This is a genomic window from Planomonospora sp. ID82291 (assembly GCF_015711645.1).
In the GTDB taxonomy this organism is placed as follows: domain Bacteria; phylum Actinomycetota; class Actinomycetes; order Streptosporangiales; family Streptosporangiaceae; genus Planomonospora.
This window is the reverse complement of record NZ_JABTEX010000010.1, coordinates 52148-109549: the sequence shown is the minus strand read 5'-3', so window position 1 is coordinate 109549 and position 57402 is coordinate 52148. Positions and strand designations below refer to the sequence as shown.

The window sequence follows — 57402 nt, the reverse complement described above, 5'->3', positions numbered from 1 at the left end:
GGCGGTAACCCGGGGCGACGTTAGCGGTCGGGGTCGGCATACTCCCCGGCCGAACCAACACGCATCGGGGGGTTTCATGGCCAAGTACACGACGGTCGCCGAAGACGTAGCGTCCGGGACCGCGCTGAAGACCATCCTGCAGCTCGCCAACCCGGTCGCCAACCCGGGCAGCCACCGGATCGCGGTCTACGGCTACCGGATCTCCTACCGGGGCACCAACAGTTCCGCGCAGCCCGTCCGCACGGTGATCGCCCGGCAGACCGCGGCCGGCGGCGGCGGCGCGTCCGCTCCGGCCGCGGTGCCGGTCGTCAAGCTCGACCCGGGTACGCCGGACTCGGCGATGACCGCGGTCAAGGGACCGTCCTCCGCGTGGACGACGGAGCCGACCCTCGGCGACATCCTGTTCGCCCAGCGGATCCACCCGCAGACCGGCATGGGCGAGTTCATTCCCCTCGGCGACGAGGTGGTCCTGGCGCCGGGCGGGTGGCTGGCCGTCATGGTGCATGCGGCCGCCACGGTGGACGTGACCGCGCAGCTGTACTGGCGTGAGGGCCACTGATGGCGGAGCTGGTCGAGGACTTCAACGACACCAGCTATGTGGTGACCATCTCCGGTAACTGGGGCCGGTCGACCACCACCCCGTACCAGGGGTCGGGCTGTTTCAAAAGCGCCGTAATCGACCACGGTGGAAACACTGAGGCGACGGTGACCGTCCCGGCTGGCGCGACGAAGGTGAAGTTCTGGTACCGGGTGAGCTCGGAGAGCGGCTACGACATGTTCCGGTTCTTCATCAACAGCACCGAGCAGACCGCGGTGACGTCGTCCGGGGCGGTCAACTGGACGGCGTCACCGGAGTTCGACGTCTCCCCCGGCCAGACGCTGACGTTCCGCTACAGCAAGGACAGCAGCAGCGCGGTCGGGGAGGACGCGGCCTACATCGACAACCTCACCTTCACCGTCGACGGCTTGCCTCCGGCGCCGCTCTCCAACATCGCCGCGGCGCTCACGCGGGCCTCCCGCTGGTAGCCCCGCCCGGCTTCCACCCCCCGGTCCTGCCCCACGTACCCCCCGGGATGAGGTGACTTGATGGCTCGTTTCGGCCGCGCCTACCCTGCCCCGACCGGCGTCATCGCGGCGCCGATCTCGACGCTGCCTCCGGCGCCGATGGACCCGCGAGCGACCGAGGTCGGCCCGACGCAGGTGACGGTGGTGTGGGATCCGCCCGAGGTGGGCGCCCTGGCCTACGGCATCTACCTGGACGGCGTCCAGCAGGGCAGTGACCAGGCCGACACGAGCATCACCCTCACGGGCCTGGTGGAGGGCCGGACCTACCTGATCGAGGTGGACGCGGTCGCCGTCGACGGCCGCTCCGACCGGGTCCAGTTGGTGGTGACGACGCCGGACGTGACCGCGCCGTCCGTCCCGGCCGCCCTGACGCTGGCGGCCCGCACCCGCACCACCCTCACCGTCACCTGGGAACCGTCCGGCGACAACGTGTCGGTGGCCGGGTACGGCCTGTACCTCGACGGCGCGAAGCAGGGCGGCGACCAGGCCGGCACGGTGTTCACCTTCGCGGGCCTGGTCGCCGATCACGCCTACGTCGTAGGGGTGGACGCGGCCGATGCGACCGGCAACCGGTCGGCGGCCGCCGTGCTGGAGGTGCGGACCGCGCCGGACCTGCCGCCCTCGGCGCCGCCCGGCCTGCACCTGACCGATCTCACCTACACCTCGTTCGCGGTCGCGTGGGATGAGGCCTCCGACGAGGACCCGGTCACCGGCTATGACGTCGCCCTGGACGGCACCGTCGTGGGCACCAACCAGGCCGAGCGGTCGGCGTTCTTCTCCGGCCTGGTGGAGAACACCACGCATACCGTGCAGGTGTGGGCCGTCGACCAGCTCGGGCAGCGCACCACGGTCCCGGCCGAGCTGGTCGTGACCACCCTGGACGACACCCCGCCCACCGTGCCCGAGTTGGTGGTGGAGGCCGGCGAGGAGTCCATCACCGTCGCCTGGACGGCCTCGACGGACGACTTCGGCGTGGTGGGCTACCGGGTCGACCTCGACGGTGAGCCCGTCCACGTCACGCCGGGCGTGGACTACACCGTGGACGGGCCCATCACCCGGCGGCACACGATCACCGGGCTGGTCTCCGGCGTCGACTACCGGGTGCGGGTCGCGGCGCTGGACGCCCTCGGCCAGCAGTCGGCCGACAACACGACCGTGGTGCCCACGGTGCCGACGCCGTTCCTGGCGATCGAGAGCCCGGTCTACCGGCTCGGGGAGTGGGCCGGGAACGTGCGGGATGAGCACAACGTGGACTGGGTGGTGGAAGACGCGACCGGGTGGGCGTCCACGCCACCGGTCCGGCCCCGCGCGGCCACCCTCGGCGGGACGGACGGCGCATGGGCCAGCGCCGGCCAGTACGGCTCTCGCATCATCACCCTGAAGGGGACCGCGGTCGCCGCCTCCCGGGCGGGCATGCTGGCGGCCAAGCAGCGGATCATCGGCGTGCTGGAGCCGCGCGAGTTCGGCCTGCTGCGGGTGGAAGACGCGCTGCGCACCCGGCAGGCCCGGGTACGGCTGATCGGCAAGGTCGAGACCGTCGACGTGGGGTCGCTGGCGTTCTCGTGGTCCTTCACCCTGAAGGCGCCGGACCCGCGCCGGTACGCGACCGTTCCGGTGGCGGCCTCAGCGGTCGTCGCGTCCCTGCCGGGGGAGGCGTCGCTGACGCTGACCCTGGCCGGCACCTACCCGCAGATCCCGGCGCGGATGCGGCTGTACGGGCCGATCCGGGATTGGACGGTCACCCACCAGGAGTCGGGGACGGTGATGCGCGCCATGACCGGCTCGTCCCTGCCCGCTGATCCGCGCTACAGCCTGGGCTTCGACCTGGCGACGCGGCAGGTGTGGGCGTACGTGCCGCCGGAGGTCTACCCCGAGCCTCGGCCGGGCCGGGCCATGGTGGCGCACCTGCCCGCGTGGTTCCAGCTCCTGCCCGGCCTGAACACGATCACCCTGGCCGGGCAGCCCGTCGACGGGGTCTCCGGCGCGCCCCGCCTGGTGGTCGAGGCATACGACGCATGGGTTTGATCCGCCCGCCGCGACGTTAACCAGGCAAATCGCCATGCTCCGCCCTGCACGACGCACCACATCGGGGGACGGGGGCGGAGCTCATGCCGGTCAGGCAGACAGCAAGGTACAACGCGGGCGACTACGGCGGCCGCTCATCACACACCGTGTCATTCAGCTCGGCGACGCCCGGGAACTGGCTGGTCGTGTTCGTGTCGTCGGGCGTGCCGATCGGCAGCACGACGAGCGGCTACCAGCAGCACGAGTACGTGGGCTCCGGGTTCTCGCTGCGCATGTTCATCAAGGAGGCGACCGGGGGCGAGTCCTCGTTCACCGTGTCGACGTCGCAGTCAACGATCAAGTGCCACGTCTCCATGGTCGAGGTCTACGGGCCGATGGAGCTGTCGGGGACGCTCGCCAGGACGAGCAGCGGCGGATCGGCGTTCACCGACACGCTGCCGCGCGCCGGCGGCGTGATGGTGGCCGGGGCTGCGCTGCTGTCGGTCGGCAGCTTCTCGACGGTGTCGTGGCCGTCGCAGGTCGATTCCCAGTGGTCGATGGAGACGGCCGCGACCGATGGCGGCTCCGTCCCGAACTGGCACATCTCCTCGGTCGCCTACGAGACCGGGCTGTCCACCTCCTACTCCTTCCCGGGCGCGTCAGTGTCGGGGACGTACGGGTTCGCCGCCGCGGTGTTCTACCCGCCGGAGCCGCCGGACGACGACCCGCCCTCGGTGCCGTCCAACCTGCGGCTGACCGGGATGACCCCGACGTCGGTGACGGTGGCGTGGGACGCCTCCAGCGACAACATGGGCGTGTCGGGCTACACCACGTACCTCAACGGCGTGGAAAGGGGCTCGACGAGCAGCCAGTCGGCGACGTTCTCCGGGCTGACGCCCGGGGTGTCGGTGACGGTCCAGGTGGACGCCTACGACTACAAGGGCAACCGCAGCGAGAAGGCCGAGCTGGTCGTCACGCCGGTCAACGACACCACGCCGCCGCTCACTCCGGTGGTGAAGGTGACGGGCCTGGCCGCCGGGAAGATCACCATCGGGTGGGACACCCCGTACGACCAGAGCGCGGTCGTCGCCTACGGCGTCTACCTGAACGGGCAGAAGCAGGGCGGCGACCAGACCGGCCGGACCCGCACGTTCAGCAACCTGACCGCGGGCGCCCTCTACACGGTGAGCGTCGACGCGCTCGACCTGCTCGGCAACCGGTCAGCGAAGGGCACCCGCACGGTGCGCGCCCAAGCCGACACCACGCCGCCCACCGTGCCCGGCAACGTGTCGGTGGTCGCCACCTCCAAGACCGCGATCACCCTGGCGTGGACGCCGTCCACCGACGACAACGTGGGCGTCACCGGGTACGGCCTGTACCTGGGCGCGTTCCGCATCGCCGAAGTGCCGTCCCGGGTCTACACCTTCACCGGCCTCACCCCGGGCGTCACCTACACGGTCGGCGTGGATGCGGTCGATGAGCTGGGCAACCGCTCGTCCCGGGTCATGCTTCAGGCCACCACCCTGGCCGACCTGTCCGGCGCCGCACCGCCGTACGAGTACGTGCTCTACGACTGGGACTCCCACCTGCCGCTGGACTCCCTGCCTCTGCAAAACGTCAGTTTCGAGATCACCCTCGGCGGCGGCGGCACCCTGTCCGCGGACATCCCGCTGTACGACGACGCCTACACGATCGGCCGGGTCGCGGCCGCGACCCGCCCCGAACGCACCATGATCATGGTGTACCGGGGGGAGCAACTCGTCTGGGGCGGCCGCATCATCGACCCCGCCGACTACGACTCCGAGACCGGCGTGCTGAAGATCACCGCCGAGGAGTCCATCGCGATCTACGGCAAGCGGTACGTCGCGTTCACCGGACCCCGCAACGGCACCGTGGCCGACACCGAGGTGACGTGGCTGCTGGAGCACGCCGCCCGGCCCGCGGACCTGCGGTGGCTCACCTACGACGGCGCCGCCGGCTCCGGCACCCCGGTGGATCGCGAATACCGCAGCGAGGACTTCGAGCGGATCCTCGACAAGGCCACGGAGGTCGCCGCGGCGCCGGGCGGATTCGACTGGTGGGTCGCACCCGGGTGGGATGCCGTCAACGACCGGCCGCGGTTCGTGCTGCGCCGCATCTCCCGGGAGACCCCTCCGGACACGGGCCTGACCCTCGAGTACCCGGGCAACGTCAGGAGGTACAAGCGCTCCACGCGGCGCGGGCTGGCGACCCGGACGTGGGGGCAGCTGCGCCGGCCGGACGGCGGGGTCATGCTCTCGTCGGTCACGCGTACGGACCTGCTGGCGGACGGGTGGCCGCTGATCGAGGAGGCGTGGCAGTTCGACGGCCTCACCTCGCAGGCCGCGCTGGACGCCGAGACCAAGCGGGCCTCCGACGCGAGTGCCGGGGCGAAGCAGTTGTTCGAGTTCGATCTCGCGATCACCCCGGATGTGCGGTGGTGGCAGTGGGAGCTCGGCGGGACGGCCCGGGTCGTGATCACCGACCACCTGTTCCCGGCGCAGCCGGACGGCTCCCCGGGCCTGGACCGGTCGATGAAGATCGTGTCGCTGAAGGTGCAGCCGGACAGCGCCGAGGGCGAGCTGGTGACCGTGACGACGGGCGAGCACACCGTCGCGGTCGACTGAGGAAGGGGTGGCGGTGGCGAAGATCTCCGCGGGTGACCTGCGGCAGGCCGATCTGGTGCGGGTCATCTCCGATCTGCAGGCGCGGGTGAAGGCGCTCGAACTCCAGGCGAGTGTCCGGTCGGTGACGTTCGTGCCCGTGCTGGAGTCGACGTCGTCCACGACGCTGACCCGGGCGGCGTGGACGACGTTCCCCCGCTCCGGCTCGTCGGTGACGGTGGACGTGTCGATCACCCTGTCGGGGGCGACGTCGTGTCAGGTGCAGCTACGCGCGGACGGCACGCAGATCGACACGGTGAACGCCACCGCGTCCGGCGTGGTGACGGTGTCGGGGTTCCTGCCCGAGACGTGGGCGTTCGGCGCCCGGAAGGTCGTGGACGTGCAGGTGAGGGTCAACAGCGGGTCGGCGACGGTCGCGGTGGTCGGCGGCTGGCACAGGTAACCCCTCCTGCGCCCTGGTGTACGGCCCGAGAAAAGAATCTTGGTTCCGAAGTTCATGCGGACGGCCTGTCGAGGCTCTTACTCGTGAAGGGCTTCACAGCCGCCCCATCCAGCAGGAGAACAACATGGACCCGGCCACCATCATCCTCACCATCGTCTCGATCGTCGCGAGCCAGGCATTTACCCTGCTCGGCTTGTGGCTACGGCTGCGCTGGCGAGCTCGGCACGAGCAGATCCACGGACAGAACCTCACCAACATGACCAAGGCGGTCCCGTCGAACAGTCAGCTGGAGTTGGATGAGCAGGGTGACGGACACCACATCCGCCTGAAGATCATCCGGAAGCCCATCTCGAAGAACGGTTAAGACGGTGAGCGATCACGAGCCGGAATCGGCTTCTCTCCCCGCGGTGGGGCCTGACGGCCTCCGGGCTCCCCTGGAGGAGCACGCCGCGCAACGAGCAGCGGTCGACGAAGCGTTCGCCCTCTTTTACCGGACGACCATCCGCCGCCTGGTTGCCTTCCTGATCAACCAGGGGGCCACGCTGCCGTTGGCCGCGGACATCGCCCAGGACACGATGATGAAGGCGCACCGGGACTGGACCGGGATCGGCGAGCCGAACGCCTGGGTCCACACGGTAGCCGGCCGCGCCCTGGCTCGTAAGGTGGCCAGTACTCGCGAAGACGCCCATGATGAAGTGCCCCAGCCGACATCGCTGCTGCCTCACCCGGACGCCGCAGCAGACTGGGATGCTCAGCAGGTCACGTTACGGATGCTCGAGAGTCTGCCACCCCGTCAGCGCCAGGTCCTGGCGTGGACGTACGACGGTTTTACCCCTTCTGAGATCGCCGAGCAGCTTCGCATAACTCCTGATGCTGTGCGGGGTAGCCTGCGGGATGCTCGCCGCGCTGCCGTCGTCTACCTTCGAGCGAACGGGTATCTCAACGAGGGGGAGGAGGAGCAGTGAGCGGCCGCCATCAGCCCGATGACCATGACGATGCCTTCGATCACTGGCTGGACGAGTGCCAGCACGCCCTCATCGAGGGCCTCGACACCGTTCTTGATGTTGAGGCCGGGCTGGCTGAGGTCCTGCTGCATTCTCGCCACTCTGCTCTTGTAGGCGATCTCGGCACCGCTCTTGATGTTGAGGCCGGATTGGCTGAAATCGTGCCAGCCGCAGCTTCAGATTTGCCAGTCGCTCTGCCGGAAGCGCACGTGAAGAAGCAGGAGCCTGTACCCGCAGAACAGTTCCTGTCACTGGTGAGCCATCAAGCTCGTTTCGAACTGCGCCGCTACCCGGACGTAGTGTCCATTGTCCGCGCCCTCGCCTACGCCCTCGACCTCGATTTCGACCTCACTCGCGCCCGCGTTCTCGAGCACGACCTCACCAGCAGCCTCACCCACGCACTCGACCTCTCCCACGCCCTCAACCACGCCCGAGCCCTCACCCGCAGCCTCATCATCCACCTCACCCACGCCTACACCTACGACCGCAACATCCCCCGCGGTCGCGACGGCGACTTCGTCCACAAAATCTCCCGCATACTCTCCCGCGACCTCTTTGTCACCCGCGCGCTTAATCGCGTCCGCGAACTCAACCGCGTTCTCATCTGTGACATCGACCGCCCTCTCAGCAACGACATCGACCGCGCCCTCACTCTCACCCAAGAGCTCATCAGCTTCTTCGTAGAAGAAGCCCAGAAGGTTATCGGCGCGGCGCTGGGCCGCGATCTTCCTCCCCTCCCTGCAGACTCGGTAAGAGCCTTCTTGGAGGACTTCACGACGTCCGATCTACGTGGAGTGGTGTTAAGCGGTATCGATCTCATCGGTGTGCGATGGTCCGCGTGGGGAACGCGATGGCCGGAAGCGGTCGACATCGAAACCCTGAAGGCCCGTTCCGCTGAGGTACCGATGGAATCAGGGATTTACGTGATCAGGTCAGGCTCAGCGCCAGAGCGGGAATCCGTCAATCTGATGTGAGCATGCTCGATTGAGTGAACCTGAAGCAGGCCTGTCCCTGTCTCAGACGTCGATCGCATGGTTGTGGTTGATGACGCAGATACGCACTTCCCAACCAGCGCGCCGGTCTTCCAATCGTCGCCTCAGAGCCGGAGCCCTCTTAAGGGTTCCGGCCCTGGGGCGACGTAAGGCGGGTTTGCCCCTATGGTGCCGCCCCGAATGTGCAGGCCGAGCGTATGGGGGTGCGGGATGGCCGAGGAGCAGCCGAACGAACAGCAGCAACAGATCTGGTTGGCCGGTCAGGTGGCCGATGTACGGCGGATCGCCGAAGTCGGGTTCACCGACGTGCGCGGTCAGCTCGCGTTGATCCTGCAGCAGGTCGCGCACGGCGAGCGGCAGCATGCGGCGCTGGCCACCACGGTCGCCGACAACCACAAGGTGGTGACCGAGCGGCTGGACGAGCACGCCCAGAAGATCCAGGAGGCCGCCGAGGCGCGGGCCGGGGAGCGGGCCCGGGTCCAGACGATGGCCGACCAGGCGAAGCGGTTCTCCACCTGGGCCGCGATCGGCATCTCCGCGGTGTTCGGCGTCCTCGGCGTCGTGTTCAAGCTGTGGGGCTGACACCCGCCCTGACCTGCGGCGCGCGACGTTAACCCCTCACTCGTGCACCATCCGCCCTCGGACAGTCCACATCCCTCCTCTGTGAAGGAGCCACGATCATGGTTCATCGTCTTCCGGGCATCTCCGAGGCCCTGCTGCGTGCGGGCCGCACCCTGCTGCAGAACATCCTGTCGGTCGCGGTCGTCGCCGGCGGCTCCGCGGTGGTGACCTCGGGCGCCGCGACCGACGCGGGCACCCTCGGCGTGGTCGGCGGGCAGGCCGCGCTGGCGGCGGCGCTCGCCTACGTCTACAACCGGGTCAAGCCCGCGGGCGGTCCCGGCGTCGGGGAGGTGCCGCTGCGCGCGGGCCGCACCCTGATTCAGAACCTGGTGTCGGGTGCGATCGTCGCTGGCGGCGGCGCGGTCGCCGGTCTCGTCGGCGGCGACCTGAAGACCCTGGGTCTGGCCGCAGGTCAGGCCGCGCTGGCGGCGGTCATCTCCGGCGTCTACAACGCGGTGCGGCCGCTGGCCCCGGAGCCCGCGGTCTCGTGAGCGGTGTCCGGCCGGCGCCCGCACGCTTATGATGGGCCGTGCACAGGGTCCTTCCTGGGGCTGAGTGCGAGTGCGCGCCCGCAGTTTGGGATACCGCCTGGAGCCTTTCGGGGCTACTTGCCCGGCTGAGTCCGGGCGCGCACACAGGACCTCATACGAAAAGGGCCCTCCCGTTCGGGGAGGGCCCTTTTCGGTGTTCGGGCTACAGGCCGGCGGAGACCGGGTGGGCCGGGGCGGGGGCGGCCTCGCGGGGGTCGAGGTGGCGGCGCATCCATGCGTCCAGGACGTGGGCGGCTTCGGCGGGGTCGTCCGGGCAGGTGTCGTTGATCGGGGCCGGGCAGGTGGGGCGGAGCATCGCCCACATGCCGCGGGGGTCGTCGGCCAGGTGGTTGGCGTTGAAGTGGCCGTAGCGGCGGACGAAGGTGAATTCGTCCATGTCGAAGACGTCGGCGAGTTCCTCGTCGCGGGTGCCGCGTAGGGATTCGGTGGTGACGGCGCGGGCGACGACCTTGTTCATGGTGCGTAGCGCGTCGAGCGCTTCGCGGAGCAGGTCGCCGGGGGCGCGTCGGGCGTCGTCCACGGTGGAGACCAGGTGCAGGAGCCGGTCGACGGTGGCGGCCGCGGCGTTGGCCAGGCCGAGGCGGGCGACCTGGTCTCCGGTCATGTCGTCGGTGGTGAAGCTCAGGTCGGACATGGGACGGGGGTCTCCTCGTGCTCGGTGGCGCGAGTGCGGTCGCGCTCCAGCTCTCACTGCTCAGGTACTTAGCGTCTCCTGAAGCGTAGAGATCTTCGTACCGCTTGATAAGTGCCTTTCGGGAGTACGCCGGGATGAGAGCGCTCCCATTAGGGGATTTGAGGTGGGTTGACCGGGTTTCTGGGAAGAGATAAGCTGATCTCAGTAAACCACCTGTACAAATTGAGCGGTTAAGAGTGGTGCGGCCTACTGTGCGCCGCGTCCCTCGGACACCGCTCGCCGTACGCCGGTCGCAGCGGGAGCGGTCTCGCTTCGTCCGGCGTAAGCCCCAGGAACGGAGAACCACCTTGCTCGCCACCAAGTTCCCCCGGCCCGCCCGGCGGCGCGGGCTCCTGCGCAAGCAGGTCCGACAGCTCCTTCAGCCGATCAACACCAACCGCGTCATGCGCGACGGCAAGGGCCACTCGCACATCACCCAGCAGGACAACCTCGCCCACCTGAACCGGATCTTCGGGTTCGGCAACTGGGACACCGATGTCAAGGAGGTCGTGCTGGTCTTCGAGCAGGAGGGCAGGAGCCCTGGCCGGTGGGACGTCTGCTACCGCGCCGTGGTCCGGCTGACCATCAAGGACCCGTACGGCAACGTGATCGCCCACTACGAGAACGGCAGCGCCGAGACCGCACAAAACCAGACCCGCGGCGACGCCCACGAGCTGGCCATGAAGTCGGCGATCTCCGTAGCCATCAAGCGCGCCTCGATCCCGCTGGGCGACCAGTTCGGCCTGTCCCTCTACAACAAGGGCCAGACCAGCACCCTGGTCGTCAACACGATGGTGTGGCCGGACCCGACACCGGAGGAGATCGCCGAATGGCAGGCGCAGGCCAAGGAGCCTGAGAAGCCGGAGGAGCCCGAGGACATCCAGGCGAACGTCCCGCAGCAGGTGTCCCTCGGCCATGACGAAGGAGACCGGCCGCTCAACGGCGACGGCACCGCCCCGAACTGGTTGCGGCAGATCATCGTGGAGATCAGCAAGGCCGCGAACCTCAGCGAGCTGAGCGCGATCGGCGATCGCATCGACGCCGAGATCGCCACCGGGCGGGTCAGTCAGGAGGACAACGACGCGATCGGGGCGGTCTTCCTCCCCAAGCGGGAACGGCTGATGGCCGAGCTCAAGGCCGCCCACCAGGCCCCGGCTGCGGGGGTGGGAGCGTGAGCGAGACGACGACGGCGGCGGGCATCGAGCCCGCCGCCCCGGCGGTCCCCACCAAGCAGCGGCTGCGCAACCTCGCGTTCCTGCGTGGCCTGGAGAAGAAGACCGACGAGAGCATCGCCCAGCAGGCCGACGCGCTGCGCGGCGTGGACGAGGACGGCGACGAGGTCATGCCGGTCGGCACGGTGATGCCGGTCAAGCTGGCCGGGCGCACGCTCGCCACCACGACCATGACCGCGGGCCCCACCACGTTCAAGATCGTTGATGAGCGGGCCGCCATCGCCTGGATGCGGGAGCACAACCCCCACCACCTCAAGGAAGTCATCCGGGACACCTGGTGGAAGACCGCGTGCGACGCCGCCCGCAAGAGCGGCGCCGCCCTGCACGGCAAGCTGATCGACCCCGAGTCCGGGGAGGAGATCACCATCCCCGGCGTCGAGGTGATCCACGGCCGCCCCACCCCGAAGACCGAACTGGTCAAGGACTGGGAAGACGTGATCCGCCAGGCCATGCGCAGTGGCGCGCTCACCTCCGAGACCCTGTCGGAGCTGCTCGCGCTCCCGGCCGCCGAGGCGGGTGAGGAGCGATGACCCGCCGATCGGGAGTCCGCCAGGCCGTCCGCACCTGGCACGACCTCGCCGCGTGCAAAGGCGTTCCCCAGTGGGTGTTCACCGACGACGACGAGCCCCTGCCGGACGGCACGCCCCGCGAGCCGTACGACGACGCCGTGGCGAAGTCCTACTGCCAGGAGTGTCCGGTCCTGGAGACGTGCCGGGAAGACGCGTTGGACCGCCGCGACTACTGGCTGACGCGCGGCGGCCTCAACGAGACCGAACTCCGCGCCGAGCAGCGCCGCCGCCAGCGCAAGCGCGCCGCCTAAGCCCAGGTCAGACGGGCGGCAGCCGTACAGGCTGCCGCCCTCCACGCCGCACGACCGACGCGACACGCCCGGGATGCACGAAAGCACCCGCTCTGATCAGCGAAAACGCGTGATTGATCGTCCCGGTTGGACGCAAGCGCGCAGACCTGTTTTCGTCCGCCCCCGCACCCGCCATCCGGGCAGGCGCATCGGTCCCCACACCGACAGAAAGACCCCTGACGCATGCTGTTCCAGCTCAGGAGCCGCCGCACCGCCACGGCAGCTCCCGCCGACCAGGTGAGCCTGGCCCCGCCCTCGAACGAGGAGCTGGGCGCCTGGCTGACCGCCCTCACTGACACCACCCCGGAGACGGGCCTCGCGCCCGCCGGCCACCCCTACGCCTCGGCAGGTGCTCGATGAGCGTCGAGGCGATCTCGTGGGCCCTGAACCTGGCCCCCATCCCGAAGGACGGCGGCGGCAAGCCCAACAGCGCGTGCGCCTTCGTCCTCGTCGGCCTGGCCAACAATGCCGACAGCACCGGCCGCGACGCCTTCCCGAGCGTCAACACCCTGGTCCGCTACACCCGCCTGTCGGAGCGCACGGTCCGCACCGCCCTGGACCGGCTCGCCACCGAGGGCGTCATCCGCGAGGGTGACCAGGCCATCGTGGCGGCGAAGATCAAGCGCGGTGACCGCCGTCCCCAGGTGTGGGACCTGGCGATGGACCGGATCCGCGACGACCTCACCGACGACGACCTAGAGAGCCTGGAGCGGACGTTCCCCGGCATCACCCTCCGGTACGCGAACATGCGCCGAGCTGCGGAAATGCAGCGGGGTGCAACGGCTGCACCCCGTGCGGAGCAGGGTCCCGCGGACGGCACGGGGTGCAACGAGCGCAGCAACGAGGTGCAACCGGCGCAGGAACGGGGTGCGGTGGTTGCACCCGACCCGTCCATAGACCCGTCCAATGACCCGTCCTCTTCTTTTCCTCCCGCCGTAGGCGGAGTGCAGCACCGTAAGGCGCCGGACGCCGCGGCCGTTCCGGCCGGAGCCGACAACCCGGCAGCGACGACGACCAACCACGCCCACATCTCGCCCGCCGCCGCGGTGTTCGAGCAGCTGCCCGCCGAACTGCGCCGCCGGATCTCCAAGGGCGCCTCTGGGAAGGTCCTGTCGGCGATCCAGCGCGAGCTGGCCGGCCGATCCGTCGCCGAGCTCTCCGAGCGCATCGGGCGCCGGTGGGCGTGGTGGCAGCACAAGGGCGAGCGGGTCAACGACCCCGTGGCGGCCGCCGTGACCCTGGTGCGGGCCCGGCTGTGCGCCAACGCCCGCTGCGAGGACGGCGAAGACCTCGACCAGGGCGGGGCGTGCACGGCGTGCGGGGGCGGATCCCGCCGCACGGACACACCCCCACCGTCCGCCGCGCCTCGCACACCTCCGGCCGCCGTCCCGGCCCCGGCCGTACCGCAGGTGACGCCGACGCCGCCCCCGCTGCAGGAGCGGTTCGCCGAGCTGGACAGGCTCACCGCCGCGCCCTCCGGCGACGAGGAGCCCCGCCCGAAGCTCCACAAGGCCCCCAGGGGCCCTGGAGAGGCCGCCAGAGCGGCGATCGAGGAGGCCAGGGCGAAGCTGGGCCCGAAGAAGCTCTCGCAGCGCGAGAAGGATCTTCAGGCGGCCAAGCGGATCTACTGCGAGCGGTGCGGCGCCGAGGCGGACACCTGGTGCGTCAACGGCGACGGCATCGAGACGCCGGGCCTGATCCACTCCGGCCGCGTCGTGGCCGCCCGCACCGGCACCTGGCCCACCGGCCCCACCGGGCCCGACCAGCAGAGCGAGGTCGCATGAAGCTCTCGCCCCTGTACGGACCCTGCCCCTGCGGAAAGACCAAGACCCGGCCCTACCCCGCCGGTCCCCGCTGCTCCAAGCACAGCCCGGCCGCCCTCGCGGGCCGCATCGAACCGCCGACCATCAGCCCCGACCAGGCAGCGGCAGCGCGCGAGGCCGAGCGGAGGAAGGAAGCCGCATGAGCACCGCCCCCCGGCGGCCGCACATCACCGCCGACCCGGCCGTCAACGCTGGCAAGCCGACCATCGCCACCAGCGGCGTCCCCGTCGCCGCCGTCGTCAGCGCCTACGTCGCCGGCACTCCGGTCTTCGACATCTACCGGGAGTTCTGGATCAGCCGCGGCGACCTGCTCGTCTGCTGCTGGTGGGCCGCCCGCTACGCCAAGCAGCGCAAGGCCTGGAGGAACTGGCTGGAGCGGTGGGAGCGCGCGCTGACGGCTCCGGCGCCGGGCTGCGACTACGAGCAGGTGCCGCTCCCCCCGCTCAGCGCCTCCGGCGCCAAGGCCCGGACGGTGGGGGTGTGCGGTGGGTGACGCCGAGCTCGCCGCGCTCCAGGCGGAGGTCGAGGCGCTGCGCGTCGAGCTGGCCGCCCAGCAACGCACCGTCCCGGCCCTGCCCTCCGAGCACGACGGGACGCCGATCACGTGGCGGCCGTGGACGTCGGCGCCGCTGCTGTCGCACGTCGATGCGGCCTGTCCGCAGTGCGCCCACCCGGGCCCGTCCCTGCTCACGTTCGGGCTCGCCGGGGAGAAGCAGAAGATCCGCTTCCAGGCCAACCGGTGCCCGGCCTGCCAGGAGACGCGCGTCTACCGGCGTGAACCGGCCGCCTACGGCCTGCCCCGGGTCATCCTCCACGAGATCGCCTATCACCCGCCGCGCAGCGAGGTGCCCGGTGGCCGATGACATCCGGCTCCTGGTCGGCGCCCGCGGCCTGGTCCTGCTCGTGCCCGGCACCGACCCGGCCGAGGTTCACGCTCGTGCTCTCGCCTACGCCCCCGACAACGACCTGGTGATCGAGGGCGGGCCCGACGCCGTCCGCATCCGGGCGATGCGCGCCATCGGCTGGTGCAGCTGGTCGTGCGCCTACTGCGGGCCGGACGGCCTGCACTACGTGCCCGCCCGCGCCGGATCCCTCGGCGTGGTCACCGCCGGGTTCGTCCCCTGCCAGCAGACGGCCCTTCAGGAACACGCCCGCCCCGACACCTCCCCCAGGAAGGACTCCCCCATGATCGACTGGCGCACCGTCAACGCCCTGCCCTGCCCGCCGTCCTGGCGGGCCATCTTCGGCGACGACTCCCCCCGCGGGTACGTCGTCCGGCCGGTCCCGGCCTGGCTGATGCAGGAGGCAACCGAGGTCGACCGGGAGACCGGGCAGCCGGTGACCCGCACGCGGGTGGTCGCGGCCTGCGTGGAGGGCGCCGAGCTCGTCCCGGTGGATTCGGTCGGTGGGTTCTGGGGATTGGCCTCACCCGAGGTCCTTGACGACACCGTGGCGGAGGTGGCCGCCGAGCACCGCCAAGCCGAGGATGCGGGCGTGGTCCCGTTCCGGCCGCGCCGCGCGGAAAGCGCCCTGTGACCGGGCCGGCTGCTGACCGTCGAACCCCTCACCCAGGAGGAGCAGTGAGCCCGACCCTCATGCACGCGAGCGACCCCGGCGACGAGCAGGTGGTGGGATACGTCGTGGTCGACGTCTCCCGGGCCGAAGACCGGTCGAGGTGGATGACGCCGCGCATGCACGCCACCGCCGAGCAGGCCGCCGAAGACCGGGTGTACTGGGACAGCGGGATCCGGGGTGGACGCCGGTTGGAGTTGCGGGTGGCCAAGCTCGTGCTCCTGGACGAGCCCGAGCCGTGAGGCCGTTCGCGGATTTCCCGCCGCCCGCGCCGATCGGCACCTGGCAGCGGGGCGGGGCGACGGTGACCGGGAAGGCGTGGGAGCGGTGCGGCCGTGTGCAGCTCGCTTACCAGTGCCGCCGGTGCTGGTGGTTCTACCGGATGAGCGTGCTGCCCGAGCACGTCGAGGTGTGGGTGGAGATCCCGCCGCGCTGGCATCTGGAGTTGTGTGATGGCGCATGAGGCATGGAAGGACCGGCGGTGAGTCCGGTCGGCGGGTTCCGGAGGGCCGCCGTCGCCCGCGCCGGACGTCGAGCCCGGTAAGCCCCCGCGGCTTTCAACGGCGACGGCCCCGCACCTCGTGAAGGGTGCGGGGCCGTCATCATGCTCAGGCTCGTCATTCACCGTCGTCAGAAGCGGGGAAGTCGAGCGTGGGCAGGCCGTACACGAGTTTGTACCGGTCGCCCGGGTACACCTCGACGCGCATCCCCAGGATCCGCTCCCCGGAGGTAAGCATCACCGCCTGCTCCAGGACCGGCGTGCCGGGCAGGATGTCGAGCAGCGCGCTCTCCTCCGGCGTGGGCATCCGCGCGATCGTCTCCGCGGTTCCCTCCACGGCGGGGACACCCGCATCGGCGAGCAGCAGCACGTCGGCCTCTTCTAGAGGCGTCGGAGACGTCAGTCCCGGCACGGCGTTCGTCACCGATCGGCACCAGTAGGTGTCACCGATGCTCCGGCCGACCACCCGCCGGCGGAACACGCCGGTCGCGTCGGGCTCTTGCGCCTGCAGCTGGACCGGCGTGGTGACGAGTTCCACCGTCACCCGCGCTCCGAACTCCCAGTTGACCATGTTGAGCCGTACCGGCCGGGCCTGCCGGTCATAGCTGCGCACGTACGCACCTTTCTTCGGTTCCACCGCTACCAGGCCCTCGCCGACCAGGTCGTTCATGGCGCGCTGCACCGTGTTGCGCGCGACCCCGTACCGATCCTGTAGCTGCTTCTCGCTCGGGAGCCACGCACCGGGGGGCAGCTCCTCCCCGCCGAGGATCGCCGCCCGCAACTCTTTGACGATCTTCTCGTAGGAGTGCCGCCCTTCGGCCATCACGTGTGCCCATCCCATCGCTGTCGGTGGTGTGCCGACACCCAGGGTGCCAGCACAAGTAGCCACCGGGATATCGGCTGTGACTATCAACGTCAACATCCCCCCCTTGTTCATCTACACCCATCAAGTTAACTTGTAGGGTGTAGATCGCCAAGAGGTGAACGAAAGGAGGGGAAGATGAGGACCCTGATCCCGCCGCGTAAGCCGTGCGAGATGTGCCAGGGCACAGGCAGAACCACCTACAGCGGGTTCTTCATCGACCGTTGCTGGTGCTGCTCCGGCAGAGGAAAGACCCGCGATTGGCACGGCGCGCAGCTCGCCGTGCTCCATGGCGCATCGCTGCTCGCCGCGGCGGCCGCCGGCGGCACGTTCGTCGCCTGGCGCAACGGCGACCTCGACCACCTCGCCCAGACGATGGCCACGTTCTTGGCGGTGACGCCGTGACGTACGTCGAGGTCGAGCAGCCGGAGAAGACCGTCGAGCACGACGACGTCGACGCCCCGGCCGAGCACGAGATCCCCACCGCGCCTACCGACACCCCCGACGAGCCGACCGACACCCCGGCTCGTGGCCGTTCGGCCGCCCGCACTGCGGACTTCACCCGCGACAAGCTCATCGGTGGCCTGTCGGTCGCGGCGATCGCCGTGGGTGGCCTCCACCAGGCGGCCGGGATCCCGGGGCTGATCGCGGGCGGCGCAGCGGTCACCGCGTCCGGCGCCGCCTACGTCGCCCACCGCTACCGCCGCACCGGGCGCGGCCGCGCCCGGCGGGAGGGCCGCACCTCGACGGCCAGCCCGTCGACGTCCGGCAGCCGCCGGAGCAAGGCGGCCAAGGGCTCCGGCGTCTTCCCGTCCCTCGGCCTGGGCGGCCGAGGCGGCGGGGGCAAGCGCCGCCGCGGCGGCCTGCCCTTCGGCGGCGGAGACGGCGGGGGCAAGCGGCCGAAGCGTTCCCGCCGCGACAAGAACCACGGCGGCGGTGATGGTACGGCCAGCACCCCGAAGGCCTCCCGGGCGTTCCTACGCGCCGCCCGCAAGCGCGGCGCGCAGGCCCTCGGCGCAGCCCTCACGACCGGCCGGTGGGCCGACGCCACCAGCAAGCGGCTGGCGCGGGCCCGCGCCCGGCTCGACGTGTGGCAGGTGGACCTGCTGCGCGCCCTGGTCGCGAAGGTCCGCCGCTGGTGGCGCCGGACCGACGCCCCCGACACCGCGGAGAAGAAGGCCGAAAGCCCCGAGGCCACGGAGACCACACCCGAGGCCGGGCCCGGCCCTGACGCCCCCGAGACCGCAGACAAGCCGCGCACCCGCCCGCTTCCCCGACAGCCCCGACACCGAGAAAGGACCACCACCATGAGCAGCGGAAACCCGCTCATCGTCGTCTCCGCCGAGCTGATCCCCGCCGCCGCCGGCTGGGCGACCGAGGACATGATGATCCTCGCCAGCGGCATGGACAACTTCGGGCAGTGGCCAGCCCACAACGCCACCGCCCTGCGCACCTTCACCACCCGCCTGGCCGAGGACTACCCCCTCCACCCGGTCATCATCGAGTCGCTTCACAAGCTGTGGGTCGCCCAGTCGAGCCTGATCCAGCCCGCGCAGGAGATCGGCGCGCTCCTGCGCCGCGTCCACGCCGGTGACATCGCCCGCCGCGAGAAGCCTCGCCGCCGCGAGGACAAGTGGAACGTCGTCTGACCTGCCCGCCCCACCGAGCACACCCTCAGCACGGATCTTGAAGGAGCACAGCACCGTGGCCACCGACACCCGCCAGCGCTCCCGCGCCGCCGCGCAGCGCGACGCGGTCATCCTCGGCCCGACCGCCCGCGCCACCCTGACCCTGGCCGCCGCCGCCGCGGTCGGGGACATGGTCGACCTGCCCGCCTACTGGGCCGCCGGTGGCGCCCTCGTCGGCGGCGTCGGCACCGCCCTGGGCGACGCCCGCGACGGCGCCGGGCCCGGCGCCCTGGTCTACCGGCTGTCCTGCTGGTGCGGCGGCGGAAGCTGGCTCACCTACGCCCTGCTGGACACCCCGTGGCGGCTCAACACCTGGGCCGCCCTCGGCGTCGGCGCCCTGGCCGCGAGCATCCTGTCACGCATCCCCGCCCGCGATGGAGAGCGCATCCGCGCCGCCACCACCAGCAGCGCGCTCGTCCTCGGCTCCAACGCCCGCCTCGCCCAGACCTGGGAGGCCCGGATCTTCCGCGTCGCCAACATGAAGGTCCGCATCGAGGAAGTCCGCCGGTGGGGCAACGGCGCCGGCTACAGCCTCCTGGTCGACCTGCCGTCCGGCGGCGCGACCCGGGACCGGCTGGCCGCCTCCGAGGCATCCCTCGCCTCGGACGCCAAGCTCCCAAACGGCTGCGGCGTCGAGATCACCAAGGGCCCCAACCGCGGGTCGGCGTGGATGCACGTCTCCACGGTCAACCTGCTGGGGGAGACCCTCGACTACCCGACCGACTACGAGCCGCGCTCGATCCTGGAGCCGACGTACCTGGGCGGGTTCCGCAACGGCGAGCCCACCCGGGTCCCGCTGCGCGAGCTCGCCGGCCTCATCACCGGCCAGCGCGGATCCGGCAAGACCTCCCTGCTGCACGCCCTGACCGCCGGGGTCGGCCTGTGCACCGACACGGTCGTGCTGCACGTCGACCTCAACGGCGGCGGCATGTCCCAGCCGTGGCTGGACGCATGGCTGGAGGACACAGTGGAGCGGCCCCCGCTCGGGTGGGCCGCGAGCAACCTCGATGAGGCGCTGCTCATGGCCAAGGCCATGCTCGCGATCGTCAAGGACCGCAAGAAGTCCACCCGGAAGATCAAGCGGGCCGCGAACGCGACCCTGCTGCCCGTCTCCGACCGCCTGCCGTACTACCTGATCATGGTGGACGAGTCAGCGGAGGCGATGAGCCCCACCTCGACCGATCCGCGTGTCGCCCAGCTGCGCGCGATGCTGGAGGAGATCCAGCGCATCGGCCGTAACGAGGCCTGCAACGTGATCTTCTCCGGTCTGCGCGCCACCTCCGACGTCGTCTCCCCCGCCGTCAAGAAGCAGTCGGGGTTCCGGGTCGGCATGTTCGTCCAGGACGAGGAGGAGCTGTCGTACCTCTTCGGCTGGAACAAGGGCATCAGCCTGGACGACCTGGACGGGCCCGGGTGCGGTTTCGTCCAGTTCGACAAGGACCGGCCCCGCCCCTTCAAGGCCGCGTTCCTGCGGCCCCTGCAGATCGGCGAGATCTCCCTGGTCATCTCCGAGCGGCGCGCGGACTTCGACCCGCGCGCCATCGCCGTGGCGCGCGCCGTCATCGGCGAGGAGTTCGACACCCGGTTCGACCGGATGCGCGAGGACTTCGCCGACCCCGAGGACGACGACGACATCGACCTGCCCTCCCTTCCGGCCGGGCCCACGCCCGGAGGAGCATCGCAGCACGCCTACGCGCTCGCCGGAGGCGTCACCGCGGCCTGGGGCGACCCCAGCGACATCCCGCCGGCGTTCACCGTGGCCATCCCCGCCGTTCCGGCGGCGCCCTCCTACGGCCACCTGCCCGAGCTCATCCAGCGGGCACTGGCCGTGTTCGACACCGCCCAGGACGACCGGATGCACTCGGAAGACCTGGCGGCCGCGCTCGGGTTCGCCTCCAAAACGGAGCTGGCAGCCGCGCTTGCGCCGTACGGCGTGAGCACCCGGCCGAACGCGTTCGAGCGCCACGGCCAGCGGCGGCGCGGCTACGACCGCGCCGACTTCCTCGCCACCGGGGACAGAACCACGATCACCGTCACGGAAAGTAACAGCGAAGAGAAGACGTTGGCGCTCGTCGGCGCCACCGAGAACCCCCACGACCCCCACGTGGGAGCCCCCCACGACCCCACGCCCCCCACGAACCCCCCTCACACCGGCCCTGAACAGGCAAATTAGCGGTTCTTGTGGGGGTGTGCGGGGGCCACAGACCCTCCGGGAACCCCGGGAAAACCACCCCGCACCCTCCTCCCTCCAGACCCCCGCACACCCCCACACCCGCACAGACCGCCGCCTCATGGAAGTGACTGAAAGTGACCGCTAAGACTCGCGAGTTGGACCGTGACCTCCTCGGTGACGTGCTGTTTCTCGGCATCGGCGCCGTCGTGCTGTGGGTGTCCTTCGACACGCTGACCCACCTGGCGGAGCTCGCCGGCTGGAGCACCGTGTGGGACCTGCCGAACGGGTGGAGGATCAAGATGGCGTGGGCGTTGCCCGTCGCCGTGGACTTCTACGCCATCGCCACCGCGCGAGCGTGGCTGATGCGCCGCTGGTGGATCAGCGAGGTCACCCGCGCGCACGCACGCTCCGGCGCCTGGTGGGCCATCGGCGGCAGCATCGCGTTGAACTCCGTCTCCCACGCGCTGACGATGCTGCGGTACCGCGCGGAGTCCTGGCACGGCGTGGCCCTGGCGGTACTGATCGGTGCGGTACCGCCCGTGGTACTGGCCGCCATCGCGCACCTGCGGGCCCTGCAGAACCAGGACCGGGCCGAGGCCACGGAGAGGGAGCGGGCCCGCGCCGAGCGGCTCGCCGAGCAGGCCGCCCGCCGTGCCGGTACCGGGGCTGGTACCGGCACGGCCAAGGCTGGTACCGGCCTTTCGGTACCGGCTCAGCCGCCAGTCCCGGTACCGGTCCCGGCGTCGGTACCGGAGGCTCCGGTACCGGCGTCTCCCCCGGCGGTCCCGGTATCGCAGCCGCCCGGCGGGACCGACCCCACACCCAAGCCCGCTCCGACCCCGGCTCCGGCTCTGCGGACCCGGCCGCGCCGTGAGCCGCAGGCACCGAACCCGGTGAAGGGAACGACCCTGCTCAGCGCCCAGGACCTGGAGTTCATCGAGAAGTACATGGCTGACCACCCGGGCGAGGTGCCGAAGAAGCGGGAGCTACTGGCCAGCGGCATGGGTGGTGGCCGGGCCGTGCGAGTCCGCGCCTTCATCGAACGGGAAGTCATCGGCGGTACCGGCGTCGGTACCGAGACGGCCGCCCCGGCGCCCGCGGACAGCGGTACCGACACCGAGGCCGGTACCGCCTCCCCCAGCTCCTCCCCGCGGCCCGGTACCGCCGAGGAGCCGCCCGCCGGTACCGCCGAGACCGGTTCCGGTACCGCCGGTACTGCCCCGGCCGGTACCGCCGATACCGAACCGGTCGGTACCGAGAGCCCCGAGACCTCCGAAGCCCCCGGTACCGAACTGGTCGGTGCCGGGACCGGTACCGCGATCAACGAGTAACCCACCGACCGGTACCGGGACCGCCCAGGAAGGACCGACCCGCTGATGTTCACCCACCGCACCCACGCCTCCGCCCGCACGGTGGCGCGGCCGCCCCTGCCCGCGCCCGACCGGCTCACCATCAACCGCCGAGCGCTCGCCATCGCCCTCGACAACCTCACCACCACCCGCGCCAACCGGCACCTGCACACCTTCGAGGTGGACCGCGCGCTGCCCTCCGACACCCAGGTGATCGCCGACTGGCTCGCCGAGGCGACCGACCGGAACGACTACGACGCCCGCCTGCAGGCGCTGGAAACGCGCCTGCGCCTGGGCGGCGTGGAGAAGACGACGGCGTACAAGGACCAGACCAAAACGGTCTTCACCAGCGGCCAAGCCCTGCTGCAGGAGGCCCGCACGATCTACGACTTGCTCACCACCTACGGCCTCGGCACCCCCTGACCGCGGGGCCGCGAACCGGCAGGGGCCGGGCACCTGCACCAGGTGCCCGGCCCCTGCCGCGTCTTCAGGCCACTTTCGACCGGGTCCGGACCCCACCGCGCTCCAGCGCCGCCCGCAGACGGCCCACGCTGCACCCCAGTTCCTCCGCGACCGCCCGCCCAGAGCCGGAGGCGCGCACCATCGCCACCAGCGCCCGCGGCCGCGGCAACGCCCGGATGCCCTCGCGCTCCAGCGCCCGCTTCACCCGCCACGGCGAACACCCCAGCTCAACCGCCAGGCCCCGGATCGACCCGGCCCGGTCGTAGGCCAGAGCGAGGTCCTCCCCGGCCGGGAGCGGCGCCCGCCCGTACCCCAGGCCGCGCAGCACCCGCCGGACGTGCCCCTCCGAGAACCCCATGAGGATCGCGATCGCCGGCGCGGTCCACCCGTCTTCGGCGAGCCGGGCGGCCGCCTGCCGGTCGAACCGGGCCTTGCCCGCCCGGACGCACCCGCCCTTACGCAGCGGCACCCCGGCCTCGGTCACAATGTTGCGGATCGTCTGCGCCGCCACCTGGTGGCGGGCCAGCAGCGACCGAAGCGACTCGCCCGCGACGTAGGCGGCCACGATCTCCTGCCGGGTCTGGTCCGGGATGCGGCGGCCACCGCGCCCGCGGGCCCGCAACGGCACACCCGCCCCCACGAGCGCCTCGTGGATGGTGGTGTGGGACCAGCCGAGCCGCTGGCCGATCTGCCGGACGCTGAGGCCGTCTTCGAGGTACAGGCGGGTGGCGGCGGCGACGTCCACGGCCCGCCGCCCGGGGGTGGTATCGGGGTTCACGAGCCGGGAGGATGACAGGTCGCGGCGTTAACGTCTCCTGGCGGGACGCAAGCGCCTGAGCCGGTTACCGTGCCCCGCCATGGCACGCACCCGCATCAACTCCGGTCTGTCCCGCAAGCTCACCGCCCTGGTCGCCCGCCGCGTCCAGGACGTCGCCGACGACGTCGCCGAGGCCGCTCGTGCAGGCGCTCCCCCGGCCAAGCAATGGATCACCGACACCGACGAGAAGGTCCGCCCCTCCCACGCCGAAGCGCACGGGCAGCTCGTCCCCGGCAACGTCGACTACCGGCTCCCGGCGATGGTCTACCTCCGCAAGGGCCGCGACCCGGGCGGTGACGCGATCAACGAGGCGGGCGGATGGAAGATCCTGCCCGGCCGGTGGGATGTGGCCGACCGGCCTCGCGACACCCGGCTCCCGATCCACCAGTCCCGCAACTGTCGATGCCAGTCGGTCGAGGTGCCCGGCGCGGTCGCCGCCGGCATCCACGCGGGCCGGGCCCGACCGGCGGGCAAGAGCATCACCGCGGTCGTGTCCGCCGCCTTCCCGAGAGTCGCCGAGTCGGAGTACGGCGAGCGCGGGGGCGGCTGGCTCGCCGAAGCCGCCCGGCAGGCCGCCGCCCGGCACAAGGCGAGGCGACGTTAACGCCCCCGTCCGGCAGGATGCCCGCCGACAACCTCGTCCTGACCTTGGAGGAGCACCTGATGGCCGAGCAGTACGTGTCTTTCATCCTGGCCCACCCGCTGCGCACCGTCGACGCCGTCGAGCTGGGCCTGCCTGAGCGGGTCTACCAGCAGGGCGAGAAGGTCACCTTGATGAAGCGGGAGGCGATGCGGCTGGTCGGTGCCGGGTTCGTCCTGGGTGCCGACCCCGCCGACCGCGACAGCGTCCGCGCCGCGCTCGTCCCGGTGAAGAACAACCCCAAGCCCGCCGTTCAGCAGGGCAAGAGCGAGTAGCTGCCGTGGGGTTCCTCGTTGACGCCGACCCGGTCCCGGCCGCCCTCGCTCACCTGACCGCCAGCACCCGTCTGGCGGCCGAGCTGGGCGGCGCGGGGCGGGTCGGCGCCGAGCACATCCCGCCCTACCCGCGGCTGCGAGTGCAGACGATCCCGGGCGGCAGCGACGACCTCCTGACCGGAGAGTCGACCGTCCTGCTACGCCTGGAGGCGCTCGACAGCCTGGAGGCCCCGGTCGGGACGTTCCGGCTCCGCCGCATCCTATATGCCGCCCTGACGGAGCTCGCGGACCTGCCTGCCGTACCGGCGGGGGAGGGCGAGGTGGTCATCACGAACGTGGAGGCCCAGGGCGTGGGGCCGGTGGCGGAGGCAGACGGCCGGTCCCGCTACCTCGCGACGGCCGTCATCTCCTGCCACGCCGGGTGAGGCCTCACAGCAGTCCGAGCTGCTCGCCCGCTCCCCCCGCCGTGGCGATCTCCACCGCCAGCGCCATCGACCGGCGCAACCGGCGGCACGCCTTGCACTCCCGGTGGTCCGGCCGGTCCTTCCTCGTGGCGAGGTTGGTCCCGACCAGCTCGTGCCCGCGGATGCACTCCTCCTTGCGGGCGTTGACGGCGGTAGGGGAGCCGGAGCGCAGGTTGTTCTCCTCCGGCGTCCGGGCCAGCCAGTGACCGGGGTTGCCGCACCGCCGGTGCGGACAGCTGACCTTCAGGCGGCAGTAGTCCGGGTGGTGGCACAGGTGGTCGACCTCCCACCCAGGCGGGATCGGTCCGTGGACGAGCGGATACACCACCAGGTGCAGCAGCTTCGTCTTCCCGCCGACCGAGATGATCGGGTAGCCCTTGTTGTTGGTGGGGCCGCTGGTCGGCCAGCACGGGCCGAGTTCGGGCGCGTGCTCGGGAACGGGCCCGGCCATGTCCACCCGCTTGAGCCAGCGCGCACCCAGGCCGGGGACGGCCAGGGGAGGCCAGGCGAGGACGGTCATGGGGTCGATGGTCGCTCAATCGGGCCGATCTTTCCAGCGGACAGGACGCTACCCTCCCCTGGGCCACCCTCTAGATGATCTTGTCACACGTGTGACAAGATCATCCGAAACACCCTCCAGACGCCCCGCAACCTCGATATGCTGGGCCCGAAACCAGTGATGAGGTTCAGCGAAAGGCCGTCGCTCACCGAAGCGGCGGCCTTTCGGCTTGCCGGCCCCGCTCGCCCGTTAATCGGCCGCGGCACAGCAATATCTCTAGGATGTCCCCCGTGAGCCCTCGGCGCCCTCACGCGGGAGGCTCACCTCATCACTGGAGGAACACATGCACGTCTATCGCCGCTCATCAAGGTGGGCCCGGTGAGTCAATCGTCCGCCCCCGTCCAGCTCAACCGGGAAGAGGTCGAACAGCAGCTCGCCGGCCTCTGGAACCTGCTCACCCCCGAGGACCGCGAACTGCTCCAGGTGATCGCGGCCGCGGTCAAGGCCAACGGCGAACCGATCAGGATCACCATCGGCAACCTCAAGGGCGGAGTCAACAAGACCACCACCGCCGTCTTCCTGGCCCTGCTCCTCGCCTTCACCGGCGAGAACGTGCTCCTGGTCGACGGCGACGCCACCAACAACTCCTGCCTGCTGTGGAAGCTCGGCGCAGGCGAGAACTGGCCGGTCAACCTCCAGGTCATGCCCTGGGGCACCCCGGACCTGGCCAAGCGCATCAAGGCCATGGAAGGCCAGTTCAAGCATCTCGTCGTGGACACCGGCCCCCAGCACAAGGGGGTCCTGGAATCCGCGCTGTACGTCACCGACACCCTGCTGATCCCCACGCAGGCCACCCCCATGGACACCTCCCAGCTTGACGAGACCTTCGCCCTGGCCGAGAAGATCGACGCCATCAAGGAACTCGCCACGGTCGTCATGTTCGCCCGCGCGAAGAAGCCCGGCGGCAAGGACACCCACCTCACCAGGAACTCCTACGCGCGGGTCGAGAAGAAGGGGTACCCCGTCCTCTCCAAGCCCCTGTACGACTCGGGCGTCTACGCCGAGGCGTTCCCGGTCTTCCCGACCGACTGGGTCCAGTACCCGTCGCTCCTGGCCGAGTTGGTCGCCTTCGCCCTGGACCTGGACGAAGTACCTACCGTTGGAAAGAAGTAGCAGGGGATGAGCCAAGAACAGACCGAACGCAGGCCCCCGTCCCGTAAGCGCACCAACCGGGGAGGCAGTCACGCAGGCGAGGCGTTCGACGCGCTGGACCGGGCGAAGCAGCAGTTCGCCGGACTCGCCATAGGAGACGGGCTCACCGGGGGAGCCGAACCGGGTGCCTTGCCTGATGTGGCTCTCCTTCAGGGGACCGTGGTCAGCAAGCCACAGCCCGCGTTCGACGTGCCGTCCGGCCCGCAGTATCAGCCGGCACCGGAGAACGCCAGCCCGAGTGAGCAGCTCGCTCACTACGAGCGGATCATCGGCGGCGCCAACGAGGTGCGGGAGGCCGCCCGCAGCAGGGTCGAACGCTACTGGGCGCAGACGGCCGGCCGGTCGCTCCTGGAGATCCGCGACGGGAAGCTGTACGAGGAGTACGGCAACTACAAGTCGTTCATGGAGTACGTCGAGGATCGGTGGCAGATCAGCCGCCAGCACGCCTACCGGGCGATGCAGGCCGTCCCGGTGCATCTGGCGCTACCGGAGGTGGACCGCCTGTCGTTCCGTCAGATCGAGATCCTCGCCCGCCTCGGAGCGGCGGCCGTGATCCGGCAGGTGTGGGAGAAGGCCGAGGCGAACAACGACACCTCCCCCGCGGGGTTGAAGGCGGTCGTGGCCGAGCTGGAGGTTCAGCTCAACCCGGCCGAGGAGCGGCCACAGCTGGAGCCGTCCAAGCCGAAGGCGGACCCGCTCCAGGTGGTGGAGAAGGCGCTGGAGGACCTGCCGACGCTGCGGCGGATCACCATGGAGGCCCCGGAGCGGGCGCGCGCGCTGGCGCAGAAGTTCCGGGCGGCCGCCGAGGAGATCGAGGCGGACCTCTCCGGAGACGGATGATCTTGTCACACGTGTGACAAGATCATTAAGGGCCTGGCTGTGCGCCGGGCCCTTTTCCGTTTTGTCGGTACGGCGACGCACACTCGACTTCATGAGCGCCCCCACCGTCCGTACCGGCCAGCCGCCCGCCCGCGTTCCCGTCCCGGCCTCCACCGACATCGACTTCATCGGGGAGCGCGTCATCGTCTTGACCCGGCACGGAGCATGGCGCCAGGACCTGCGTGCCGTTTCCGGCGTCCACGCTGGCGAGCGCGGCCGCCCACAGGTCCGGCTCGTCCCCGAAGCCGAGTGGTACCTCCTCGCCACCACCGGCCGATTCTCGGACGGCACCACGCACAGCAAGATCGAGGTCCACCCCGCCGAGCGGGTGTGGGTCGAGGTACTTCAGCCGGACGCGAGAGACGCCTCGATCCTGATGTAGTCCACGGCCGGGTCGTAGTCGCTCTTGCGCAGGTCGGCCTTCACGACCGTCCACGCCCGACCGGAACCGGCCTCCACCGCCTGGTCCCCGGCCGCGACCGGCCACCACGACGGATCCGCCGCGAGCACCCACAGGCCCGGCCCCGTCGCCGGGTCACCGTCCACGCCGGGGCGGCGCACGATCCGGCCCGGCGCCCATGCCCCGGCCGCGCCGAGCACGCCGGCCACCCGGGTGCCGTGCGCGTCCACCCCGGCCGTGCGGCGGCGCAGCCCGAGCGTGAGGTTGGCGCCGATCACAGCCACGCGGCACCGGTCTCGATCGGGTGCGGGGCCCGGCCGGGCGCCTGGTACACGGTGTGCGCCACCCACGCGTCCAGGTCGGCCAGGGTCGGAGGCGCCCCCGCGACCCCCGACCCTGCCGCGACCTGCCCGGTCTCGTAGTCGACGCCCTGGCCCTCGACGTTCACCCGGGTGATGATGCGGGTGCCCTTGGCCTGGGCGATCCGCCGGACGACCGGGTTCGCCGCCGCGGCCGCGGTGACGAATCGGCGCAGCACCCGCCCGTACCGGCGATCGGTCTCCGGGTCCAGTCCGGCCCGGTAGACGATCGTGTAGGAGCCCGTCGCCTCCCGGGTCACCGGGTGGAGTTCGGCGGTGGCCGAGAGGACCTCGATGACCGGGTCGTGGTCGAGCAGCCAGCCGCCGCGCCCGTCCGGTACGGCGCCGCGCTGGGTGAAGGTCTCCGGCAGCGGGGAGCGGCCCAGATGGGCGGCGGCCTCATCGAGCGCGTCCTCGATCGCCTCTTCGATCGCGGCCCGGTCGTCGGCCTCCAGCGGGGCCGGCACGCCCGCGCGGAGGGCGACCTTCTCCGGTGTCACCAGATCCACCCAGCACTCCCTACCGGTCGAATGATGCCGAAGGGGACGCGGAGTGTCCGGGTCCCCACCTGCGAACCCTCCGCGTCCCCTTGGTCGTCCGCGCGGCCTCACGCGGGCACTGCCTGGTCGTGGCCGGGGTCACCCCCCAGAGATCCCGGCCACGCCGCCCCGCCCGGGTAAGGCCGCGCGAGTCTTTACGCGTCCTGGGCGTCCTGGGCGTCCTGGGCGGCGCGGATGGCCTCCAGGTCGGCCCGGACCTTCGCGGCGTGGTCGCGGGCGAGCGTGGAGCCCGCGGCGCGGAACAGCTGCTCGGACGGGGCGGTGGTGCCGGGCAGGTAGAACAGCTTCACCAGCGGCCGCGCCACGGTCACGTAGGAGAACTGGGCGCCCGGGTCGATGAACAGCTCCTCGGGGCGGGCCTGCTCCGGCGCCTGGCCGGGCGGGTTGTCGCCCCACAGCAGGTCGACGAACTCGCTGCCCGGGGTGGCGAGCATGCGGATCTGCGGGGCAGGGCCGGGGTCCGGCGCCGGGCGGGCGGGTGCGGCGGGCGGGGTGAGGGGCGCGGCCTGGGTAGGCTGCGCCGCCGGGGTCACCGGGGCCGGGGCCTGCTCGGTGGGCTCGGGCTGCTCACCGGTCGCCGGAGTCGTCTCGGCGGGCGCAGCCTGCTCGCCGCTGGTGCTGCGTGTCTTCCGGGTAGCCGTCACCGCTGCCGTCCTCTCTCGCCCGGGTGCTGTTGCGCGGCAGACTCAAGCACAGTCCGGGCTTTACGTCGCGTCGGCCGCAGTCCCCGCGGCCGCGGCTGCTTTCGCCTTGCGGGCCGGGGCGTTGACCACGGTCCACACGTATTGCGGAGTGGTGCCCTGGTCAGCAGCGATCTCGATGAGCTTCATGCCCTCGCGGCGGAGCGCGCGCATCCGCTCGTGGTCGTACTTGCGGCGCGGGCCGCGGCTGCGCGGGTCCAGTCCGGCCTCGCGGACAACTTTCGTGATCGTGGCCGAACTGGTGCGGGCCCGCTCGATGATGTGCGCGCACGAGCGGCCCTGCCGCCACAGGGCGAGGATCTTGCGGCGCTTGGCCGGGCTGATCCGCGAGGCGCGCGGATCGCGGCTGGTCCGCATCGTGACGCCCGCCTGGCGCAGCAGCACGTGCACCCGGCTGCGGGAGTAGCCGGTCTTCTCCGCGATCTGCTCCAGCGTCTTGCCGTCCTCGTACAGGCGGGCGGCCGCGGCCGCGTCGAACGGCGGCCGCGGCCGGGCCCGCACGGCTACGGCCGGGGGCAGCGGCGCGTTCTTGCGGGGGCGGCCGGGCTGACGCAGCGGCACCCCCGCGTTCAGCAGGGCGGCGCGGGCGCACCCGTAGCTGACGCCGAAGTGGGCGGCGAGCTGGCGGATGGGCACGCCCTGCTGGTAGAGGACAGCGGCACGGGACCGGGTTTCCGGAGGGAGGGTCGTCATGGCGCCGGACCGTAGCAACATCCGGCCTTAACGTCTTTTCACCGTCTGGCCTGCGGAAACCACTACGGGCCGGGCAGGCTTACCCCTCGCCCGGCTCGGGCGCTGGCTGACCGGCCGGGAGACCGACCGGGCCGTCGAGCTCGTCGGCGTAGCCGATCCTCACCCGGCGGGCGAACAGGGTCACGGTGACCTCGGTGGCCTGCAGACCGGCCTTGACCGTGATGTCGGAGTTCTTGGGCAGGTAGACGGGCTGACCGTCGATCACGATCCGCGACGGGATGCTCAACGTCGCCCCGCCTGTCCGGTCCTGCGGCGGCGCGACGGCGGGGTGCTCGTAGATGTCGATGCTGACCGCGTGCTCCGGCGGCAGGACCTTGGACCGCACCGGGTGGTGGCTGAACATCGGCGTCACCGTGCAGTGGTCCTCAGCGGCCGGTGCCGTCTTCGGCTCGGCCGCATCAGGCTCCGGAAGGTCCTCAAGGGTGGTGTCGCTCATCAGCGGGGCTCCGTCCTACGAGATGGGTCAGGAGACGGCGGTGGCGCCCCCAGGGCCCGGGGACGCCGGCCGGTCAGTCGTGCTCGTTGCTGATCTCGGTCAGCGGCAGCTCGGGCAGCCCGGCGACGACGTCGGGGTGGAAGACCTCTTCGATGTGCATGAGCGGCTTGCCCTGGGCGAAGATCACGTAGGAGCGCCACACGCTCGGCACGTCACGCTCGTATCCCCAGTGGTGTCGACGCATCCCGCGGTCAACGAGCTCCCGCCGCTGCTCGACCCGCTGGTTGTTGAGGAAGTACCCGATAGGGATGTCCGGGCCGGTGGTCAGCTCGGCGACAAGGGGGTGCGCCGGGTTCATGACCACCTTGTTGGAGGAGATCGGCGCCCGGTTCCCCCGGATCAGCTCCGAGCGGCGCAGGATCACGGCGCTGTCGGGGCTGAGGGCCATCCGGCTCTGCAACTCCGGCGACAGCACGGCCGTCGCCGACCGCTGGGCCTGGAGGAGCACCCGCACCCCGAGCGGCTCATCCAGCAAGCCGGCCAGGAGCGCGGTCGTTGAGCCGTCATGGCGGAGCAGGATGCGGCTGAACGCCTGCGGGGTGAGTGAAAGCATGCGGCCTCCGATCGTGGAGTGGGAGAGCGTCGGGACTCAGTCCTGGGCGGTCGCGTGCCCGGCGGCCAGCAGCGCCGCGCCGAGGTCCTGGCCGCCACCGACCGGGGTGAGGGTGGCCAGGTAGCGGCCGTAGCGTTCCTTGCGGTCCCGGGAGGTCTTCAGCAGGAAGCCGGGGCCGTGCTCGGCCACCCAGGCGCGGGTGAAGTCCGCGGCCGCCGCGCCCTCCGGCGTGCCGAGTTCGGGCGCGTACACGCCCACCAGGCGGGCGCGGACCTTCACCGTGATGGCGAACCCGAGGTCGGCCATCAGGTCGAGGGTGTCGCCGTCCACGACCTTGGCGACCGTGGCGGCGTACACGTACAGGTCCGGCGCGGCCGGCGCGGTGGCCTTGGGCTTGATGCAGCGGCACCGGCCGGTGTGGACGTGACCGGCTCCCCCGGCGGGATCACCTGCCGGGGGAGTCGGCGCTACCTGCTCGTCGCTCACGCGGCGACGTACGGGGTGAAGGTGCCGTAGACGAACGACTCGGGTCTGTCACATGCAAGGCCAATGCGCTCAGTCGCCTTGATCGTTACGGTTCCCTCGATGAAGTTCTGGCCGTGCTCAGTGCTCGCCTGAACCACCACGGTCTCCCGGTCGAACAGCTTGGCGCCGTAGCCCCAGGAGCCGAGCAGGAACTTGCCCTGGACCATGACCGGGGTGTCGATGACCGCCAGGCGCCACACGCGCTTCTCGGCGCCGATCGCCACGGAGACGGCGACGCGGTAGCCGCCCTGCTTGTCCTCCTCCAGCTCGATGTCCTCGAAATCGAGCGGGTGCATCACGACGCCGGAGGGGTCGTAGTAGCTGAGGATGGCGCGGGTCAGGGCGCGGCGGATCTGCGCGGTCTTCTTGTCGGAGGCCAGGCCGGTGTACAGCTGCACGCCCGGCGTCTGGGTGATGCCGAGGAGGTTCTCCCCGACGCCGTTGCCGAAGAGGATCTGCTCGTCCTCCTTGAGCTTCACGCCGTCGATCAGGTCCCGCTCCAGGATGCCGCGCAGCCGGGACTCGTCGGCCAGCGTGTTCTTGTGGACCGTCTCGTAGTGGCCGATCTCGCTGATGGGGCGGGTGTACGGCTCGAACTGGATCTGCGACCGCTGCAGGCGGCCCCAGGTGTCGGTCGGGCCTCCGGTGGGCGCCGAGGTGCCGTCCGCGGCCCTGCGCTCGGGGACCATGCCCGCGTTGTTGACGAACCCGGTCTGCCGCACACCGGAGATCAGGTTGCTGGTGGTGGACTCGGCCGGGAAGAGGTCCCGCACCCGGTTGGGGCGGCGCTGCCGCTCCGAGATGCCCATGCTCTCGGTGGTGCCGAACGCCGGAACGGTGTGCGTGCCGCCGGAGAGGGTGAACAGGTCCTTGGCCTCGAAGGAGTAGAGGCCCTGGTCGATGGTGACGATGCCGCGCGGCTCCCGGAAGTCGTTGGCCTTCATCGTCTGGTAGGCCTCGGACTCGAAGAACGCCTGCGACAGGCTCTTGCGCTCCAGGCCGCGCTGCCGGTCGGCGGCCATCATGCCCGCGACCGGCGTGGAGGACGGCTCAGCGAGGTAGCTGAGGACGCCGGCGGCCTTCTCCTCGGTGACGAGCAGCGCCTGGATCTGCTCGGCGCGGTCCACGCTCTTGAGGTAGTCGGCGTGCATCTCCTTGGACAGGACGAAGTGGCCGCGGCCGGTCTCGTCCTTCATCGCGTTCTGGATGCGGGTGATGTTGTCGGCTTCGGTCTTCAGGGCGCTCTTGAGTTCCCTGATCCGTGCGTTCTCCTTGGTGGCAGTCATCTGCCGTACCCCCCGGTTTGGCTGACATCGGTGTGCGTTTCGGTGTGATCCGCGCCCGGTCAGCACCGGGACAGCCCCTGATCAAGGCAGCAAGGTAGGCAAAAGCCGTCTTAACGTCGCGGCGTCCGACGTAAGGTGATCAAGCTCGGGGGTGGAACGATCTACTGGAGGACCTGTGACGTCTCGTCGTCTCGCCGTGCCCGCGGCCGCTCTCGCGGTGGCGGCCGCCCTTGCCGCCGTCCCTCCCGCCGCCCACGCCAGCACCACCGCGGCCGCGGCCGCGCAGGAGGTTGTGGCGCCGAAGCTGCTGAAGTTCGGGCAGTCCGTCCGCATCGCAGGCGACCAGGGGAACCCGCTGCGGATCGCGCCGGTCGGCGTCTACTACCACCGGCCGGCCTCGCCCCACTTCGCCAAGCCGCGGAGCAAGTGGTTCGTGGCGATCGCGTTGAAGGTGACGGCCCTGTCGAAGGCGGACCGGGTGCCGCCGCCGATCAGCGGCAGCCAGTGGCGCGTCAAGACCGGCGGGCGGACGTTCACGGTCTTCTCCGGCAACGCCTCCAGCGCCCCGTGGGTGGGGCGCACGGACGGCCAGGAGGTCACGGTCCACCCGGGCAGCGCCGAGGTCATCTACTACTCGTTCGACCTGCCGAAGACGGGCGGCGTGCTGGAGTGGTCGACGCCGCGCGGTGTGACCCGTTGGCAGATCCCCGCGACCAAGTACGGCAAGGCGGCCGTGATCCGGCCGCTCCTGGACGCCATCGCTGACTACGAGGGCCGGTAGGTCGAGCCGGGAGCCTGCCACAGCACGCGTGCCACCCGGTCGGCGCCCGCGTTGCCGCGCGGCCGCGATGGGCACGACCAGCCGCTCCGGGGCGGCCGTACCGCGACAGGCTCCCACCCGGCCGCGCGCAGCGACGCGCCGTTCTCGTCGCCGCGCGTGTAGGTGATCATCCGCGTGTAGCCGAGCGCCTTGGCCGCCCGCCACGCCGCCCCATACAGAAGCGAACACGCGTTCGATGTTCCGTCGGTGGCGACCCGGGTCACCTCCAGGGCCCGCCCGGTGTCGAAATGCCGGGCGACTGGACGGCCGACGATCGCCACCCCCACCAGCCGGAACGGAGAGTTGATCAGCTCCCCGTCCGGTGAATCGAACTGATCAACCGCGGCGCCGATGGAGAACTTGTGGCCCGGCGGGGCGCGGTGGTGGCGGTGGTGGCCGTCAACGAACGCGCACGCCTGAGCGAAGGTGACCGGCACCAGCCGAAGCGTGCCCCTCACACGACTCCCACGGACTCGAGGATCGCCCGCCCGGCGGCCAGGTCCGCGACGGTGAGCATCTTGAGTTCGGTCGGCAGCGCGGACGGGGCGGTGGAGTCCGGCAGGATGGTCGGCTCGGGCGGCATCTCCGGCGGCTGACGGCGGGCCGGGTCATGCTCGCGCGGGTCGTCCCAGCCGCCCGCCTCCTTCATGATCTCGGTGAGAATGTCGACGGCCTGGCGCATCCTCTTGAGGTTGCGGTCCGACAGGACCCGCCCGGCCTTCGTCTGCCAGCCGGGGGCGTGCTTGGCCTCCAGGCCCTCCAGCTCCTCCGTACCGTCCAGGTCGTCCAGGAAGGGCGCAGCGGGGCCGCTGGGCGGTTCCTCGCCGGCGGCCGGCCCGGTGAGGGGGAAGTCCTCGTGGTCGTCCTCGACGGCCAGGGTGATCGTCCCGAACTCCACCGGAGTGACCGGCACCGGTGCCGGGAGCGCCTCGCCGGGCTGCAGGTAGGTGAGCGTCATGTGCGGGGCGAACCCGTGGTCGACGGCGTACCAGATGCCCGCCTCATCGAGCGCCTCCACGACTTTCTGCCGGAGCTCGACCAGGCCCGGCACGTCGACGGGCGCCCACGCGGGGATGCCGTCCTCGCTCTCGGGGAAGACGCCGATGCCGCCGATGGTCCCGGCGAGCGGCCCGGCCTGGGCGGCGACCTTCTCCACCGCCAGAGCGGCCTCGGCCAGCATGTCCTCGTCCACGCCCTGCCCGAGGTAGGCGAGCGTCACGTGCAGCTCGGCCGCGGGCAGACCTCCGTCGACGGCCACGGCCTCGGCGACGGGGGCGGGGACGGTGAGCGACACCATCGCCCGCGGCTCCTCCACGCTCCCCGGCGCGGCCGCCTCGGCGTCGTCGTAGCCGTCGAGCAGGTCGTCCCACGGCGTGCCACCGGCCGTACGGGGCAGGCCGGACTTCACGCTGAGGGTCATGGTCTGGGAGGCGGCGCCGAACAAGACGGGGGAGAACTCATACAGGTCGAGGTCGTAGATGCGGCGCACCCCGGTCTTGGGGTCTCGGCGGGCGCCGCCGTCCGGCACCGAGTAGCCGATCGACCATTCCTGCTCGTTGGACTCGCTGTAGAAGGCGACGCGCTCGTACGCCTCACCGCCCGCCTTGGTCTTGAGGTTGAAGCGCGCCCGCACGAACAGGGCGCCCGCCCCGGCCGGCCACGGGTGGCCGTCCTTGGTCTCCTTGGGCAGGCGCGGATCCCCCGGGAGCCATTCCTCGACCACCTCGGCCCGCGATACCCACGCCGTCGTGTCGTGGGAGAACACGCCCTTGGGCTTGCGCAGGGCCAGGGTGCGGGAGAACGCGCCCGGCATGATCACATCACCGACGTTGTCCTCCACGCCCGTGATGGCCACCAGGCACGTCACCGTGCCCTTGGGCGCGTCCGCCAGGGCTGCCCCTGGCGAGACCGCCACCGACTTGCGTTCGAGCTTCACCGTCATCCTGGGCCCCCTCCCGGCCGTACGTCGGGAGGGGAGGATGCCGGGTTCGGGCGTTAACGTCGCCCGGCGCCCGGCGCCCGGGTCAGGCGTAGGTGAAGGCGTTCGCCTTGGTCGCGGCTCCGGCGTCGGTGGTCACCGCCACGGCGGTCGCGCCCGCCGCACGGGCCGGGGTCCGGCAGGTGAGCGTGGTCTCGTTGATCACGGTCACGCTGGTGGCGGCCGTCCCGCCGAACGTCACCGTGCTGCCGGGCGTGAAGTTCGTGCCGCGCACGGTCACCAGGGTGTTGCCCGCGGCCGCGCCGGTCGCCGGGGCGACGTCGGTCACGGTGGCGTCAGGAAAGCAGGCGTCCAGCTGCGACTGCCGGATCAGCGCACCGGAGGGGAAGCGCAGCTTGCGCTTGCCCTCGGGGAAGGTCGTGCCGTCCAGCCGCTCCCCCTCGTACAGGTTCTCCCCGACCCGGACGATCGGGTCGGTGACCGGTACGGCGGTGACCTTCGCGGCCGCGGCCGTCTTGGTGAGCTGGGTGCCGTTGGCGGCGTACAGAGTCATGCGTTCCCCCTGGTCGGTCGCGGGGGTGGCCGGTGGCCCGGCCGGGATGACGATCACGATCGGCCGGACCCACAGCACCAGCAGGAGCAGGAGCACCGCGCCGAGCGTGACGCCGATCAGGAAACCGACCCGCCACCAGACCCCCGAGTTCATGGACCGGGAGGATGCCCCCTCGATGGGTTTACGTCATCTCAGCCGTCCTCGCCGGGCGGAGGCACGACCTCGGTCCACGCGGTGAGCGCCTCCACCACCGACCCGGGCACGTTGACGTCGAGCCGCGCATAGCGGCCATGCGGCAATCCGATCGGGTCGCCGTTGCGGATCCGCAGCAGCGACACCGCCCGCGGCGATCCGGACACCACGCCGACCGTGTCCGCCGCCTCCGGGCGGGCCTCGCCCACCGTGACCGCGTACGCCACCCCGTCGATGTAGCCGTGCACCGTCTGCACCGTCATGCCTCCTCGCCCTGGTCGTAGACGACCGTCCCCACCACGGGGGGCCGCTCCTGCAGATAGCCGTCCACGAACGCGAACCGCCGCGGCCCGGCCGGGTACGGGCAGACCGTGATCGGCTTTCCTGCCCGCGCGCTCACCTGGCCCGCGACGCGGGCCGCGCCGAGCGCCACCCGCGACACCATCTCACCCATCCCTGCTCCGCTCATCGGTTGAAGTCCCGGGCGCCGCGGCCGGCCGCCGCTGCCCGCTTATCGCGTTCCCGCCCCAGCATCTGCGCCTTGAACTCGGTGAAGTTCATCCACCCGTTCGCGTCGAACCACCGGCGCAGCTCCTCCGAGGCGTACTTGCGGGCCCGGTCCCGGCGGCCGGAGAACAGGCTCTTGGGGTCGATCCCGGCCGCCTCCCCCTCCCTCGACAGCATGTAGCCGCGCGTGTCCAGCTCGGCCTGAAGGTACTGCTGGTGGAGCCACAGGTCGTAGTGGCGGCGGGCCAGCTGCTCCAGCGACTCGCCCGGCAGCCGGTCGCCGGACGCCTCGTAGGACCGCTGTTGGCGCTCCAGCTCCTCGTACGACAGCCCGTACACCTCGGCCCACGCTTCCATCTCCGTCATGCCGGTGGTGATGAGCTCGTGGACGCGGGCGCTCTTGGCCTCCCGGTCGCGTTCCTCCGCCTCAATCTCCCGCTCGCGGGCCTCCCACGCCTCCAGCGCGGCGGTGATGCGGGCGACGCTGTAGTCGTCCTCAACGCGGCCCAGAAGCCCCATCAGCTCCCCCAGCCCCATCGTCTCGAGGTTCTGGCCCGCCAGCGGGTCCTCGGCGGGCTGGAGCCGTTCCAGCGCGGCCACCACCTGAGCGACCTCATCCGGGTGCCCCCACACCTTGGCCAGGAGCGCCCGCAGTTCCTCCTCCGACAGCTCCGACAGGTTGACGCCGGTCAGCGGGGAGCGGCGCGGCCCGTCCTGGTCGGTGCCGAGCAGCGCCAGCGCACCGAACGTGAACGCCCGGTAGTCAGCGTCCTCGTCCAAGTGCGGGGAGCCGGCCATCAGCGATTCCATGCCGACCGTGAGCAGCTCGAAGTGGCCGCTGACGTACTCCCGGCCGGAATAGGCGATGTCGAACCCGCCGTCGTGGGCCTCCACGATGTCGTGGCCGTTCATCGTCTCGATCATCCGAGTGCGTTCCCGCTCGCCCACCGGCCCGGTCGAGGTGCGATCCCACAGGAATGCCTGCTGCGCGGCGAGCAGGCCCGGCACGACCTTCTCCATGTGATGGCCCAGCTCATGCACCGACGCCCGGGAGGCGTTGTTGCCGCCGACCATCTGCGATCCGGTCGCTTCCTCCTGCACGAACTTGCCGTCGCGCGGCACATCGTTCGGCGTCGCCTCCCACGGCAGGGTGATCTCCGGGTCGGACAGCCGGTTGGCCATCTTGTAGTAGCCGCGGCCCGGATCCACGCGCACCGGCCCGGCGTCGCGGGCCAGCGCCAGCCAGTCGGACGGGTACGACGCCTCAGCGATCCGCATCGCCTTCACCAGCCGGTTGTCTTCCGACGCCGGGAAGCTCGTGTTCATGCTGCGGTAGATGAGCCCTTCCCCGCCCAGGTCGCGCACCTGCGCCAGGGTTTCCATCGCCGCGGTGCGGCGGGCCTCGCGGCGGGCCCGCAGGTTCGCCAGGACCGCATCCGAGGCGGCCCGGTAGGCGTCGACCGCTTCGTCACGCGCCTTCAGTTCTGGCGCGTACGCCGCCTCCCATGCCTTCTGCGCCTTGCGCTTCACCTCCGGGGAGGCGTCGGCGATGAGCGCCCGCATCGAGGTGTAGCCGAACTGCTTGGCGACCTGCGTGCGGGTCTTCTTCTTCGCCGCGAGCAGGTTGCGGTCGGCGGCGTACGCCTCCCCCAGCGCCTCCCGTGCCCGGTCCTCCACCTCGGCGTAGGCCCGCACGATCCCGCCGGGGTCGGCGGCCGCGTACCGGGCCTGGTAGAGCGCGTCCAGGTCGGCGCCGGCGGCGCGCAGCACGGCCAGGTGCCGCATCGCGTGCTCGCCGGGCCCGCCGTCCGCCGCGATGTCGTCGGCCCACGTGGTGATCGTGTCGGTGTCCGGGACCTGCCCGTTCTCCAGGTCGGCCAGGCTGATCGGGCGGAACACCGACCGGCGGACCTGCTTGCGGCCCAGGTTGGACAGGTCCTCGGGCAGCGCGGCCCGGTAGGCGGCCATGCGCGCGGGCAGGTCCTCCTCGCTCGCGGCGGGCAGCTCCGGCGCCGGGGCGTCGACGGCGCCGAGGTCCACCTTGGCCAAGGCCTCGCCCGCCCGCTGAAGCGACGCAGACGGCGGCGTGTCGCGGTACTGCCGCATCACCCGGCGCAGGGCCCGGTCCCACGTCTCGCCCGGCAGAGGGTCGATCTCACCGATCGCGGCGACCATGTTCGACCCGGCCCGGTCGCGAATCTCCGCGACCACCGGCCGCAGCCGCCGGGCCAGCTCGGCGGCCTGCTCGTCGTCGGGGGCGTTGAGCGCCTCGGCGATCCGCTCGACCAGGTCGTCCGGCTGCCGCTGCCACGCCTCCTCCAGGTAGTCCAGCGCCTTGCGGTACACCTCGTCGCCGTCCCGGTCGCGGGCGGGCGCGACCGGCTGAGTGTCCAGCACGCCGAGGAGGCGGGCGGCCACCTCCCGGTACAGGCTGGTCTCCGCCTCCGCGAGCGCCCGGGTGATGGCCCGCTGCCGGTCGCGCTGCTGCTGCCGCTGCATCTCGGCGTGGATGCGCTGCTCGGCGTCGCTGCCGCCCTTGGCCAGGCGCAGGATCTCCGTGCCGTCGTCATCCAGGAGCGGAGCCCACTCGATTTCACCGTCGTAGCCGCGCAGGATCGCCGTGAGGCCGACCTGGCGGCCGTCGTCGTCCAGGACCGGCATGAATCCAGTGATGGTCCCGGCCAGGTCCTCCCCGGCGGCGTTGCGGATGCTGACCCGGTCCCCGACCACGAGCTGGTCGCGGGTCACGATGCCGTCGCCGCTGCTGTTGTCGAGCACCGCGTCCCACGGCTGCGGCTGGGACAGCTGCCCGCGCCACGTCCGCACCACGGACGGGCCGCCGCTGGAGGTCAGCGTGACCGTCTCGCGGACGACCGGCTGGTCATCGTCATCGAGCACGGCGAGGTCGACCTGCCACTCGTCCACCTCGGCGAACATGGGCGAGGTCTTGCGGATCGCCCGCACCTGCCCGATCGGGTACTCGCCTCCGGCGATCGGGTAGCGGATGGCGTCGCCCACCTCCAACCGGTCGGGGTGGATGTGCTCCTCCGGAGGGAATTCCGCGGAGCCGGCGGGGGAGACCTCGACGTCGTCCGGCAGGTCCGGCATCAGGTAGACGTCGATTCCGGCGGCGAGGATGCGCTGTTCGCGGCGGCCGTCGCCGTGCTCGACCGTCACGCTGATGAACGGGAACCGGGCGACCGGCTTGGCGTCGATGACCCGCACCGCCTGCACCGGCCCGCCGGACGTCTCCGGGATGGCGATCACGTCCCCGGAGGTGAGGTTCTCCGGGTAGGCCTTCTCCGGGGCGTCCCGGTGGGTCTCGTGCGGCGGCGCCGGGTACCCGGCCAGGCGGGCGTAGGAGGCGTCCACCCAGGAGGCGGCGCGCTCCAGCGCCCGCCGCTGTACGGCGGGCCGGTCGTCGGTGGCGAGGCTGCGCAGGTGCAGGCCGAGGGCGCGCATCTGCGCGGCCGACACCGGCTGGGAGGCGCGCAGCCGGGCGGCCGCTTCCCGTGCCTCCTCGCTCGCCATCTCGTCCGATTCGATGTTCAGGCCCAGGACGCGCTTGCGGATGTCGGAGCGCAGCCGCACCCGCGTGGCCGGGGTGCCGTCCTCCAGCGCGGTGATGGTGGAGCGGGGCTTACGCTCGCGCGGCGGCCGCGGGGTGCGCGGCTTCTTCATCCGCAGGCCCCGCCCCCGGGTGACGGTCTCGCCGGCGTCGGCGTCGACCAGGGCGGGCCCGGCCGGGCCGAGCACGTCGAACGTGATGCGGTCGCCGTCACGGTCGATGCCGACGACCTTGACCGCGCCGCCGTCGTCATCGACCAGCCACTCGCCCACCACGACCTCGCTGGCGGTGACCTGACCGATCTCCGGTGGCTTCCTGCCGCCCTTGCGCTTGACGACCTGGTCGCCGCTCTTGCGGGCGCGGATGGTCCGCCGGTCGTCACCATCACGTTCGACGGTGAAGACCGTGTCACCGGCCTGGGTGACCTCCTCAACGACGACGGTCTCTTCCCCGGACGGGGTGTCCACCCGGTCCCCCGCGGCCACGTCGGTGACCGGCGCCTCCTCGGGGCGGCCGTCCTCGGCGGTGCGGGCCGCGTCCTGCTTGGCCTGCTCCCACTCGGCTGCCCGGCGGCGGGCCTCGCCCATGCGGCCGCCCGCGTGACCGAGCTTGACCACCAGCGTCGTCTGCAGCGTGGTGAGCTGCGCCTGCCGCGTCCAGTGCGTCGCGGTCTCCTTCGCCGCGGCCAGCGCCGCGTCGGCGCGCAGCCACGCGTCTTCCACCTCGGCCACCGTGACGCCGCCGGCGTTGACGGCGTCGGCGAGGTTCTCGAACCGGGTGACGGCGTCCAGCAGGTCCGGGCCGCCCTCCTCGATGAGCATGAGGCGGCGCTGCTCGGCGAGCTCGTCGCGGAGGCTGTCGCGGGACTGCTCGCGTTCGGTGCGCAGCCGGTCGGCCTCACCGGCCGAGGCGGCCGCCTCGGCCGTACCGAGCCGTTCGACGGGCTCGATGATTCGCACCAGGCCGGGCTCGGGCAGGTGCCGGCCGGGCTGGTCGCCTGCGTATTCGACCACGTTCTCCAGGCGGATGGCCGCGCCGGGCTGGTAGTCGGCCGGAAGGGTGCCCTCCCAGACGCGGCCGTCGCGCTGGGCGAGGTAGGAGCCGCCCGCACGGCGGCGGACACTGCGGACGCCGCCCTCGGTGCGGACGACGCGGATACGGTCGCCCGGGATCAGGTCCTCGGGCTCCACGGTCTGCGTGGGCCGCTCCGTCTCCCGCTCGGGCCCGGTCTCCTCGGCAGGGGAGGAGGCAGCCGAGTCCGAGCCGATGGCGTCGCGCCGGGCCTGGATCCGCTCGCGTCGTACGGCCATCGACGGCTCGGGGAACGCCGTGTCGTACGCCTGCTCGCGAGCGCGAGCGCGCAGCAGGGGAGGAAGGTCGGCCAGCCATGTCCGGTTCGGGGAGGTGACGCGCTGGCCGTAGCTGTTGCGCCACCCGGGCTCGTCGCTGAGGCTGTCGCGCAGTTCCTCGATCTCGTCCAGGGCGGCCTCAAGCAACCCCCGGACCCGGGCCATGTGGTCCTCGAACGCATCGTCTTCGTCGTCGCCGAAGGTCGGGAACGGTGCGTCGAGCACGGCCATCAGGTCCCGGACCGCGTCCGCGGCTGGGCCCGCCTTGTACCGCTCGCGCAGTTCCCGCTCCCATCCGGCGGCGTCCATGTCGGCCGCCCGGGTGGCCGGGGGCGTGGGGAAGCCGTCCTCCGGCTCCGGGAGAGGATCGGGCTCCGGGACGGGGGCAGGCTCCGGGGCATCGGCCGGCTGATCCTCGCGGGCGACCTCGCCGCTCTCCCCGTCCCCCGCGGTGGTCTCCTCAACGGGCTGGGCGGGCGCCTCACCGCCGGTACGGCTCTCGCCGGTCTCCTCCGACGCCTCGGGCACGTCGACCGTGGCGAACCCGTCATCGTCGGTGCGGACGGTCGGGGTCAGGTCGTCGAACGTCACCTCCTCTGGCGACGTCTCCGGTGTCTCGTCGGCGGCGGGCGCCGTGGGCGGCCGGAGCGTGTCCAACCGTGCCTTGAGCACGGTCAGCTCCGTCTCGGCCTCCTTGTAGGCGTCGCTCTCCGGGTTCTTGATCTCGTCCATGTTGGACTGGGTCTTGAGGATCTCGTTCAGCAGGTGCAGCCGGTCGCGGAAGTAGGCAAGCTGCTCGGCCTTGGAGAACGGCCTACCGATGTCGGCCTTCCGCTTGTCGATCTGCTCCGACAGGGTGGCGATGCGCTCCTCAGCGGCGGCGATCGACGGCTCCAGGCCGGACAGGCGGTTCTCCAGGGCGCGCAGGATGCCGTTCCCGGCCCCGTCCGTGAGCTGGTCACCGCGGTAGCTGCTGGTGCCTCCGGCGAAGTCGAACCCGACCTCGACCACCCGGTACAGCCGATCGCCGGCGTAGCGGCGGTCCTTCCAGGCGTAGACGGGGTGGCCACCGAGTTCACCGATCTGGACCTTCTGCCCTTCGGCGGTGACGCCGTCGCGGACCCCGCGCACCGCGGCCAGAAGCGGCTCGTAGACGTCGGTCCGTTTGTCGGTCTCGAGGTCGCCCAGCTTCATGGCGAAGTCGTCGCCGCGCGTCTCGGTCCGCTGGGTGATGGCCTCGCGCCACTCGGCGATGTCGGAGGTGAGGTCCTTGATGGACTGCTCGGCCTGGGTGATCTGCTGGGTGAGGGTGCCCTGGGTGCGCTGGTGGGCGCGCTCCAGCCGGTCGAGCCGCTGCCATTCGGTCTTGGCCTTGGCGTGGTCGAGCAGGTACGGGTTGCCCGTCGCCAGGGCCTTGACCTCGGCGAAGGACAGGGCGGCGTCGCCGATGTCCTCGATCTCCCGCATGTCGAGGCTGCCCTTTTTCATCTGGGCGATGAACTTCTGCTTCCGCTCGACGGTCTGCCAGGAGTAGCCGTCGAACGTGCCCTCGGTCACGTAGCGGATGATCCGCACGTCCTTGTCGTGCAGCTTCAGGTTGAAGTTGCCCTGCCGCTCGACTCGGCCTTCGCGCTGGGCGAGGTCGGCCGGCCGCCACGGGCAGTCCATGTGATGCAGGGCGACCGCGCGGGCCTGGACGTTGGTGCCGGTGCCCATCTTCTCGGTGGAGCCGATGAGGACGGCGATCTTGCCGGTGCGGGCGTCCTCGAACAGCTTCGCCTTCTGCGCGTCGGTGGACGCCTCATGGATGTAGCGGATCTTCTCCGCCGGGACGCCCCGGGCGACGAGCTGCGCCTTCAGCTCGTCGTAGGCGGCCCACGTCGAGGTGTCGCCGTCTCCGACCGGGGCGTCCAGCGCCTCCTGTCCCGCGTCGGCGCCGGGCTTCTTCTTGCCGGGCTTCTTCTTGCCGGGCTTCTTCTTCGGGGTGCCCTGGTCCATGAACACGATCTGCAGCGCGCCCGGGGTGGGGTGCAGCTCGTCGGAGTCCTTGTGGACCGGGTACTGCCAGTCCTTGGAGTTGGCGTAGATCTCAGCGATCTTCCCGGCGGCGATGTCGATCTTCCCGCCGACCTGGTCGATGGTGGGGTCGATGAGCCGCATGTCGAGGGCGGCCCGCTTGCCGTCGCCGGAGATCTTCAGCATGTTGTCTTCGTCCGGCTCGACCACGCCGCGCCGGACCTTGTCGGCGCGTTCGCCGAGCTCCTTGATGTAGTCGAGCTGCTCGGGCGAGGCGGGGATGACGACGGTCTCGCCGCGGTTGCCGTTGGCGTCCTTGCGGACGGGCGGCGTCGGCAGGCCGAGGTCGTCGGCGGTCTTGACGTCGGCGAACACCCGGTAGATGCGCAGCAGCTCGGGCACGTTGCGGAATTTCGCGAACCGGGCCTTGGAGCGGAACCCGTTGCCGTCGGGGTTCAGCTCCACGTCCACGACGACGTCGCCGAACGTGGCGGCCCACGTGTCGAAGTCGTCAATCCCGGCCTCTTCGAGCAGGTCGGGGCGCAGGTAGCGCATCATGACGTACGCCTCGGTCACCGAGTTGGCGATGTCGGTGCCGGTGGCGAAGGTGACCACGCGGCCGCTCTGGGAGGTGTCGCGCAGGTGGTGCAGCTTCATGTGCAGGTCGCTCGCGCGGCCTGAGCCGTCGATCGAGGCGCCCTCGATCCTGCTGGGGGTGCGCAGGTTCTTGTACATGTGGGCTTCGTCGACGAACAGGTAGTCGATGCCGGTGTGCTCGAAGTAGACCGCGCCCTCGTCCTTCTTGGAGTCGAGCTTGCTCTTGAGCTTCTCCTCGGCCATGACGAGCTGCCGCTCAAGGCGCTTCAGCAGGCGCGAGTCCTCGCCGAACTCCTTGGCCTTGGCGATAGAGGCGCGCAGCTTCTCCAGCTCGCTGTCTCGGTATTCGGCCTGCTTGTCCGGGTGCATGTCGATCTTCTCGAACGCCTTCTGCGTGAGAATCACGGCGTCGAGATCGTTGGTCGCCGCCTTGGCGACGAACTCTCGCCTCTTCTCCCCGGTCAGGTCCGCCGAGCCCGCGGCCAGGATGTTCGCGTTCGGGTACAGCTCCATGAATTCACGGGTGAACTGCTCCAGCATGTGGTTCGGCACCACGATGGCGGGCTTGTTGGCCATCCCGGTGCGGCGCAGCTCCATGGCGCCCATGACCATCTCGGCGGTCTTGCCGGCGCCGACCTCGTGGGCGAGCAGCGTGGCGGGCTCGTTGATGATGCGGGCGACCGCGGCGTTCTGGTGGTCGCGCGGCTCCCACTCGGCGGCCAGGCCCGGCAGTGCCGGGGTGGCGCCGTCGTAGGAGCGCAGGACGATGCTGTTGAACTGGTCGTTGTAGATGCGGGCAAGCCGTTCAGCTCGGTCGGGGTCCTCCCACACCCATTCGGAGAACCGTTCGGCCAGCTCTTGCGCCTTCTCCTGGACCTCGATGGTGCCCTCGGGGTCGGGGACGGTGACGCCGTCGCCGATGCTCTTACGGACCTTGATCGTGGTCTGCTTCAGGAGGGCTTCGGCGATGTCGAGCGCGGTCCAGGAGTTGCGGTTGGTGCCGTAGACGTGCCGCGCTTCGTAGCCCTGCTTGTCGCCGACGACCTCCCACAGGGAGCCGCCGGCGTGCCGGACCTGAACGGAGGAGTCGGCCAGGATCTCCCGCAGGAACTCCTGCACCACCCCGGCGGAGATCCAGGCGGCGCCGAGCTTGGCGTCAATCTCACCGGGAGTGAGATCACGAGGGAGCACCCTCTCCAGCGCGGCGACGTTCAGATGGAAACGTGGATCGTCTTCGGCGGCCCGTCGCGCGGCCTCCAGCTTGTGCCGCACGTTCCCGGATAGGTATTCGGCTGCGGGGACCAGCTTCGGCGGCTCGCCGGTCTCCAGCAGCAGGCCGTTCTTGACGACGAACGACGGCGCGTCGAACACGCGGTCGCCCAGCCGCTCCCGCGCGGTCTCCTCATCCACCTTGAGCAGGCGGGCGATCTCGTCCAGGCGGAGTTCCCCGAACCGGTCGAGCACCACCGCGAGGGCCTCGCCCGGGTCGTCGGTGGAAGCGAGCGGCTTCTTGGCGCCGATCACTCGCTTGGCCAGCATGTCGGCCTTGCGGGCGGTGTCGGTTTCGGGGTCGTAGTCGTCCAGACCGTTGAACACGATCGCCCCGGCCGGGTCGGACTTCAGCCAGCCGACCGCGGTCGGCGTCATGTCCTTCTCACCGGTCTTGCGGCCCTCGGCGGCGGCCTTCTGACGGGCCTCCTCGGGGGTGAAGCGACGGTTGGCCTTCTTAGAGGGGGACCCGAACCTGGCGGTGTAGGCGTCGTAGCGGCGGTTGAGCTCGGCGCGCAGCTCGGCCAGGCGCGGAGTGTCGGTCTCGCTGCGGGACTCCTCGGCGAGGAGTTCGCGGGCGACGTCGCGCAGCCCGAGCAGACCGGTGAGCTGCTCCACCTGGGAGGGGTGGACGGCCACGGGCAGGGCCTGGCCGTCACGGACCTGGGTGAAGGTGCCATCCTCGGCGAGGGCGAGCGCGCCATCGTGCCGCTCGTCGCGGGCGGCCAGCCGGAGCGGCGCCGCGACCTGCGCCCGCTGCTCGAAGGTCCGGCCGCTCTCGTGGGCGTCGGCGACGATGCGGGCGAGTGCCTCCCGTAGGGCGGGCGCGGCGTCGCGGTCGCCCTTCACGACCAGGTCGTGGTCGGAGAACTGGCCGCGGCCGGTCGTCTGGACGCCGAGGATGTTCTCCGGGTGCTGCTGGAAGTAGGTGTTGACCGGGTGGCGGTGGCCGTTCACATCGGTCTTCGGGGCGTCGATCCACGAGGTGTCGCCGGGCTCCTCGTCCTCCTCCCGCTTGCGGAAGATGAGCAGGTCGGTGACGACGTCGGTGCCGGCGGCCTTGCGGTGCGCGCCGGAGGGGAGCCGCACGGCGCCGACCAGGTCGCCCATGGCGGCCATCTCGCGGCGGGCGTCGCTGTTCTCCGAGTCCATGGTGTAGCGGGAGGTGACGACCGCCACCAGGCCGCCGGGCCGGGTCAGCGCCAGGGACTTGAGGATGAAGTGGTTGTGGATCGAGTGCTTCTCGCCCGGGTTGTGCTTGTTGTCGACCAGCCAGTAGTCACCGAACGGCACGTTGCCGATGGTCAGGTCGAACGTGTTGTCGGGGGCGCGTGTGTCGGCGAAGCTCTCGTTGCGGACCGTGGCGTTCGGGTAGAGGTGCTGGGAGATCGCCGCGGTGGTCGAGTCGAGCTCGATGCCGGTCATGTGCGCCCCCTCGGGGGCCATGCCGATGAACGTGCCGACGCCGGATCCGGGTTCGAGGACGTTGCCGCCGTTGAACCCGAGCTGCTGGACGGCGTCCCACACCCCGGCGACGAGGGAGGCGTCGGTGTAGTGCGCGTTCAGGGTGTTGCGGGAGGCCTCGCGCCACTCTTTTTCGTTGAGCATCGCGCGGAGTTCGGCCCGCTCCGGGGCGAAGGACTCCCACCGCTTGACGGCCCGCTCGTACTTCTCGCGGTTGAGGCTGCCGTCGTCGTTGCGGAAGTCCTTGGCGCGCTCGACGGGCCGGGACTCGAACACGATGGGCAGGCTGCCCCACCCGGACCAGCGGGCCAGGACCCGCTTCTCCTCCTCGGTCGCCGGCCGGTCCTCGGCCTGGAGCTGCCGGAGCAGCCGGACGGCGGCGATGTTGGCGCGGGCCTTGGCCTTCTCCCCCGAGGGGGCGAGGTCCTCCTGCGAGACGGGCCGGAACGCGCCAGGGTCGGCTACCTCGGCGGCAGCTCGGCGTCCTCGCGACCCGGCTCGGCGGGCAGGAACACCTCTTCGGCCATCACGATCTCCCGGGCGCGTGTCCGCGCGTTCGCCAGCCTGCCCAGCTTCTCCTTGAAGCTCTCCCCGGCCGGAGCCGTCCCGGCCATCTCCTCCGCCAGGTCCTCGATCCGGTCCTCCACCCGGTTCCCCAGCGCCGCGAAGTGCTCGTCCGGGTCGTCCAGCTCGGCGAGAGCGGTCGGCAGGTACGTCTCCCAGTGCCTGCGCGCGATCTGGCTGTACTCGTTCACTGTCGTCTCCCTCGGCCGGGCGGTTGTCGGTCGGCGCGGGCCCGGTCTTGGGGGCGCCAATTGTAGAACTTACCGTAACACGATCATCACGATTCGTGTCAACCTGTGGGGTTTCGTCCCGCTCCCGGCGGTCCTTCTCCGACTGGAGGACCTGGAGACGACGCGTGATGTCCGCGACCATCCGCCGCAGGTCCCGCCGCCTGGGCTGCCTCTCCAAATGCGCGCGCGTCCGCGCACGCTCGTTCTCCACCCGGCGGATGTTCTCGTCCAGTTCCTCGGCCGTCATCGCCGCGGCTTCGGCCGCCCGGCTGCGGGCGAGCCCATCATCGCCCAGCATCGCCAGGATCTGCTGGGCGGTGCGGTCGGTCACCTCCCGGTTGCGGGCCCGCCGCCCCAGCTCGTCCTTCTCGGCCTCGCTGAGCTTGCTCAGGTCGAGCGTCCGCGGATCGGGCAGCTCCAGGTCCGGCGGGATCGGCTGACCATTCGACATGGTCTGCACAGGCCGGTCGTCCGCCTCGGCCCCATCCGGCTCGCCAGCGATGCCATCGGCCGCAGTCTCATCCTGCGCTGCCATCGCCTCGCGGATCTCTTCGCGGATCGCCTCCCACCGCTGCGCGTTCGGAGACAGGTCCTCAGCCTGGTCGATCAGCGCCAGCGCCTGCTCGTACTCGCCTGCCTGGAAGTGCCCATGCGACCGCGACGCCAGCTTCCTGGCTTCCCGCTGCTGCTGCTCCTCCCGGGCCTCACGCTGCTTGCGGCGCCGCTCCCGCTCCCGATCGGAGAACTTCAGCACCTCCGGGTGCGCGGCGATGTAGGAGTCGATCCATGCCTTCTCACCGTCCCGAGGACGGCCCTGTTCGCCGGCGCCCTCAGCGATGTAGCGGCCCGGATCGCCGCTCCAGGCGTATCCGGCGGCGTTCTCCTCGATCGAGGCAACCAGCCGAGCCCGGCGGCCCGGGGTCATCCCCTCCGGGCTGGGCGGAGTCCCGTCATCGGTCGTCGGCAGGGGAGTGCGGTCAGCCTCGCCCTCCCGCCACTCGGCGCGCACATCGTCACGTACCCGGCCCCACTGGTAGGCGCTCGGCGCGTCCTTCTCGGCGGCGTCGATCATCGCCAGGGCGCCGTCCAGGTCCCCGTCCCGGGCGATCTTGCGGGCCTCGTCCACGGCCTTGACCGCGGCTTCACGGCGGCGCCGCTGCTCGCGGATCTGCTCGGCGTGCGTACGGTCCCACTCATCCCGCAGCCCGGTGGCCGCCTCGACAAGGCGGTCGGACTCGGCCCGCTGGGGAGAACCGAACTCACCGCGCTCGTCCATCAGCAGGTCCCGCAGATCCGCGAACCCACGGATCATCGGCATCTCTTCATCACCCGCGAGACCAGCCCGGTAGGTGGCGGCCGCGGCCGCGATCCGCTGCTCGACCTCTGAGGTGAACACCCCGGGTGCGGGGGCCAGTTCGTCTTTCGACTCGGCCTGTTCGGCGTCGCGCTCGTGCGCGGTGAACATGTCCTCGGTGCCCGCAGCCTCGCGGCCGACGTCGGAGAACAGCCCGCCCTGCGGAGCCGCCTGCACCGGCGCGGCGCCGCGGCGCGGCTGCTGCTGGGCCTGGGCCTTGCCGGTCTTGTGGACGGCGTGGCTCTCATCCAGCGCCCATTCCAGGCCGTCGCCGTCCAGGCGGCCGCCGCCGCCGCTGCTCTGCCACTGAGCGCCCTCGCGCCGCAGGTGGACCTTGGCGTCGCCGAACATGTCGGTCTCGACGCCGTCGACCACGCCGCGCACGGTCACCGTGCTCCCGGGCCGGGGCGGGTTCTTCGCCCCCGAGGTCGCGAACCGCTCCGCGTTGGCGGCGGTGACGGGGACGTCGAACGTGACGCGGTCACCGCGCTCCAGGTCGCCGGGGACGACGGTGCTCGGGGCGGCCGGCGCCTGGGCGGACTGCTCCCGTCCGGTGAGACCGGCAGGTCCCTCCCCGCGGATCTCCCGGTAGGCGCGGTCCCGGGCCGCCCGGGTGAAGGTGTCGCGGAAGCGCCGGTCGCGGCCGAAGAACGCCTGAATGAAGTTCTGGCCGAGGTCGTCCATCGCGTCGGCGACGTGGTTCTGCAGCGCGTCACCGAAGACCTGCCCGAAGTTGTCCACGTCGACGTTGGCGGTGGCGGCGTTCCGGATCCGCTGGTCGGCCGTGGCCCGCTCGTAGACGCTCTGCAGTTCGGCACCGGTGGCGTTCGTGCCGAACTGCTCGTTCAGGGCCGATGCCCACGCGTCCCATCCGGCGCCGGGCGCAAGGCCCTGCCAGTCGGCTTCCCGGTCGTCCTCGGCGAGGGTGTCGGAGACCAGGGCCTGGGCGAGTTCGGCCGCCTCACGCTTGCCGTCACGGATCGCCTGCACCAGCTCGGCCACCCGCTCGTCGGGCATGACCCGCGCGAGCGCGTCCCGGTCGTCGATCTCGATGTCGAGGGGCTTGGCGAGCTCGTCGGCCTCGGCCAGGCGCACGACCCAACCGCCGCCCTCGCCGGGCCTCACCCCCCGGACGATGCCGACGCGCTGCTGCACGTCGGGGCTGTCGCCGCCCTCCCCGGTCGGGTCGCTGACCCGGCCGTACACGATGACGGCCTGGCCTCGGGTGAGGTTCTTGACCGGGACGCGCCCGTCCGGGGTGGCCGGGGCGAAGTCGGTGGCGTCCGCGCTGGCCTGCTCGACCTTCATGGCCTTCGGTGCGGCGCTGGTCTTGCCGGTCGGCTTGCTGCCGTCCGGCCGGGCCTGCACGGTCAGGTAGTTGCGGTGGATCCGCTGCACGCTGCCGTCGGCCATGCGGACCTCGATGCGGCCGCCGCCGACGTTCTTGACGACGGTGCCGCGGCCACCACCCCACACGGTGACCTCGGCGCCGGTCTCGATGAACCGGCCCTTGCGGTCACGGGGGTGCAGATCGGCGTCGAACTTCGACGCCCCGAGACCCCGGCGTGCCTTGACATCCCAACCGTCGAATCCGAACAAACCGGCCCCCGTGCGTGCGGCGTGTGCGTTGCAAGGCGGCAGGGTGCCGAGTTCCGGCGTTAACGTCGCCCCGGCCCCGGGGGCGATCTCACCGGCCGGGGGAGACGACCCACGACAGCCGGCATCGGCAGTTGGCGGTCTCCTCGGTGGGGGCGGTGAAGTCGCCGGGCCACCGCAGGCGGGTTTCGCCCACGTCAAACGGTGTGGGCATGCGCCGGATCTGCCCGTCCGCCGCCAGATGCGAGGGGCGCACGTCGCCGTCGCGGCGGGTGCGCCACGTCGCCGAGACGATGCCGCCGGGCCCGGCGGCGTCCTGGGCGACCACGAATTCCACGGCGTGCGTCAGCCCGGTCGCCGCCTGCACCCCGGCGCGGACCGCCCACTCCTCCAGGCCGGGCAGCTGGGCGCGTACTTCGGCTACGAGCCGATCAATGTCAGCTCCGGCCGCGTCCTGGGTGCGGATCAGGTCCCCGAGCCGGCGGGCCGCGCCGACGATCCGGGCCACCAGCCAGTCCCGCGCCTCACCGACCGGCCATCCGGCCGCCTCCACCGCCGCAGCGGCGCCGGGACCGGCCACCGTGGCGGCCGCCGCCGCCAGGACCGGGGTGAGCACCGCGGCGGCCTCCTCCTCCCACGTGCTGGTGTCAGCGATCTTCTCGGCGTCCAGCGGAGCCGTCCCGACGCGGGTGTCGGCCTTGTACTCCGGGGTGAAGTGCCGGGTCCCCTTGCGTGCCTTGGGGGAGGCGACGCGGGCCGCGGTGCGTTGCACCAGCCGCCGCACCAGCGCCTGCAGCGCACCCTGCAGATTCGCCTCGGTCTGGTCGCGGACATCGTCGGCGGCCGCGGTCGTGGTCTGCCCGAGCAGCGTCTTGGTCTCGACGTCGCTGCCGTCGAGGATGCCCTGCATCATCGCGAACGCCTGCTGGGTGGCGGGGTCGCCGGCGTCCAGCGGTGCCGCCTCCCTGCCCGGAGGCGTCGCATCCGGGCCGGGCGCGGTCTCTTCGGCGGCAGGCTCCTCCCCCGGCTCTCCCGGCTCTCCTGGCGCTGCTGGGGCGTCCGGGGCGGCGGGAGGCTGCTCCCCGGCGGGGGAGGCCAGGCCGAGCGCGGCCGCGTCCTCCGGCCGCGTCGGGATCGGCGTGCGGCTCATCCCGATGTAGATGGCGCGGGTGTGCGGCAGGTCGTACGGCTCGTACTCGGCGATCTGCCGGTACTCGTCCGGGGAGATGAGGCCTTCCTTGACCTCTTCGCGGGCCTCCCGGCGGCGGGCCTCGGCCGTACGGCGAAGCACCTCCACGGTGCTGGTGTCGAACTCGGGCCGGATGCCCCTGCCGGCGTCCCGGCTGAATCCGGTCGTCAGGATGCGCAGGTGGGGCGGCATCGTGATCGTCCAGAAGGTGAAAAGCTCCTGCTCGGCGTTGTCCCACGTCCGGCCCGAGGAGTTGCCGAGCACGGTCTCGCCGACGCCGTACGCGGCGAGGACCTCCTCCTTGGCGCGGGCGGCCATCTCCCCGTACGCCATGTCTCTCGGGGTCGCCGCGAGGTCGACGTAGGACAGCTTCCCGCCGCCGATCACGGTCAGCTTCCCCGCTTCGGCCGGGCCCCGGCCGAACCGTTCCTCCAGCTTGCGGGCATCGGTCTCGTTCGTGCGGCCCTCCACGCTCAAGATGCCGCCGGGACGGCCGTCGTTGAGCATGAACGAGTTGTTGTAGATCTTCGCCAGGAAGTCCTGGTCGACCGAGAGCCCGGCCGCCTGCAGCGGGGTGATGCCCATGTAGGGGTCGGTCGGGTGCGGCTTTCGGAACCAGCGGACCCGCTCGGCCGGGACCGGTACCCGTGTGCCGTCCGGCGTGATCGTCTCGAAATGGCTGAGCAGGACGCCGTTCTTCCCGGGCACCGGGCGGGTACGGCCCGGCGGCAGCAGGTCCAGGCGGATCGGCCGGCCCCGCCGGTCGAACGTCATCTCCACGAACGCGCCCCGCGGGGACAGGAGGATCTGCGCCGAGAGCCGGTAGCGGAACTGGCGACCGGTCTCCAGTTCGTTGGCCTGGCCGTCGTTGAGCAGCTCGACCAGCGGGTCATCCTCGATGATCTCGCCGGTCTTGGGGTCGCGGTGGATGTAGTCCAGGTTGGCTTGGTGCTCGGCGATCGAGTCGCAGGCCTTGAACACCCACACGACGCGCTCGAACGCCTCGGCGACAGCGCGTTCGACGGGCCAGGCGCGGCGCGCGGCCGCCGACAAGTTACTGGACCAGTCCGAGACGGCGACCGCCCCGTAGTTGGGGACGAGCTGCTTGAGCTCCATCTCCAGGGAGGACTGCGTCGTGTGCAGGGCGGGGGCGGCGGCCCGGTTCAGGAGGCCGGGCAGGAAGGTGCGTGCCATCCGGCGGCCCCTCAGCTCGCCTGACCGGAGGCGAGCAGCCAGCCCCCGGCCATCAGGTAGACGCCCACCAGGGCTAGGCCGGCGGCCGGGCTCCACAGGTAGGCCGCGGCCGAGGTGCACAGCGCGCCGAGGAGGAGCAGGGCCAGGCCGACGAGGTCGCGGACCACCCGCCGCTGCTGCGCGTGCGCAGCGGGGTCGTGCTGCTCGCGGTCACGCTCGGCGATGAGTTCGTTCGGGTCGAAATACACCTGGGCCCCTCCGTACCGGTGCGCCGCCTTCTGGGTGGGGGCGGGCTCCGGGGCACGGTAGGGGCCGAGAGGCTTTACGTCGCGTCGCGCCTAGTTGAGACCGTCGAGGCGGCTGGCCTGCATGTAGGCGGGGACCTCGCGCCGCTGCCGCCTCACGGGTGAGGCGGCCCGGCGGACGAGAACGTCTAGGGGAGCATGGGGGGTGCTGCGGGACTTGCGTTCGGCGGAGTTGCCACCGCGCAGGTGCTCACCGTTGGTCGTGTCGGCCAGGCACTCGCCCCACGCGCACAGGTCGAACTTCTGCCGGCACTTGACGCAGTACCGGTCCAGGGCGGCGAAGACGAGCCCTTGCTGGCCGTAGTCAGGAAAGAAGCGGAGGTCGTCGGGGAAGGTCACGTATGGTTTATCGACAAGCCGCCACATCAGCTCATCGGCGGCCGGCTCCACGGTGAGCGCGATTCCCCATGCGTGGCCTTCTGGGTACGGCATCTATATCTCTCCCAGCACATCACTAGGACGTAACTGCGGTCTCCTGGCTGGTCACCCCCCGTCAAGAGAGGCCCGGCGCAGAGCGGGCGCGTCTCTTGGGTGAGTAGGCCAGGTTCTTCAGCTACCACTGACGGTCGGAAAGGCTCTGAGTCCTTATAGCCAGTTCGAGCAGCGCTTTAAGGACGCCTCAAAAGGTAAAGGTTCTAATCAGTGGCAGTAAAGGAGATTCGACACTGAGAGTGACACCCGCCGCGAACTATTGGTTAATAACAATTTCGCATAGCTGTAAACCGAAGGGCATGCTTGCGCGTCGCGGACTGCTCGTCAGGCGATGATCCGCCACTCCTCTTCCTCCACAGCAGGCTCGTAAACACTCAAGAGCACCGCTTCCCCGCGGTCAGGACTGGAGACGCCGCGCTTCTTCATGTCCTTCTTCGACTCCACCACCGAGTGCCCGGTGGAGTTCGTGGTGAGCTTCGGCGCCGAGAGCTGCGCAGCCGTCATGTCGTCCACCCGCAACCGGATCTGAGCGTCGCCGTAGTCGTCCGGCCGCACCAGCGCCCGGCCCGCCAGCCACATCTCGTCTCTCTTCCTGTGCGGCCTCAGCGTCGCCTCGTCCGCCTCCCGGCCCGGCGACTCCGACACCAGCACGCTGACGATCTCCGCGTCGTGCCGTCCCTCGCGCCCCCATGCCGCGAGCAGACCGGCCACGCCCCAGCCGAGCCCGTTGCCGTCGATCTTCACCCGCACCCGCGCGGCCGACCCGAGCGCCCGCGCCAGCGCCTCGGCGCGGCGAATCTGCTCCAGCACGATCCCGGCCACCTGCACCGGGTCGGCGTTCTCCGGCCCGCTGCTCGCGTGCTCAATCGTCGCCAGGTCCCCCACCACACGCGCGACGACCAGTTCGTCACCGCCGTCCGCGGCGACGTCGACGCCGAGCCGTACCCACGCCCCCGCCTTGACGACCCACTCGGCGTCCTCGTCGGCCAGGCCGAGGTCCCGCAGCCGCCACCACCCGTCGCGCAGCTCCGGCTCCTCCATGTCCGTGGCGGCCTTCACCCAGTCGGAGGGGATGACCACGTTCGTGAGGCCCTTGGGGAACAGCGCGTGGATCTTCGCCCGCACGTAGTTGGACTTCGGCCCGTGGACGCGGGTGGTCCGGTCGATCCACGCCTTGTCGACCATGTGCTTGGCCGGGGAGTGACCGCCGCCGGGGCAGGACTGGCATTCCCCGAAGTCCTCGCCGGTGAGGTTCGGCGTCTCGAACGCCGAGATCGGGATGGTCTCGACCTCTTCGTCGGCGCACAGCTTCTCGAACCAGGTGTTGACCTCGTCGGTCGGCGGGTTGCCGATCGCGATCATCTTCGTGCCGTCGCCCACCAGCAGACCGGCGAGGTTGTCACCGATCGTGTGGGCGATGCCGCCGGCCTCCTCGACCACCAGCAGGAGCTGGTTGGCGTGGATGCCCTGCACGGCGGCTTCGTTGTACGGCGCGGCCGCGATGCCGTAGGCGACCACGGTCTCTAGGCCGTTGGCGTCAGGGAGTTTGTACTGCGCCATGTCGATGATCCCGGGGAGCCCGGCGCGGGAGTGGGCGCCGCGGACCTCCCGCCAGAGCTGCCGGACGACCTGGCGCCACAGCGGGGCGAGGCTGACGGTGACGCCGGTCCCGACCGGGTGGACCAGGGAGTGCCAGAGCACGAGCTGCCCGCAGGAGAACGTCTTGGAGGAGCCGAAGCAGGAGGGGACGGCGACCTGCTTGTGCTCGGTCAGCGCGGTCATGAACCGGCGCGGCACCGACCACACCGCGCTGCCGAGCACCTGCTCGCAGAACCCGACCGGATCATCGACCCACAGCGCGAACGAGGTGCCGGCCGCCCGGTACGCCGCGGCGTACACCTGGCGGGCCTCGGTGTCGGTCAGGTCCTCCAGCAGGACCCGCCGCTCGTCGGGCGGGAGCTCCATCAGCTCGGCGAACATGGCGGCCGCCATCCGGGACTGGGCGTCCCCGGGCGGATTGATCGCGGCCGGGGCGATCAACACCACGACGGCCGCCCGGGGACCTCGGCGGACACCACCGCACCCATGGCCGAAACAGGCATGGGGCGGGCGTACGCGACGGGCATGCTGATCACGGCCGGACAGGATGAAGCCCCGGCTGACTAACGTCGAATGAGGATCATGCTGTACCCGCTAGGCGAGGACGAAGCGCTCGGGTAACTTGCTGAATGTGGACGTCAGCGCCGCCGCCGCCGTAGCCGCAGCTCTCGCCGCTTTCCTCGCTCTCTACTTCTCCGGAGTGTCTGCCAGGGCCGCCAAAGCGTCTGCCAAGTCCACCGAGAGAGCCGCCGCATCCGCCTCGGAGTCCGCCAAGCATGCAGCAGCCGTCGCGCAGGTCGAACAGGAACGGCGTGATGAGGAGCGCGAGCGCCGCCACGAGTCCCTCAGCCCTCACCATCTGGCGCCGCTCGACTTCAAGCTGGAGATCGGCGTGTTCTTCAAAGAGGACGGGCTGCTTTTCGGTTCCTTCTACTCGCCTCGTAGCTATCGAGTGCGAGCAATCATGCATGACCACGAAGGCCAAACGAAATCTGCAGACGTAGGGCTGGTACGCGCCCACCACCGCTCGAACAGCTTCGTCGTGGAGCGGTGGCCACCGATCAACGGGGCGGACTGCCCTCGGACCACCATGATCCGTCTCCAGTTCTGGCCGCCCCGAGCCGACGACGATGCAGAAGCATGGACATGTCCATGCGGCCGCCCGACAGACGACACCTCCGGCGGACCGGGGCATTGGGAGGTTTGCATAAACGTCCCTGCAGTGCCCGTCACTGCTAAGAAGGACCTCGATTGGGTGTATCGGGACGGGGAATACGGCAGGGCCCCGGCCGACTAACGTCGAACCGGGGCCCGGATTCCCGACGCTGCCAGGGGGCGGGCTCCCCTGGTTCAGCTCTTGCCAGCGGGTGCGTAGCCGTACTGGGTGCCCCACGCGTCCGCGGCCTCCGGGTTGTAGAAGATGCGGCGGCCGCGGTTCTCCGACTCCGGCGTCGTCCCCTTCGCCTTGGCCGCGCGCAGCCGCTCCTTCAGCGTCCCGTACTCCACGCCCCACCGCTCGGCGAGGGCCTGCGCCGGCAGCCAGTGGAACCGGTTGGCCGTCCACCACTCCTCGAACGCGGGCACGTCGACCATGAGGACGCGGCCGCTGCCCCGGGAGGTGCGCGGTACGGCGATGCCGTTCTCCCTCGCGTACTGGATGCGGTCCATCAGTTCCTTGAGGGGGACGCCGAGCTTCTCGGCGAGCACTGCGGCCGGCTCCAGGGTGCTGTCGT

The 57402-nt window shown here is 71.1% G+C and carries 57 protein-coding genes (2 of these 57 only partly in view); 34 read left to right on the top strand and 23 right to left on the bottom strand.

The features are described from left to right. The 11 genes from HS045_RS33315 to HS045_RS33265 all read left to right on the top strand — a co-directional run. Window positions 1–8: the 3' portion of a fibronectin type III domain-containing protein gene (locus HS045_RS33315; RefSeq protein ID WP_196455619.1), read on the top strand. Its footprint begins 2275 nt before the window's first position; 8 of the gene's 2283 nt are visible here — the last part of the coding sequence; its start codon lies off the left edge, out of view; the stop codon is at window positions 6–8. Window positions 9–76: 68 nt separating this feature from the next. Beyond that, entirely contained in the window at window positions 77–559 is a 483-nt protein-coding gene (locus HS045_RS33310) for a hypothetical protein (protein WP_196455618.1), read from the top strand. After that, window positions 559–1026: a hypothetical protein gene (locus HS045_RS33305; RefSeq protein WP_196455617.1), complete on the top strand. Its 468-nt coding sequence runs from the start codon at window positions 559–561 to the stop codon at window positions 1024–1026. The genes HS045_RS33310 and HS045_RS33305 overlap by 1 nt, the downstream gene beginning before the upstream one ends. Before the next feature lie 60 nt (window positions 1027–1086). After that, window positions 1087–3090, top strand: coding sequence for a fibronectin type III domain-containing protein (locus HS045_RS33300; protein ID WP_196455616.1), 2004 nt, complete (start codon window positions 1087–1089; stop codon window positions 3088–3090). Window positions 3091–3236: 146 nt separating this feature from the next. Next, window positions 3237–5714, top strand: a complete 2478-nt coding sequence (locus tag HS045_RS33295; protein WP_196455615.1) for a fibronectin type III domain-containing protein — start codon at window positions 3237–3239, stop codon at window positions 5712–5714. 13 nt (window positions 5715–5727) lie between these two features. After that, on the top strand, window positions 5728–6153 hold the full coding sequence (locus HS045_RS33290; RefSeq protein ID WP_196455614.1) for a hypothetical protein: 426 nt from the start codon (window positions 5728–5730) through the stop codon (window positions 6151–6153). A gap of 124 nt (window positions 6154–6277) precedes the next feature. Beyond that, window positions 6278–6517 (top strand): hypothetical protein, encoded by a 240-nt coding sequence (locus HS045_RS33285; protein WP_196455613.1) that lies wholly within the window; start codon window positions 6278–6280, stop codon window positions 6515–6517. 4 nt (window positions 6518–6521) lie between these two features. Further along, window positions 6522–7118 (top strand): RNA polymerase sigma factor, encoded by a 597-nt coding sequence (locus HS045_RS36355; protein WP_196455612.1) that lies wholly within the window; start codon window positions 6522–6524, stop codon window positions 7116–7118. Next, window positions 7115–8131 carry a hypothetical protein gene (locus tag HS045_RS33275; RefSeq protein ID WP_196455611.1) on the top strand — a complete coding sequence of 339 codons (1017 nt, stop codon included), beginning with the start codon at window positions 7115–7117 and terminating at the stop codon, window positions 8129–8131. Before HS045_RS36355 ends, HS045_RS33275 begins: the two co-directional genes overlap by 4 nt. Before the next feature lie 228 nt (window positions 8132–8359). Then, window positions 8360–8731: a hypothetical protein gene (locus HS045_RS33270; protein WP_196455610.1), complete on the top strand. Its 372-nt coding sequence runs from the start codon at window positions 8360–8362 to the stop codon at window positions 8729–8731. 98 nt (window positions 8732–8829) lie between these two features. Then, window positions 8830–9261 (top strand): hypothetical protein, encoded by a 432-nt coding sequence (locus tag HS045_RS33265; protein WP_196455609.1) that lies wholly within the window; start codon window positions 8830–8832, stop codon window positions 9259–9261. Window positions 9262–9463: 202 nt separating this feature from the next. Here HS045_RS33265 and HS045_RS33260 read toward each other — a convergent pair whose 3' ends face one another. Beyond that, complete coding sequence (locus HS045_RS33260) at window positions 9464–9955, bottom strand: hypothetical protein (protein WP_196455608.1); 492 nt, start codon at window positions 9953–9955, stop codon at window positions 9464–9466. 347 nt (window positions 9956–10302) lie between these two features. Here HS045_RS33260 and HS045_RS33255 point away from each other — a divergent pair, with 347 nt between their 5' ends. The 10 genes from HS045_RS33255 (at window position 10303) to HS045_RS33205 (ending at window position 15943) form a co-directional block, all read left to right on the top strand. Beyond that, window positions 10303–11169, top strand: a complete 867-nt coding sequence (locus HS045_RS33255; RefSeq protein ID WP_196455607.1) for a Rad52/Rad22 family DNA repair protein — start codon at window positions 10303–10305, stop codon at window positions 11167–11169. Then, window positions 11166–11756 (top strand): hypothetical protein, encoded by a 591-nt coding sequence (locus HS045_RS33250; protein ID WP_196455606.1) that lies wholly within the window; start codon window positions 11166–11168, stop codon window positions 11754–11756. The genes HS045_RS33255 and HS045_RS33250 overlap by 4 nt, the downstream gene beginning before the upstream one ends. After that, window positions 11753–12046, top strand: coding sequence for a WhiB family transcriptional regulator (locus HS045_RS33245; RefSeq protein WP_196455605.1), 294 nt, complete (start codon window positions 11753–11755; stop codon window positions 12044–12046). Before HS045_RS33250 ends, HS045_RS33245 begins: the two co-directional genes overlap by 4 nt. 222 nt (window positions 12047–12268) lie before the next feature. Next, complete coding sequence (locus tag HS045_RS33240) at window positions 12269–12445, top strand: hypothetical protein (RefSeq protein WP_196455604.1); 177 nt, start codon at window positions 12269–12271, stop codon at window positions 12443–12445. Further along, window positions 12442–13869 (top strand): helix-turn-helix domain-containing protein, encoded by a 1428-nt coding sequence (locus HS045_RS33235; protein WP_196455603.1) that lies wholly within the window; start codon window positions 12442–12444, stop codon window positions 13867–13869. The genes HS045_RS33240 and HS045_RS33235 overlap by 4 nt, the downstream gene beginning before the upstream one ends. 178 nt (window positions 13870–14047) lie before the next feature. Then, a complete protein-coding gene (locus tag HS045_RS33225) occupies window positions 14048–14401 on the top strand; it encodes a DUF433 domain-containing protein (protein WP_196455601.1) in 354 nt (117 codons plus the stop codon). Continuing rightward, window positions 14394–14771: a hypothetical protein gene (locus HS045_RS33220; protein ID WP_196455600.1), complete on the top strand. Its 378-nt coding sequence runs from the start codon at window positions 14394–14396 to the stop codon at window positions 14769–14771. Before HS045_RS33225 ends, HS045_RS33220 begins: the two co-directional genes overlap by 8 nt. Next, entirely contained in the window at window positions 14761–15444 is a 684-nt protein-coding gene (locus HS045_RS33215; protein WP_196455599.1) for a hypothetical protein, read from the top strand. The genes HS045_RS33220 and HS045_RS33215 overlap by 11 nt, the downstream gene beginning before the upstream one ends. A gap of 44 nt (window positions 15445–15488) precedes the next feature. Further along, entirely contained in the window at window positions 15489–15722 is a 234-nt protein-coding gene (locus tag HS045_RS33210) for a hypothetical protein (RefSeq protein ID WP_196455598.1), read from the top strand. Further along, entirely contained in the window at window positions 15719–15943 is a 225-nt protein-coding gene (locus HS045_RS33205; RefSeq protein ID WP_196455597.1) for a hypothetical protein, read from the top strand. Before HS045_RS33210 ends, HS045_RS33205 begins: the two co-directional genes overlap by 4 nt. Window positions 15944–16097: 154 nt before the next feature. On the opposite strand, the gene HS045_RS33200 is transcribed toward HS045_RS33205, so the two are convergent. Next, window positions 16098–16820, bottom strand: a complete 723-nt coding sequence (locus HS045_RS33200) for a GntR family transcriptional regulator (RefSeq protein ID WP_196455596.1) — start codon at window positions 16818–16820, stop codon at window positions 16098–16100. Between the two features lie 159 nt (window positions 16821–16979). On the opposite strand from HS045_RS33200, the gene HS045_RS33195 reads away from it, so the two are divergent. The 5 genes from HS045_RS33195 (at window position 16980) to HS045_RS33175 (ending at window position 22474) form a co-directional block, all read left to right on the top strand. Beyond that, the gene (locus tag HS045_RS33195) at window positions 16980–17246 is read left to right on the top strand and encodes a hypothetical protein (protein ID WP_196455595.1); all 267 of its coding nucleotides are present in this window, start codon (window positions 16980–16982) and stop codon (window positions 17244–17246) included. Continuing rightward, complete coding sequence (locus HS045_RS33190) at window positions 17243–18490, top strand: hypothetical protein (protein WP_196455594.1); 1248 nt, start codon at window positions 17243–17245, stop codon at window positions 18488–18490. The genes HS045_RS33195 and HS045_RS33190 overlap by 4 nt, the downstream gene beginning before the upstream one ends. Before the next feature lie 55 nt (window positions 18491–18545). After that, window positions 18546–20702, top strand: a complete 2157-nt coding sequence (locus HS045_RS33185) for a hypothetical protein (protein ID WP_196455593.1) — start codon at window positions 18546–18548, stop codon at window positions 20700–20702. A 155-nt stretch (window positions 20703–20857) separates the two neighbouring features. Beyond that, the gene (locus HS045_RS33180) at window positions 20858–22033 is read left to right on the top strand and encodes a hypothetical protein (RefSeq protein ID WP_196455592.1); all 1176 of its coding nucleotides are present in this window, start codon (window positions 20858–20860) and stop codon (window positions 22031–22033) included. A gap of 45 nt (window positions 22034–22078) precedes the next feature. Beyond that, on the top strand, window positions 22079–22474 hold the full coding sequence (locus HS045_RS33175) for a hypothetical protein (RefSeq protein ID WP_196455591.1): 396 nt from the start codon (window positions 22079–22081) through the stop codon (window positions 22472–22474). Between the two features lie 64 nt (window positions 22475–22538). Here HS045_RS33175 and HS045_RS33170 read toward each other — a convergent pair whose 3' ends face one another. Then, window positions 22539–23291, bottom strand: coding sequence for a helix-turn-helix domain-containing protein (locus HS045_RS33170; RefSeq protein WP_196455590.1), 753 nt, complete (start codon window positions 23289–23291; stop codon window positions 22539–22541). A 79-nt stretch (window positions 23292–23370) separates the two neighbouring features. On the opposite strand from HS045_RS33170, the gene HS045_RS33165 reads away from it, so the two are divergent. Genes HS045_RS33165 through HS045_RS33155 form a run of 3 tightly spaced genes read left to right on the top strand, consistent with a single transcriptional unit; the run spans window position 23371 to window position 24670 of the window. Next, the gene (locus HS045_RS33165) at window positions 23371–23934 is read left to right on the top strand and encodes a hypothetical protein (protein WP_196455589.1); all 564 of its coding nucleotides are present in this window, start codon (window positions 23371–23373) and stop codon (window positions 23932–23934) included. Window positions 23935–23951: 17 nt separating this feature from the next. Beyond that, window positions 23952–24245, top strand: a complete 294-nt coding sequence (locus HS045_RS33160) for a hypothetical protein (protein ID WP_196455588.1) — start codon at window positions 23952–23954, stop codon at window positions 24243–24245. A gap of 5 nt (window positions 24246–24250) precedes the next feature. Then, entirely contained in the window at window positions 24251–24670 is a 420-nt protein-coding gene (locus HS045_RS33155) for a hypothetical protein (protein WP_196455587.1), read from the top strand. A gap of 4 nt (window positions 24671–24674) precedes the next feature. Here the strand turns inward: HS045_RS33155 and HS045_RS33150 are convergent, their stop codons facing one another. Then, window positions 24675–25229, bottom strand: coding sequence for an HNH endonuclease (locus HS045_RS33150; RefSeq protein WP_196455586.1), 555 nt, complete (start codon window positions 25227–25229; stop codon window positions 24675–24677). A 357-nt stretch (window positions 25230–25586) separates the two neighbouring features. On the opposite strand from HS045_RS33150, the gene HS045_RS33145 reads away from it, so the two are divergent. From HS045_RS33145 to HS045_RS33135, 3 genes are all read left to right on the top strand, one after another. Further along, window positions 25587–26381, top strand: a complete 795-nt coding sequence (locus HS045_RS33145) for an AAA family ATPase (RefSeq protein ID WP_196455585.1) — start codon at window positions 25587–25589, stop codon at window positions 26379–26381. A 6-nt stretch (window positions 26382–26387) separates the two neighbouring features. Further along, the gene (locus HS045_RS33140) at window positions 26388–27260 is read left to right on the top strand and encodes a hypothetical protein (protein ID WP_196455584.1); all 873 of its coding nucleotides are present in this window, start codon (window positions 26388–26390) and stop codon (window positions 27258–27260) included. 91 nt (window positions 27261–27351) lie between these two features. Further along, window positions 27352–27681, top strand: coding sequence for a hypothetical protein (locus HS045_RS33135; RefSeq protein WP_196455583.1), 330 nt, complete (start codon window positions 27352–27354; stop codon window positions 27679–27681). Here the strand turns inward: HS045_RS33135 and HS045_RS33130 are convergent. The 8 genes from HS045_RS33130 to HS045_RS33095 all read right to left on the bottom strand — a co-directional run bounded on the left by HS045_RS33130 (window position 27645) and on the right by HS045_RS33095 (window position 32932). Further along, complete coding sequence (locus HS045_RS33130; RefSeq protein WP_196455582.1) at window positions 27645–27983, bottom strand: hypothetical protein; 339 nt, start codon at window positions 27981–27983, stop codon at window positions 27645–27647. The two genes, HS045_RS33135 and HS045_RS33130, sit on opposite strands and share 37 nt — an antisense overlap. Then, complete coding sequence (locus tag HS045_RS33125) at window positions 27974–28567, bottom strand: hypothetical protein (RefSeq protein ID WP_196455581.1); 594 nt, start codon at window positions 28565–28567, stop codon at window positions 27974–27976. Before HS045_RS33125 ends, HS045_RS33130 begins: the two co-directional genes overlap by 10 nt. Before the next feature lie 185 nt (window positions 28568–28752). After that, window positions 28753–29262 carry a hypothetical protein gene (locus HS045_RS33120; protein WP_196455580.1) on the bottom strand — a complete coding sequence of 170 codons (510 nt, stop codon included), beginning with the start codon at window positions 29260–29262 and terminating at the stop codon, window positions 28753–28755. 60 nt (window positions 29263–29322) lie between these two features. After that, a complete protein-coding gene (locus HS045_RS33115; protein ID WP_196455579.1) occupies window positions 29323–30012 on the bottom strand; it encodes a helix-turn-helix domain-containing protein in 690 nt (229 codons plus the stop codon). Window positions 30013–30091: 79 nt separating this feature from the next. Further along, the gene (locus HS045_RS33110) at window positions 30092–30508 is read right to left on the bottom strand and encodes a hypothetical protein (RefSeq protein ID WP_196455578.1); all 417 of its coding nucleotides are present in this window, start codon (window positions 30506–30508) and stop codon (window positions 30092–30094) included. 73 nt (window positions 30509–30581) lie between these two features. Further along, a complete protein-coding gene (locus HS045_RS33105) occupies window positions 30582–31121 on the bottom strand; it encodes a chorismate pyruvate-lyase family protein (protein ID WP_196455577.1) in 540 nt (179 codons plus the stop codon). Between the two features lie 36 nt (window positions 31122–31157). After that, a complete protein-coding gene (locus HS045_RS36350) occupies window positions 31158–31607 on the bottom strand; it encodes a thermonuclease family protein (protein ID WP_196455576.1) in 450 nt (149 codons plus the stop codon). Further along, window positions 31604–32932, bottom strand: a complete 1329-nt coding sequence (locus HS045_RS33095) for a phage major capsid protein (RefSeq protein ID WP_196455575.1) — start codon at window positions 32930–32932, stop codon at window positions 31604–31606. Before HS045_RS33095 ends, HS045_RS36350 begins: the two co-directional genes overlap by 4 nt. A gap of 175 nt (window positions 32933–33107) precedes the next feature. Between HS045_RS33095 and HS045_RS33090 the strand changes: the two genes are divergently transcribed. After that, complete coding sequence (locus tag HS045_RS33090) at window positions 33108–33713, top strand: hypothetical protein (RefSeq protein ID WP_196455574.1); 606 nt, start codon at window positions 33108–33110, stop codon at window positions 33711–33713. Here HS045_RS33090 and HS045_RS33085 read toward each other — a convergent pair. The 10 genes from HS045_RS33085 to HS045_RS33040 form a co-directional block, all read right to left on the bottom strand. After that, window positions 33698–34210, bottom strand: coding sequence for an XF1762 family protein (locus HS045_RS33085; RefSeq protein WP_196455573.1), 513 nt, complete (start codon window positions 34208–34210; stop codon window positions 33698–33700). The two genes, HS045_RS33090 and HS045_RS33085, sit on opposite strands and share 16 nt — an antisense overlap. Further along, window positions 34207–35694, bottom strand: a complete 1488-nt coding sequence (locus tag HS045_RS33080; RefSeq protein ID WP_196455572.1) for a 2'-5' RNA ligase family protein — start codon at window positions 35692–35694, stop codon at window positions 34207–34209. Before HS045_RS33080 ends, HS045_RS33085 begins: the two co-directional genes overlap by 4 nt. An 82-nt stretch (window positions 35695–35776) precedes the next feature. Further along, window positions 35777–36397: an IPT/TIG domain-containing protein gene (locus tag HS045_RS33075; protein ID WP_196455571.1), complete on the bottom strand. Its 621-nt coding sequence runs from the start codon at window positions 36395–36397 to the stop codon at window positions 35777–35779. 38 nt (window positions 36398–36435) lie between these two features. After that, on the bottom strand, window positions 36436–36699 hold the full coding sequence (locus HS045_RS33070) for a hypothetical protein (protein WP_196455570.1): 264 nt from the start codon (window positions 36697–36699) through the stop codon (window positions 36436–36438). Further along, the gene (locus HS045_RS33065; protein WP_196455569.1) at window positions 36696–36890 is read right to left on the bottom strand and encodes an Rmf/CrpP family protein; all 195 of its coding nucleotides are present in this window, start codon (window positions 36888–36890) and stop codon (window positions 36696–36698) included. Before HS045_RS33065 ends, HS045_RS33070 begins: the two co-directional genes overlap by 4 nt. Before the next feature lie 11 nt (window positions 36891–36901). Beyond that, window positions 36902–50953: a helicase-related protein gene (locus tag HS045_RS33060; RefSeq protein WP_196455568.1), complete on the bottom strand. Its 14052-nt coding sequence runs from the start codon at window positions 50951–50953 to the stop codon at window positions 36902–36904. A gap of 88 nt (window positions 50954–51041) precedes the next feature. Further along, window positions 51042–53333, bottom strand: coding sequence for a phage portal protein (locus HS045_RS33055; protein WP_196455567.1), 2292 nt, complete (start codon window positions 53331–53333; stop codon window positions 51042–51044). An 11-nt stretch (window positions 53334–53344) separates the two neighbouring features. Then, window positions 53345–53581 carry a hypothetical protein gene (locus tag HS045_RS33050; RefSeq protein ID WP_196455566.1) on the bottom strand — a complete coding sequence of 79 codons (237 nt, stop codon included), beginning with the start codon at window positions 53579–53581 and terminating at the stop codon, window positions 53345–53347. Between the two features lie 90 nt (window positions 53582–53671). Beyond that, window positions 53672–54070, bottom strand: a complete 399-nt coding sequence (locus HS045_RS33045) for a hypothetical protein (protein WP_196455565.1) — start codon at window positions 54068–54070, stop codon at window positions 53672–53674. Between the two features lie 324 nt (window positions 54071–54394). After that, a complete protein-coding gene (locus HS045_RS33040) occupies window positions 54395–56116 on the bottom strand; it encodes a hypothetical protein (RefSeq protein WP_196455564.1) in 1722 nt (573 codons plus the stop codon). Between the two features lie 184 nt (window positions 56117–56300). Here HS045_RS33040 and HS045_RS33035 point away from each other — a divergent pair, with 184 nt between their 5' ends. After that, on the top strand, window positions 56301–56966 hold the full coding sequence (locus tag HS045_RS33035; protein ID WP_196455563.1) for a hypothetical protein: 666 nt from the start codon (window positions 56301–56303) through the stop codon (window positions 56964–56966). A 53-nt stretch (window positions 56967–57019) separates the two neighbouring features. On the opposite strand, the gene HS045_RS33030 is transcribed toward HS045_RS33035, so the two are convergent. Beyond that, window positions 57020–57402, bottom strand: the 3' portion of a protein-coding gene (locus HS045_RS33030) for a hypothetical protein (RefSeq protein ID WP_196455562.1). 478 nt of this gene lie beyond the right edge of the window; 383 of the gene's 861 nt are visible here — the last part of the coding sequence; its start codon lies off the right edge, out of view; its stop codon occupies window positions 57020–57022.

Coding starts and splice junctions, on each gene's coding strand:
- HS045_RS33305 (WP_196455617.1), top strand. CDS start 559: ATGGCGGAGCTGGTCGAGGACTTCAACGACACCAGCTATGTGGTGACC.
- HS045_RS33095 (WP_196455575.1), bottom strand. CDS start 32,932: ATGACTGCCACCAAGGAGAACGCACGGATCAGGGAACTCAAGAGCGCC.
- HS045_RS33135 (WP_196455583.1), top strand. CDS start 27,352: ATGAGCGCCCCCACCGTCCGTACCGGCCAGCCGCCCGCCCGCGTTCCC.
- HS045_RS33165 (WP_196455589.1), top strand. CDS start 23,371: ATGGCACGCACCCGCATCAACTCCGGTCTGTCCCGCAAGCTCACCGCC.
- HS045_RS33160 (WP_196455588.1), top strand. CDS start 23,952: ATGCCCGCCGACAACCTCGTCCTGACCTTGGAGGAGCACCTGATGGCC.
- HS045_RS33175 (WP_196455591.1), top strand. CDS start 22,079: ATGTTCACCCACCGCACCCACGCCTCCGCCCGCACGGTGGCGCGGCCG.
- HS045_RS33270 (WP_196455610.1), top strand. CDS start 8,360: ATGGCCGAGGAGCAGCCGAACGAACAGCAGCAACAGATCTGGTTGGCC.
- HS045_RS33265 (WP_196455609.1), top strand. CDS start 8,830: ATGGTTCATCGTCTTCCGGGCATCTCCGAGGCCCTGCTGCGTGCGGGC.
- HS045_RS33300 (WP_196455616.1), top strand. CDS start 1,087: ATGGCTCGTTTCGGCCGCGCCTACCCTGCCCCGACCGGCGTCATCGCG.
- HS045_RS33140 (WP_196455584.1), top strand. CDS start 26,388: ATGAGCCAAGAACAGACCGAACGCAGGCCCCCGTCCCGTAAGCGCACC.
- HS045_RS33200 (WP_196455596.1), bottom strand. CDS start 16,820: ATGGGATGGGCACACGTGATGGCCGAAGGGCGGCACTCCTACGAGAAG.
- HS045_RS33065 (WP_196455569.1), bottom strand. CDS start 36,890: ATGGGTGAGATGGTGTCGCGGGTGGCGCTCGGCGCGGCCCGCGTCGCG.
- HS045_RS33045 (WP_196455565.1), bottom strand. CDS start 54,070: ATGCCGTACCCAGAAGGCCACGCATGGGGAATCGCGCTCACCGTGGAG.
- HS045_RS33115 (WP_196455579.1), bottom strand. CDS start 30,012: ATGACGACCCTCCCTCCGGAAACCCGGTCCCGTGCCGCTGTCCTCTAC.
- HS045_RS33075 (WP_196455571.1), bottom strand. CDS start 36,397: ATGAACTCGGGGGTCTGGTGGCGGGTCGGTTTCCTGATCGGCGTCACG.
- HS045_RS33235 (WP_196455603.1), top strand. CDS start 12,442: ATGAGCGTCGAGGCGATCTCGTGGGCCCTGAACCTGGCCCCCATCCCG.
- HS045_RS33070 (WP_196455570.1), bottom strand. CDS start 36,699: ATGACGGTGCAGACGGTGCACGGCTACATCGACGGGGTGGCGTACGCG.
- HS045_RS33260 (WP_196455608.1), bottom strand. CDS start 9,955: ATGTCCGACCTGAGCTTCACCACCGACGACATGACCGGAGACCAGGTC.
- HS045_RS33225 (WP_196455601.1), top strand. CDS start 14,048: ATGAGCACCGCCCCCCGGCGGCCGCACATCACCGCCGACCCGGCCGTC.
- HS045_RS33150 (WP_196455586.1), bottom strand. CDS start 25,229: ATGACCGTCCTCGCCTGGCCTCCCCTGGCCGTCCCCGGCCTGGGTGCG.
- HS045_RS33245 (WP_196455605.1), top strand. CDS start 11,753: ATGACCCGCCGATCGGGAGTCCGCCAGGCCGTCCGCACCTGGCACGAC.
- HS045_RS33310 (WP_196455618.1), top strand. CDS start 77: ATGGCCAAGTACACGACGGTCGCCGAAGACGTAGCGTCCGGGACCGCG.
- HS045_RS33080 (WP_196455572.1), bottom strand. CDS start 35,694: ATGACGGTGAAGCTCGAACGCAAGTCGGTGGCGGTCTCGCCAGGGGCA.
- HS045_RS33285 (WP_196455613.1), top strand. CDS start 6,278: ATGGACCCGGCCACCATCATCCTCACCATCGTCTCGATCGTCGCGAGC.
- HS045_RS33055 (WP_196455567.1), bottom strand. CDS start 53,333: ATGGCACGCACCTTCCTGCCCGGCCTCCTGAACCGGGCCGCCGCCCCC.
- HS045_RS33105 (WP_196455577.1), bottom strand. CDS start 31,121: ATGCTTTCACTCACCCCGCAGGCGTTCAGCCGCATCCTGCTCCGCCAT.
- HS045_RS33110 (WP_196455578.1), bottom strand. CDS start 30,508: ATGAGCGACACCACCCTTGAGGACCTTCCGGAGCCTGATGCGGCCGAG.
- HS045_RS33240 (WP_196455604.1), top strand. CDS start 12,269: ATGCTGTTCCAGCTCAGGAGCCGCCGCACCGCCACGGCAGCTCCCGCC.
- HS045_RS33195 (WP_196455595.1), top strand. CDS start 16,980: ATGAGGACCCTGATCCCGCCGCGTAAGCCGTGCGAGATGTGCCAGGGC.